The 57,671-nt window shown below is 44.2% G+C and carries 55 protein-coding genes and 2 tRNA genes (2 of these 57 running past the window's edge); 41 read left to right on the forward strand and 16 right to left on the reverse strand.

Annotated features, from left to right (window positions below; all coding sequences use genetic code 11):
* The 7 genes from LIN78_RS00780 to LIN78_RS00810 form a co-directional block, all read left to right on the forward strand.
* A protein-coding gene (locus LIN78_RS00780; RefSeq protein WP_227177521.1) for a transporter substrate-binding domain-containing protein crosses the window boundary here: on the forward strand, nucleotides 1–76 show its end. It extends 695 nt beyond the left edge of the window; the window shows 76 of its 771 coding nt (coding positions 696–771); the start codon falls outside the window, past its left edge; it ends in the stop codon at nucleotides 74–76.
* A 27-nt stretch (nucleotides 77–103) separates the two neighbouring features.
* Entirely contained in the window at nucleotides 104–1,723 is a 1,620-nt protein-coding gene (locus tag LIN78_RS00785; RefSeq protein WP_227177523.1) for a methyl-accepting chemotaxis protein, read from the forward strand.
* Nucleotides 1,724–1,829: 106 nt separating this feature from the next.
* On the forward strand, nucleotides 1,830–2,738 hold the full coding sequence (locus LIN78_RS00790; RefSeq protein ID WP_227177525.1) for a LysR substrate-binding domain-containing protein: 909 nt from the start codon (nucleotides 1,830–1,832) through the stop codon (nucleotides 2,736–2,738).
* Between the two features lie 214 nt (nucleotides 2,739–2,952).
* Complete coding sequence (locus LIN78_RS00795; RefSeq protein ID WP_227177527.1) at nucleotides 2,953–4,164, forward strand: aromatic ring-hydroxylating oxygenase subunit alpha; 1,212 nt, start codon at nucleotides 2,953–2,955, stop codon at nucleotides 4,162–4,164.
* Nucleotides 4,165–4,270: 106 nt separating this feature from the next.
* The gene (locus tag LIN78_RS00800) at nucleotides 4,271–5,629 is read left to right on the forward strand and encodes an MmgE/PrpD family protein (protein ID WP_227177529.1); all 1,359 of its coding nucleotides are present in this window, start codon (nucleotides 4,271–4,273) and stop codon (nucleotides 5,627–5,629) included.
* Between the two features lie 2 nt (nucleotides 5,630–5,631).
* The gene (gbcB, locus tag LIN78_RS00805) at nucleotides 5,632–6,744 is read left to right on the forward strand and encodes a glycine betaine monooxygenase reductase subunit (RefSeq protein ID WP_227177530.1); all 1,113 of its coding nucleotides are present in this window, start codon (nucleotides 5,632–5,634) and stop codon (nucleotides 6,742–6,744) included.
* 184 nt (nucleotides 6,745–6,928) lie between these two features.
* Nucleotides 6,929–7,921 carry a LysR substrate-binding domain-containing protein gene (locus LIN78_RS00810; RefSeq protein WP_227177532.1) on the forward strand — a complete coding sequence of 331 codons (993 nt, stop codon included), beginning with the start codon at nucleotides 6,929–6,931 and terminating at the stop codon, nucleotides 7,919–7,921.
* A gap of 9 nt (nucleotides 7,922–7,930) precedes the next feature.
* On the opposite strand, the gene LIN78_RS00815 is transcribed toward LIN78_RS00810, so the two are convergent.
* A complete protein-coding gene (locus tag LIN78_RS00815) occupies nucleotides 7,931–8,860 on the reverse strand; it encodes an AEC family transporter (RefSeq protein ID WP_227177534.1) in 930 nt (309 codons plus the stop codon).
* A 98-nt stretch (nucleotides 8,861–8,958) separates the two neighbouring features.
* Here LIN78_RS00815 and LIN78_RS00820 point away from each other — a divergent pair, with 98 nt between their 5' ends.
* The 4 genes from LIN78_RS00820 to LIN78_RS00835 all read left to right on the forward strand — a co-directional run bounded on the left by LIN78_RS00820 (nucleotide 8,959) and on the right by LIN78_RS00835 (nucleotide 13,249).
* Complete coding sequence (locus LIN78_RS00820; protein WP_227177536.1) at nucleotides 8,959–9,846, forward strand: LysR family transcriptional regulator; 888 nt, start codon at nucleotides 8,959–8,961, stop codon at nucleotides 9,844–9,846.
* A gap of 158 nt (nucleotides 9,847–10,004) precedes the next feature.
* Nucleotides 10,005–12,593 (forward strand): chemotaxis protein CheW, encoded by a 2,589-nt coding sequence (locus tag LIN78_RS00825; protein ID WP_227177538.1) that lies wholly within the window; start codon nucleotides 10,005–10,007, stop codon nucleotides 12,591–12,593.
* A 122-nt stretch (nucleotides 12,594–12,715) separates the two neighbouring features.
* Nucleotides 12,716–13,093 (forward strand): cytochrome b562, encoded by a 378-nt coding sequence (locus LIN78_RS00830; protein ID WP_227177540.1) that lies wholly within the window; start codon nucleotides 12,716–12,718, stop codon nucleotides 13,091–13,093.
* Nucleotides 13,094–13,164: 71 nt separating this feature from the next.
* A tRNA-Tyr gene (locus tag LIN78_RS00835) sits at nucleotides 13,165–13,249 on the forward strand.
* A 90-nt stretch (nucleotides 13,250–13,339) separates the two neighbouring features.
* On the opposite strand, the gene LIN78_RS00840 is transcribed toward LIN78_RS00835, so the two are convergent.
* Nucleotides 13,340–13,555: a DUF3820 family protein gene (locus LIN78_RS00840; RefSeq protein WP_227177542.1), complete on the reverse strand. Its 216-nt coding sequence runs from the start codon at nucleotides 13,553–13,555 to the stop codon at nucleotides 13,340–13,342.
* A 97-nt stretch (nucleotides 13,556–13,652) separates the two neighbouring features.
* On the opposite strand from LIN78_RS00840, the gene LIN78_RS00845 reads away from it, so the two are divergent.
* From LIN78_RS00845 to LIN78_RS00880, 8 genes are all read left to right on the forward strand, one after another.
* On the forward strand, nucleotides 13,653–15,398 hold the full coding sequence (locus LIN78_RS00845) for a vWA domain-containing protein (protein WP_227177544.1): 1,746 nt from the start codon (nucleotides 13,653–13,655) through the stop codon (nucleotides 15,396–15,398).
* Nucleotides 15,399–15,423: 25 nt separating this feature from the next.
* Complete coding sequence (locus LIN78_RS00850) at nucleotides 15,424–16,035, forward strand: RNA polymerase sigma factor (RefSeq protein WP_227177546.1); 612 nt, start codon at nucleotides 15,424–15,426, stop codon at nucleotides 16,033–16,035.
* Nucleotides 16,032–17,009, forward strand: a complete 978-nt coding sequence (locus LIN78_RS00855) for a hypothetical protein (RefSeq protein WP_227177548.1) — start codon at nucleotides 16,032–16,034, stop codon at nucleotides 17,007–17,009. Before LIN78_RS00850 ends, LIN78_RS00855 begins: the two co-directional genes overlap by 4 nt.
* Nucleotides 17,010–17,250: 241 nt before the next feature.
* Nucleotides 17,251–17,721, forward strand: a complete 471-nt coding sequence (locus LIN78_RS00860; RefSeq protein WP_227177549.1) for a bacteriohemerythrin — start codon at nucleotides 17,251–17,253, stop codon at nucleotides 17,719–17,721.
* 122 nt (nucleotides 17,722–17,843) lie between these two features.
* Entirely contained in the window at nucleotides 17,844–18,614 is a 771-nt protein-coding gene (locus tag LIN78_RS00865; RefSeq protein ID WP_227177551.1) for a dimethylarginine dimethylaminohydrolase family protein, read from the forward strand.
* 152 nt (nucleotides 18,615–18,766) lie between these two features.
* Complete coding sequence (locus LIN78_RS00870) at nucleotides 18,767–19,783, forward strand: bile acid:sodium symporter family protein (protein ID WP_227177553.1); 1,017 nt, start codon at nucleotides 18,767–18,769, stop codon at nucleotides 19,781–19,783.
* Between the two features lie 50 nt (nucleotides 19,784–19,833).
* Nucleotides 19,834–19,918: transfer RNA gene (locus tag LIN78_RS00875), tRNA-Leu, on the forward strand.
* A gap of 291 nt (nucleotides 19,919–20,209) precedes the next feature.
* Nucleotides 20,210–21,601, forward strand: coding sequence for a PAS domain-containing protein (locus LIN78_RS00880; RefSeq protein ID WP_227177555.1), 1,392 nt, complete (start codon nucleotides 20,210–20,212; stop codon nucleotides 21,599–21,601).
* Between the two features lie 80 nt (nucleotides 21,602–21,681).
* Here the strand turns inward: LIN78_RS00880 and LIN78_RS00885 are convergent, their stop codons facing one another.
* Entirely contained in the window at nucleotides 21,682–24,606 is a 2,925-nt protein-coding gene (locus LIN78_RS00885) for an Rne/Rng family ribonuclease (RefSeq protein WP_227177557.1), read from the reverse strand.
* 1,043 nt (nucleotides 24,607–25,649) lie between these two features.
* Here LIN78_RS00885 and rluC point away from each other — a divergent pair.
* The 5 genes from rluC (at nucleotide 25,650) to LIN78_RS00910 (ending at nucleotide 29,094) form a co-directional block, all read left to right on the forward strand.
* Complete coding sequence (gene rluC / locus LIN78_RS00890; protein WP_227177559.1) at nucleotides 25,650–26,693, forward strand: 23S rRNA pseudouridine(955/2504/2580) synthase RluC; 1,044 nt, start codon at nucleotides 25,650–25,652, stop codon at nucleotides 26,691–26,693.
* 4 nt (nucleotides 26,694–26,697) lie between these two features.
* Nucleotides 26,698–27,354: an HAD-IIIA family hydrolase gene (locus LIN78_RS00895; RefSeq protein WP_227177561.1), complete on the forward strand. Its 657-nt coding sequence runs from the start codon at nucleotides 26,698–26,700 to the stop codon at nucleotides 27,352–27,354.
* 26 nt (nucleotides 27,355–27,380) lie between these two features.
* The gene (locus tag LIN78_RS00900; RefSeq protein ID WP_227177563.1) at nucleotides 27,381–27,749 is read left to right on the forward strand and encodes a Rieske (2Fe-2S) protein; all 369 of its coding nucleotides are present in this window, start codon (nucleotides 27,381–27,383) and stop codon (nucleotides 27,747–27,749) included.
* A gap of 81 nt (nucleotides 27,750–27,830) precedes the next feature.
* Nucleotides 27,831–28,796 carry a S49 family peptidase gene (locus LIN78_RS00905; RefSeq protein WP_227177565.1) on the forward strand — a complete coding sequence of 322 codons (966 nt, stop codon included), beginning with the start codon at nucleotides 27,831–27,833 and terminating at the stop codon, nucleotides 28,794–28,796.
* A 73-nt stretch (nucleotides 28,797–28,869) separates the two neighbouring features.
* The gene (locus LIN78_RS00910; protein WP_227177567.1) at nucleotides 28,870–29,094 is read left to right on the forward strand and encodes a hypothetical protein; all 225 of its coding nucleotides are present in this window, start codon (nucleotides 28,870–28,872) and stop codon (nucleotides 29,092–29,094) included.
* Between the two features lie 86 nt (nucleotides 29,095–29,180).
* On the opposite strand, the gene LIN78_RS00915 is transcribed toward LIN78_RS00910, so the two are convergent.
* Both LIN78_RS00915 and ygfZ read right to left on the reverse strand, forming a co-directional pair.
* Nucleotides 29,181–29,477, reverse strand: a complete 297-nt coding sequence (locus tag LIN78_RS00915; RefSeq protein WP_227177569.1) for a DUF4936 family protein — start codon at nucleotides 29,475–29,477, stop codon at nucleotides 29,181–29,183.
* A 2-nt stretch (nucleotides 29,478–29,479) separates the two neighbouring features.
* The gene (gene ygfZ / locus LIN78_RS00920) at nucleotides 29,480–30,508 is read right to left on the reverse strand and encodes a CAF17-like 4Fe-4S cluster assembly/insertion protein YgfZ (RefSeq protein WP_227177570.1); all 1,029 of its coding nucleotides are present in this window, start codon (nucleotides 30,506–30,508) and stop codon (nucleotides 29,480–29,482) included.
* A 103-nt stretch (nucleotides 30,509–30,611) separates the two neighbouring features.
* Between ygfZ and LIN78_RS00925 the strand changes: the two genes are divergently transcribed.
* Nucleotides 30,612–31,055, forward strand: coding sequence for a hypothetical protein (locus tag LIN78_RS00925; RefSeq protein ID WP_227177572.1), 444 nt, complete (start codon nucleotides 30,612–30,614; stop codon nucleotides 31,053–31,055).
* Nucleotides 31,056–31,067: 12 nt separating this feature from the next.
* Here the strand turns inward: LIN78_RS00925 and LIN78_RS00930 are convergent, their stop codons facing one another.
* Together LIN78_RS00930 and trxB are read right to left on the reverse strand one after the other, a co-directional pair.
* Nucleotides 31,068–31,643 (reverse strand): Smr/MutS family protein, encoded by a 576-nt coding sequence (locus LIN78_RS00930; RefSeq protein ID WP_227177574.1) that lies wholly within the window; start codon nucleotides 31,641–31,643, stop codon nucleotides 31,068–31,070.
* A gap of 11 nt (nucleotides 31,644–31,654) precedes the next feature.
* Nucleotides 31,655–32,605, reverse strand: coding sequence for a thioredoxin-disulfide reductase (trxB, locus tag LIN78_RS00935; RefSeq protein WP_227177576.1), 951 nt, complete (start codon nucleotides 32,603–32,605; stop codon nucleotides 31,655–31,657).
* Nucleotides 32,606–32,938: 333 nt separating this feature from the next.
* On the opposite strand from trxB, the gene motD reads away from it, so the two are divergent.
* Nucleotides 32,939–33,727: a flagellar motor protein MotD gene (motD, locus tag LIN78_RS00940; RefSeq protein WP_227177578.1), complete on the forward strand. Its 789-nt coding sequence runs from the start codon at nucleotides 32,939–32,941 to the stop codon at nucleotides 33,725–33,727.
* Nucleotides 33,728–33,779: 52 nt separating this feature from the next.
* On the opposite strand, the gene LIN78_RS00945 is transcribed toward motD, so the two are convergent.
* The 7 genes from LIN78_RS00945 to LIN78_RS00975 form a co-directional block, all read right to left on the reverse strand.
* Complete coding sequence (locus LIN78_RS00945) at nucleotides 33,780–34,253, reverse strand: flagella synthesis protein FlgN (protein ID WP_227177580.1); 474 nt, start codon at nucleotides 34,251–34,253, stop codon at nucleotides 33,780–33,782.
* Between the two features lie 9 nt (nucleotides 34,254–34,262).
* On the reverse strand, nucleotides 34,263–34,589 hold the full coding sequence (flgM, locus tag LIN78_RS00950) for a flagellar biosynthesis anti-sigma factor FlgM (RefSeq protein WP_227177581.1): 327 nt from the start codon (nucleotides 34,587–34,589) through the stop codon (nucleotides 34,263–34,265).
* A gap of 148 nt (nucleotides 34,590–34,737) precedes the next feature.
* Nucleotides 34,738–35,439 carry a flagellar basal body P-ring formation chaperone FlgA gene (flgA, locus tag LIN78_RS00955; RefSeq protein WP_227177583.1) on the reverse strand — a complete coding sequence of 234 codons (702 nt, stop codon included), beginning with the start codon at nucleotides 35,437–35,439 and terminating at the stop codon, nucleotides 34,738–34,740.
* A complete protein-coding gene (locus LIN78_RS00960) occupies nucleotides 35,436–35,741 on the reverse strand; it encodes an RnfH family protein (protein ID WP_227177585.1) in 306 nt (101 codons plus the stop codon). The genes flgA and LIN78_RS00960 overlap by 4 nt, the downstream gene beginning before the upstream one ends.
* Before the next feature lie 17 nt (nucleotides 35,742–35,758).
* A complete protein-coding gene (locus LIN78_RS00965; protein ID WP_227177587.1) occupies nucleotides 35,759–36,199 on the reverse strand; it encodes a type II toxin-antitoxin system RatA family toxin in 441 nt (146 codons plus the stop codon).
* Between the two features lie 59 nt (nucleotides 36,200–36,258).
* On the reverse strand, nucleotides 36,259–37,290 hold the full coding sequence (locus LIN78_RS00970) for a CobW family GTP-binding protein (protein WP_227177589.1): 1,032 nt from the start codon (nucleotides 37,288–37,290) through the stop codon (nucleotides 36,259–36,261).
* 6 nt (nucleotides 37,291–37,296) lie between these two features.
* Entirely contained in the window at nucleotides 37,297–37,848 is a 552-nt protein-coding gene (locus LIN78_RS00975; RefSeq protein WP_227177591.1) for a cupin domain-containing protein, read from the reverse strand.
* A gap of 409 nt (nucleotides 37,849–38,257) precedes the next feature.
* Between LIN78_RS00975 and ald the strand changes: the two genes are divergently transcribed.
* From ald to LIN78_RS01040, 13 genes are all read left to right on the forward strand, one after another.
* Nucleotides 38,258–39,376, forward strand: a complete 1,119-nt coding sequence (gene ald, locus LIN78_RS00980; protein WP_227177593.1) for an alanine dehydrogenase — start codon at nucleotides 38,258–38,260, stop codon at nucleotides 39,374–39,376.
* 169 nt (nucleotides 39,377–39,545) lie between these two features.
* Nucleotides 39,546–40,298 (forward strand): gamma-glutamyl-gamma-aminobutyrate hydrolase family protein, encoded by a 753-nt coding sequence (locus LIN78_RS00985; protein ID WP_227177595.1) that lies wholly within the window; start codon nucleotides 39,546–39,548, stop codon nucleotides 40,296–40,298.
* Nucleotides 40,299–40,419: 121 nt separating this feature from the next.
* Entirely contained in the window at nucleotides 40,420–41,748 is a 1,329-nt protein-coding gene (locus LIN78_RS00990; RefSeq protein ID WP_227177597.1) for a glutamine synthetase family protein, read from the forward strand.
* 96 nt (nucleotides 41,749–41,844) lie between these two features.
* Entirely contained in the window at nucleotides 41,845–43,272 is a 1,428-nt protein-coding gene (locus tag LIN78_RS00995; RefSeq protein WP_227177599.1) for an aspartate aminotransferase family protein, read from the forward strand.
* Nucleotides 43,273–43,509: 237 nt separating this feature from the next.
* A complete protein-coding gene (locus LIN78_RS01000) occupies nucleotides 43,510–44,610 on the forward strand; it encodes a polyamine ABC transporter substrate-binding protein (RefSeq protein WP_227177601.1) in 1,101 nt (366 codons plus the stop codon).
* Nucleotides 44,611–44,820: 210 nt separating this feature from the next.
* The gene (locus LIN78_RS01005; RefSeq protein ID WP_227177603.1) at nucleotides 44,821–45,915 is read left to right on the forward strand and encodes a polyamine ABC transporter substrate-binding protein; all 1,095 of its coding nucleotides are present in this window, start codon (nucleotides 44,821–44,823) and stop codon (nucleotides 45,913–45,915) included.
* A 229-nt stretch (nucleotides 45,916–46,144) separates the two neighbouring features.
* Complete coding sequence (locus LIN78_RS01010; protein WP_227178290.1) at nucleotides 46,145–47,239, forward strand: ABC transporter ATP-binding protein; 1,095 nt, start codon at nucleotides 46,145–46,147, stop codon at nucleotides 47,237–47,239.
* The gene (locus tag LIN78_RS01015) at nucleotides 47,227–48,150 is read left to right on the forward strand and encodes an ABC transporter permease subunit (protein WP_373307728.1); all 924 of its coding nucleotides are present in this window, start codon (nucleotides 47,227–47,229) and stop codon (nucleotides 48,148–48,150) included. Before LIN78_RS01010 ends, LIN78_RS01015 begins: the two co-directional genes overlap by 13 nt.
* A complete protein-coding gene (locus tag LIN78_RS01020) occupies nucleotides 48,147–49,043 on the forward strand; it encodes an ABC transporter permease subunit (RefSeq protein WP_227177606.1) in 897 nt (298 codons plus the stop codon). Before LIN78_RS01015 ends, LIN78_RS01020 begins: the two co-directional genes overlap by 4 nt.
* A gap of 277 nt (nucleotides 49,044–49,320) precedes the next feature.
* Nucleotides 49,321–50,433, forward strand: coding sequence for an aromatic ring-hydroxylating oxygenase subunit alpha (locus tag LIN78_RS01025; protein ID WP_227177608.1), 1,113 nt, complete (start codon nucleotides 49,321–49,323; stop codon nucleotides 50,431–50,433).
* 85 nt (nucleotides 50,434–50,518) lie between these two features.
* Entirely contained in the window at nucleotides 50,519–51,397 is an 879-nt protein-coding gene (locus LIN78_RS01030; protein WP_227177610.1) for a DMT family transporter, read from the forward strand.
* A gap of 82 nt (nucleotides 51,398–51,479) precedes the next feature.
* Nucleotides 51,480–51,833: a SpoIIAA family protein gene (locus LIN78_RS01035; RefSeq protein ID WP_227177612.1), complete on the forward strand. Its 354-nt coding sequence runs from the start codon at nucleotides 51,480–51,482 to the stop codon at nucleotides 51,831–51,833.
* Between the two features lie 52 nt (nucleotides 51,834–51,885).
* Nucleotides 51,886–53,589 carry a cyclic-di-GMP receptor FimW-related protein gene (locus LIN78_RS01040; protein WP_227177613.1) on the forward strand — a complete coding sequence of 568 codons (1,704 nt, stop codon included), beginning with the start codon at nucleotides 51,886–51,888 and terminating at the stop codon, nucleotides 53,587–53,589.
* An 86-nt stretch (nucleotides 53,590–53,675) separates the two neighbouring features.
* Here LIN78_RS01040 and tyrS read toward each other — a convergent pair whose 3' ends face one another.
* A complete protein-coding gene (gene tyrS / locus LIN78_RS01045; RefSeq protein ID WP_227177615.1) occupies nucleotides 53,676–54,878 on the reverse strand; it encodes a tyrosine--tRNA ligase in 1,203 nt (400 codons plus the stop codon).
* A gap of 134 nt (nucleotides 54,879–55,012) precedes the next feature.
* Between tyrS and LIN78_RS01050 the strand changes: the two genes are divergently transcribed.
* Complete coding sequence (locus LIN78_RS01050) at nucleotides 55,013–56,308, forward strand: M23 family metallopeptidase (protein ID WP_227177617.1); 1,296 nt, start codon at nucleotides 55,013–55,015, stop codon at nucleotides 56,306–56,308.
* 66 nt (nucleotides 56,309–56,374) lie between these two features.
* Nucleotides 56,375–57,478 (forward strand): anhydro-N-acetylmuramic acid kinase, encoded by a 1,104-nt coding sequence (locus LIN78_RS01055; RefSeq protein ID WP_227177618.1) that lies wholly within the window; start codon nucleotides 56,375–56,377, stop codon nucleotides 57,476–57,478.
* 69 nt (nucleotides 57,479–57,547) lie between these two features.
* Here the strand turns inward: LIN78_RS01055 and erpA are convergent, their stop codons facing one another.
* Nucleotides 57,548–57,671: the 3' portion of an iron-sulfur cluster insertion protein ErpA gene (gene erpA / locus LIN78_RS01060; RefSeq protein WP_373307713.1), read on the reverse strand. The gene runs 227 nt beyond the window's last position; 124 of the gene's 351 nt are visible here — the last part of the coding sequence; the start codon falls outside the window, past its right edge — the gene reads right to left on this strand; it ends in the stop codon at nucleotides 57,548–57,550.

Genomic DNA, 57,671 nt, shown 5'->3' on the forward strand with positions numbered 1-57,671 from the left:
TGATGCCGTAATCAAAGATGGCTCGTACCGAGATATTATGAATAAGTACTTCATTTTTGATATTTACGGTTTTTAGTTTCAGACGTAAGTAGGAGAGAGACGAATGAAGATTGCAACTAGATTATTACTGACCTTCCTTGGCGTATTCATTGCCTTTTTAGGAATTGGTGGCTGGAGCGTGCTACAAATTCGTTCCTTAAATAATGAGGTTGGTTTTGCGTATCAAGAAGTAATGCCTAGTTTAGAGGCGTTAAAAGATATGCAAACTGGCGTGCAAGTGCTGCGAGCAAATTTGCTGACGCATATTCTAGAAACGGATGCGGGTAAGAAAAAAGGGTACGAGAAAGTAATCGCGGATAACCGCTTGTTGCTTGATCGGAATTTGCAAAAATATCAGCAGCAAATGGCGGCAAATGAAGCGTTAAAAGCCTCTGCGACGTCTTTACAAACGGCGTATACCGCTTTTTCTGATAGCTTTAATAAAGCGTTAGCGAAATCAACTGCCGGCTTTTTTGATGCGGCGGCGATGATTGCCACGGGGGATACCCAGCAAAAAGTCGATATGCTGTTATCGTTACTGAATAAACAACTTAACGATAAAAAGGCAATAGCTACACAACAAAGCCAAACAACCGAGAAAAACAGCCAACTAGCTATGAAGCTTACCTTGGTCTTACTCGGGGTGATTATGGTGGTGATAGGATTGGCTTCGTTGCGTGTTTACCGGATTCTTCAAGCGGGTTTACAAACCATTCAACAGACCATTACCCATATCTCTCAGTCGCTAGACTTTACCTACCGCGCTAAAGCTGGCGGTAAAACGGAGGTAGACCAAACGATTGTGCTGCTAAATACCTTTCTGGATAGGGTGCAAACCAATCTGCGAACCATTTTAGAAGGTTCTCGCCAAGTTTCGGAGGCCGCTGGCGAATTACTGACAACAGCGAATCAGGTCGCAGAATTAACTTCTACTCAGAATGAAGCAACAACCAATGTGGCCGCAACCGTTGAAGAAATGTCGGTCAGCATTACCCAAGTCAGCAATCAGTCTGGCGATATGCTGCAAATGGCAGAAAACGCTGGCGAATTGGCAAAATCGGGTTCTGTTACTATTGCCAATACGGTGTCGGATATTAAAGGGATTGCACAGACCGTTGGCAGAACCTCTTTAGCCATTAATGAATTAGATGGGCAAAGTGCCAAAATTAATTCGATTGTTTCTGTGATTCGTGAAGTGGCCGAGCAAACCAATTTACTTGCCTTAAATGCAGCGATTGAAGCGGCGAGAGCAGGCGAGCAAGGACGTGGCTTTGCCGTGGTTGCAGATGAAGTAAGGCGCTTAGCAGAAAGAACATCGACAGCAACGCAAGAAATTGCCGAAACCATTAACGCGATGCGAAATTGCTCGTTAGCCGCTAGCCAACAGACCAAGCAAACTGATCAAATCGTTACCTCTGGCGTGGCTAGAGCAGATGATGCAGATAAAGCCATCTTGCAGATTGGAGAGTCTGCATTAGAGACAGTCACTAAAGTGAACGAGATGTTTACTGCATTGCGTGAGCAAACAGCGGCGAGTACGAATATTGCCGAGCAAGTAGAAATCATTGCACAAATGACCGATCAGGCAAGCGCAGCCGCGCATCGAACCACGTCTTTGGCAAATAACCTGACGACGCTGGCTAACCGGCAAATTGATATTCTCGACCAATATCGTTTGGGATAACCCGCGCATGGTGGGCACGGCGTTTACTCTTGTGTTCACCATGCATTCGACTCCCAATACAAATCAGGTGGATTGATTGTGAATACGTTTTAAAAGAAAGGCGTGGATGATGAGTTCGCGTGGATATCGTCGGATTATTCCCTCTCTAACCGCAATTGTAGAGTTTGAAGCGGTCGCTAGATTAAGTAGTTTTACGAAAGCCTCGCATGAGCTAGGGCTGACCCAGGCAGCGGTGAGTCGACAAATTAAATCCTTAGAAACGGATTTAGGTGTGTCGCTGTTTAATCGGCTTTACCGTGCGATTGAACTGACTCGGGAAGGGGAGATTCTGTACGCCGCAGCTGCTGAGGCGATGCAGAAAATTGCCACGGCGTATGACCATATTTCTCTTGGTTCTAGCCATCAAGAACTCATTATTGAATCGACCGCCGCGTTTTCTCAATTCTATATTTTGCCCAAGCTGCCCAATTATCAGCAGCAATTTCCAGACGCTTCGCTGCGAATCGTGACGCAAAAGTTTGCAGCAGATATGCGAAATGATGGATTTCATTTGTCTATTCGGTATGGTGATGGTCAATGGAGTGATGGCACCGCGTATTGCTTATTTGATGAAGAAGTGTTTCCGGTGTGCTCGCCCGCGTGGAAAGCCGCCCATCCGGACACACATACACTTGCCGATCTGGCGGCGATGCCATTAATCGATAATGACCCAACATTTGACGGTTGGTTAGGCTGGGATAGTTGGTTTCAGGCGTTTGGTTTAAAGAACCAAAAGCTACACTACGGCCTTAGATGTAGTCTCTATACCGATGCAGTTAACGCAGCTTTGCACGGGGTAGGCATTACGCTGGGTTGGAAGCGTTTGCTGCAACCCTATCTAGATGCCGGCCAGTTGGTGCGGTTGTCCGAATTTTCGCTCAAAGTACCTGATAAATATTATGCAGTTTTACCACATGGCGAAATTTATTCGCGGCAAATTGAGTCGGCGATTGAGTGGTTACGCCAAGAGGCTTAAGAATTGATTTTTATTTAACCAATTGATTTTAAATAATTAAATTTTTACTTTTTAAATGGGAAAATCTCTTTTTTTGTCGCATAACAAAAAGTAATGCCACTCAGAAAATATAGCGCGTTGACGCTTTTTTCGGCCTCTCCAAGAATGTGATCCATCCACCAGCAAGACAAATCCCGTGCTGGCGAAATGATCACAACCTCTTGGAGAGAGACAAATGACCACCCAACAAAAAACGATATCTTTAATCAAGCAACGTCAACCACGCCAAGTATTATCTGGTGCTTTGTATACCGATCCGGATGTGTATCGTGAAGATTTAGCGCAAATCTGGCACAAAGAATGGATTTTCGCTGGTCATACCTTCGAATTAGAAAAAGCCGGACAATTTATCACCTTACAAGTAGGCGATTTCCCAGTGGTGATTGTTCGTGGAACAGATGGCGAAATTCGCGCATTCCATAACGTCTGTCCACACCGTGGCTCTAAGCTTTGTAATAGCAGTAGCGGCAAGTCTGCTAAATTAGTTTGCCCATATCACAAATGGACATTTAGTTTAGAAGGTAAATTGCAATTTGCTGGCAATATGGGTAATGAATTTGATCCGCAAAGCCATGGTTTGAAGCAAGTTCACGCGGCAATCGTTGAAACGTATATCTATGTCTGTGTCGCAGAAACCGCACCAGACTTTGAGGGCTTCCGTAAAGCACTAACCCCATTTGTTTCCCCGCACAACTTGGCAGACTGTAAAGTTGCTTTCGAGTCCACAATTGTTGAAAAAGGCAACTGGAAACTGGTGTTCGAAAACAACCGCGAATGCTATCACTGCGAAGGCAATCATCCTGAGCTGCTCAATTCATTTGTTGAAAACTTATCTGTTGCGGGTGTTGCCGACGATAGTGATCCAGAGCTATCGGCGTTCTGGGATCGTTGCGAAACAGCTGGTTTACCAAGTCAAATGGTGATGTCAGACAATGGCCAGTACCGCATTACCCGTATTCCACTTTCTGCTAATGCGTCTAGCTACACCATGGATGGTAAGCCAGCGGTAAATGGTCGACTAGACAAGAGTGGTGTCGAAAATATTGGTGCCTTGCTTTACTTCAATTACCCATCTACTTGGAACCACTTCTTAGGTGACCATGCGCTGAGTTTCCGTGTCTTACCGCTAGGCCCAGGTGAAACCATGGTTACTACCAAATGGTTGGTACACAAAGATGCAGTGGAAGGTGTGGATTACGATCTAACAAGACTGACTGAAGTGTGGATTGCTACCAATGATCAAGATCGCCGCTTAGTAGAAGGCACCCACGCTGGTGTTAGTTCTCCTGCATACCAAGCAGGCAATTATTCTGCCGTTGCAGAAAATGGCCCAAGCCAATTTGATGATTGGTACTGCAATACCATGAAGAGCCGTATCGCAGATTAAGCGATCTAGCAACGCCAAGATGCCGGATTTCAGACCGTCATCTTGGCGTGATTCTATCTGGTGTCTCATTTCTTTTCTGTCGCCACCTTTTGTGGGAGAGAGTCTCATGTCCCTTTATGAGTTTATCCAAGGGTTCCAATTTTCCGATGCACCAAAACACACCCAGCAACTAGTCCTCAATAGTTTACTAGATATTATTGGTGTCGCTGCTGGTGCAAGCAATAATGAAACAAGCCAACGTCTACGCACCTATGCGCATGAGCATTATCCGGCTGGCAAATTGGCTAGTCGACTATTGTTCGATGGTCGATCTGTACACCCGATGGGTGCCGCTTGGGCGGGTGGGTTTTGTGTGGATAGCCTTGATGCACACGAGGGGCATTTCACCTCTAAAGGCCATGCTGGCGCGACCGTTGTCCCAGCACTAATTGCCTTGGCCGATGCCTATCGAAAACAAGGACATGAGATTAGCGGCGAACAATTTTTAAGTGCGTTATTAATCGCTTACGAAACAGGGCTTCGGGCAGGTGTGGCCCTAATGGCGACTGCGCCAGAATATCACGCCTCGGGTTCTTTCTCTGGCATTGGTGTGGTGTGTGGTGGCGCCAAATTGCTGGGGCTAGATGAAATAACATTCCGTCACGCAATGGGGATTGCCGAATACTTTGGCCCACGTTGCCCCATGATGCGTTTGGTAGATTACCCATCTATGTTACGAGATGCGCATGGTGCAGGTGCATATGCGGGCATCAATGCGTTATTCATGGCAATGGCCGGCGTCACAGGGGCGCCAGCAGAAACGGTAGAAGAGGATCGTGTTGCCTCGTATTGGCAAGATTTAGGGCAGAGATGGGAAATAGATGCTCAGTATTTTAAACCTTGGCCAGTTTGCCGTTGGGCGCAACCCGCTTTAACGGCTGCAACGCAGTTGCGTAAAGCGCACCCATCATTAACACCAGACAATATCAAGCAGGTTAGGGTTGAGACCTTTCACGAATCTATGCGGCTGCAAGGCTATAACCCACAAAATGCAGATGAAGCGCAATATGGGCTAGCCTTTCCCTTAGCCGCTTATTTTTGTCGTGGGCAAGTTGGTCCATCCGAGGTAACGGGGGATGCCATCCATGCCGAGGATATTCGCCAATTTAGCCAGAAAATTGACATCGTCGAGGCGGATGATTTGTCAAAGCGCTTTCCTGAAGAAATCTTATCCCGCCTCATCATTACCTTAGAAAATGGCGATGTTATTCAGAGTGAAACGACAGCAGCAAAGGGAGACCCTGGCGTTCCATTTACACAAACCGAATTCATTGAGAAATTCCATCAAATGGCGGGGGTGAATTTATCACTTGCTCACCGCCAATCTATCGAGCAGCTAGTTGCTAACTTGCCATCTAGCCCATCGTGCGCCCCTCTTTTTAATCTGGTACTCAGCGAAGAAAATTCGTTTGATGAAGGGAAATAATCATGATTAGTCTAACGAGTGCAGAATACCTGAATCCCGTGAATACACAGACATGGACGAATGGCCGTCATGTGGTGAATTGCCGCAAGGTCATTCAAGAAACGCATGATGTGCGTACCTTTTGTTTTAGTATGCCGACACCGGTACTGTTCTTTTTTAAGCCAGGGCAGTTTGTCACGCTAGAGCTAAATATTGATGGTCAGCGCGTGATGCGCTCGTACACAATTTCTAGCGCACCCTCTATTCCATACAGCTTTTCGATTACCGTCAAACGGGTGCCGGGTGGGGTCGTGTCAAATTGGCTGCACGATAACCTAAAAGAAGGGGACGAACTCGCCGTTCATGGCTCTGTCGGGCAGTTTAATTGCATCGATTATCCCGCAAAGAAAGTTTTACTGTTATCGGGTGGGGTAGGGATTACGCCAGTAATGTCGATGGCGAGATGGTTCTTTGATACCAATTCAGATGTCGACATGGTATTTGCCCATAGTGCGAGAACCCCACGGGATATCATTTACCGTGCCGAACTAGATTACATGTCTACCCGCATCGAAAACTTCAAATTGCACCTCATTTGCGAGAAAAATGAAGTTGGGCAGGCTTGGAGCGGTTATCGTGGCTATTTATCAACCGCCATGTTGCAACTAATCGCGCCAGATTTTCTTGAGCGAGAAGTCTTCTGCTGCGGCCCAACGCCTTATATGCGTGCGGTAAAACAACTCTTACAAGCGGCAGGTTTTGACATGAGCCGCTATCATGAGGAATCCTTTGGTGCGACGCCTGCAGAAGACATTGCCGAAGCAGAAGCGCATGCCAATCGCCATGAAGAGGCCGGCGACCATACCGAGGTAGCAGGCTTTGTGGTGAATTTTCCTGAAAATGGGAAGTCGGTCACTGTCGCAGCAGAAACCACTGTCCATGTCGCGGCAAGCAAGGCGGGAATTAATATTCCTAAAGCCTGTGGCATGGGTATCTGTGGAACTTGTCGCGTAAAGGTACTCTGCGGAGAAGTGGAAATGAATGATAACGGCGGGCTAACAGAGGATGAAATTGCAGATGGCTATATTCTCAGCTGCTGCTCAAAAGTGAAAACCAATTTAGAGGTGGAGTTGTAAGCTTTCGCTCGCTTTAGAACACTTCTTTAACCCTTTCCTCTCCTGTGAAAGGGTTTTTTTTACCATTTTAAGGCGGCTGCAATTAACGACAAATGTGAGAAATTGTGTTAAAAATCAGAAAAAGAATACTAGCTAGTCAGTAAAGTATTCTTTCGCTAATTGATCTTTTTCTTTAGGACTCGCCATGTCGACCAAGCAACTCTCCACCGATAGATTGCTCGCTCAGATGCCATCACTTCGCGCACTGAAGTGTTTTGTCACCGCAGCTAGACATGAAAGTTTCACCAAAGCGGCTGAAATTTTATGCGTGACGCAAGCAGCAATTAGCCGACAAATCAAAGAGTTAGAAGATGTCCTAGAAGTGGAGTTATTTGATCGTACAGGCCGTACCATCAAATTAACCGAAGCAGGGCGCATCTTATATAACGCGTCTTATCTCTCAATTATGAACATCGCTTCTGCAGCCGATGTGGTGAGACGCTCTCAGCACCAATCCTTAAATTTGTGTGTGAGTTATTCATTTTCTGCTTTGTGGTTATCCCCTAGGCTGGCATCTTTTCGGAAAGCCTTTCCGTCTATCAAGCTAAACATCACGGTGACGGATAACTTCATGGCACTAGAGGGTTTGGTACAACCGGATGTAATTATTACCAAAAACCCACCTGTCACCGCAGCACAATACGAAGTAGAAAATCTATTTCACGATATTGTTTATCCTGTCTGTAGTCCGTCTTTTAACGAAAATAACATTCAGGGCGGCATCAAAAGGCCGCTGGATATCTTTAATTACCCCACTTTGCATCTCTCTATTATTGGCCGTGACCAAGTATGTGAGCATGTCGATTGGCGGGTATGGCGTAATTGGTTTCAAAATACCAGTGACGCAGGGCGTTTTAAACCCGAAGAGCCATTTGAAAGCAATGACTACCGCTTGTTGATCTCAATGGCAGAAGCTGGTGAGGGGATCGTGCTTGGCTGGCATCATTTGGTCCATCGGCAAATCGAAAAAGGGAGCTTAGTCCGCCCTGTTGATGCGGTATTAGAGTTTAAAGATCGTCACCATTATTTAGTCACAAACAAAAACTCAAAAGTCAGGGAAGATTTTCAAAACTTTAAATCATGGCTTACCGCAGAAGTCGGCGAGATGATGGTTGATTGGCCAAATGACGAAGCGTAAATATACGTCTTAACGGTTAAACAATAATAAGCACATCGATACAGATACAATCGATCCTACCGTGGTCTGTAAAATGGTGCTAGATACCGTGGTCGCATCTCTTACGTAGTGGCTTGCTAACATAAATGGGCCGGTGCCCGTTGGTAGCGCACTCAGTAAAATCGCTGAATTTGCCCATACAGGTGGCAAATGAAACACGTGATACACCAATACCCCGGTAATTAGCGGCTGGATAATTAATTTGGCCGACACCAGCAAATACGCATCCCGACTATTACCCCTTTGCTTGTGGGCTAAAAAGGCACCAAGAGACACCAGCGCACATGGCGTCGCTGCTTGTCCAAGTAAGGTAATCAAGGTCATTGCGGGCTCTGGTAAGGTAATGTGAAAGCCAGAAAGAAACATGCCGACAAATGGGCTAACGACCAGCGGGTTTTTAAGTAAAGATTGGCTCACATTTTTGAATGATGCAAACCAGTGTGTATGCGTTTGCGTACCCACTTCAATGCAGATAATCCCAATTGCAAACAATACGCAAGCAACGACTAAAGTTGCCAAAATGGCGGCAAGTACACCTGTATCTCCATAAATATGCATGCAGAGCGGAATACCAATAAACCCCGTGTTGGCGTATGACGCACATAGTCCATCAATGCTGGCATCGGCTAATTGTTTGTTTTTCTTTAGTCGATACACTAGCGTTGCAATAAACACTACGCCACTACTAATCGTCAGTGCTGCTAAAAAGCCAACGTTCCCAATCTCTGAAAGCGGCGTAGTTGCTGTGACTTTTAGTAATAAGGCCGGCAGCGCCAACCATACGACTAGCCGATTTAATTCGACAGAGGCATTCTCCCCCAAGCAGCCAAATCGCCGGCATGCATACCCAATCAATAAGAGAGCAAAAATAGGAAGCAAGGTGTTTATTAAAAGCAGCATAGTTAGTCAACTAATTATTACATTTGCGCAGTGTATTTTGCTAAGATAAATACCGTCCAATACTTATTTAATGATTAATTCATGCAGAAAAGGTATGAATGAAATTTGACCTAAGACAGCTTAATTACTTTGTTGTCCTTGCCGAAACCAAGCACTTTGGTTTGGCGGCAGCAAAGCTTCATATTTCTCAACCACCGCTATCAAGGCAGATTGCTTCGCTTGAATCTGCTTTAGGTGTTGTATTGCTAGAAAGGTCTACCCGGCATGTTGCGCTCACCCCAACTGGCGCACATTTTTACCAAGAGGCCAAACGCTTACTCAATCAATATCAGTCGCTTATCGATAGTACGCAAGCAGTAGCAAGAGGAGAAAAGGGTACGCTCACCATTGGATTTACCATGAGTGCGGCTTGGAGCGTGTTACCAGGGCTTATTCGCCAATTAAGCGAAGCATTTCCGCTGATAGATGTGAAGCTCATCGAATTACTACCAAGTGCCTTAAATCAATCTCTACTGGCTGGCGAAATAGACTGCGGTGTTGCTTACCCTTGGCAAAAACCTTCTGGTTTTTCCTATCACGCCTTGTTTAGAGAGCCCTTATGCGCCGTTGTCCCGGCTACGCATCCACTCGCAGCAGCAGGCCAAATAGAACCTCATCAACTTCGTGATGAAGTGTTTATTAGCTTTCCTTCTCGCACCGCGCCAGCTTTACATACGCTTGTGTGGCAATGCTGTTTAGAGGGCGGTTTCGAGCCAAATGTGAAGTTTGAAACACACCTTCAACAAACCATTGTAAATTTAGTAGCAGAAGGGTTGGGCGTTGCAATTGTGCCGCATTCCATGAGTAAAATGCAGTTGGCTGGTGCTGTATTCATCCCGCTCACGTCTAAACAAATGGTCGAACAAGGGGCGATTTGGCTGACAAGCAACGATAATCCAAGCCTCAATAGTGCCAAGCAATGTTTCCAAACATACCAGCCTATCTAGTGATCTACTGACAATTAGTTGGATTGCACCAAATTGATGACCCGCTTGTCATTTAAGTGCTGTTATGGTGCTTCACGCGCGAAAAATGACCATATATTGATTAAATATCAGGCATAACAATTGCTATTCACTTTGCTATTGCAAGCAAGGGGATCGTGATGGCGAACTACAAAGGTATCGATGTTCATTCCAACTTAAGACCTTATGTACCACACATGCCGATTGTGGAAGCGTATCGAGAGTCTTTGCAGTCATTACAAGCCGTATGGGATACGCTCAATCTTCTTGGGCAACTCTCCGGAACCACTTCTGAAGTCGCTAATACACGTGCAGCTTTCTCAGGGCTAACGAATGATTTACTCAATAGTTTAGCTGAACAGACTTTGCAAAAGACCATTCAGCAAATGGCTTCCACCTCACAAGTGGTGATCGATATTCTGGTCAGAAACTTGTTTGAAAGAACCGCAGATATTGGTTTTTTGGCTACCGATGAAGAACTAAAGAAGTATATTTCTGCACCATCATCTACCTCCATTGGCCAACGACTAACTGAATACGTTAAGAAATATTCTGTTTATGATGATGTAATATTGCTGGGTGCAGAAGGAGAGGTATTAACGCGTTTAAACGGTGCATTACCAGACTTACCTTGCGCAGAAGATTGGGTGATTCATGCCCAGCAAACTTCCGCTCCATATGTTGAATATTATGGACCATCAGAATTATTTCCTGATGAATCAGAAGTGCTCTTATACGCCTATCGCGTTTCTCAAGGTCGCTTTGCATCTCCTGGTGTATTAGCGCTTTCATTTCGAATTCACGATGAACTAGACAGAATTTTTTCTCAGTTACAAGACGAATCTTCTCATGTCGTATTGGGTTTATTAGATAGCGCAGGGCAGGTAATTGCAGCGAGTGATCCTTGGCAATTACCCAAAGGGGCCAAGCTAAAAGTCGAACAGGGAAAAATGCAGCTTATTCGATTTTCTGGTCAAGCCTACCTAGCATATGCCAGCCAAACACGAGGTTATCAGGGGTATCAAGGCCCCGGCTGGCAAGGGCTTGTCCTGATGCCGCTGACACTGGCATTTGATCAACAAGATGAAGAAAGCCAGTTGGCGCTTAGCCAAGAGATGCGTGCGGCCATCTTGGCCAACCCAAAGATTTTTTCGACCTTGTTGCAAGGCATTCCTAAAAAGGCAGAGGCTATTCAGCGCAATTTGAGCCGATCTATTTGGAACGGTACGATCAGACAAACCGAATCTTCCAATGCCGTTAATCCTGCATTCTCCAAAATATTGCTGTCAGAGATTAGCCGTAATGGGCAAAAAATGCGCGAAGTCTTTACAAGTTCGATTGGGAATCTTCAGCACACGGTGATTTCTTCTTTGATGCGGGATTGTCAGTTTCAGGCGAGTTTGGCAATCGACATCATGGATCGCAATTTATACGAGCGCGCCAATGATTGCCGCTGGTGGGCGTTAGACCCTGCGATTGGGCATGCGCTAGAGAAAGAAACTAGCCAACAAAAGCAGCGCGCTAGCTTAACGAGCGTACTGCAATATATTAATCAACTCTATACCGTTTATGAAAATCTACTGGTGTTTGATGTCACTGGTAAGGTGCTTGCAGTTTCTAAGCCCGCAGTAGATGAGCTAGTTGGGCAACACCTAGATGAAACATGGGTGAACGCGGCGCTATCTCTGAATGGCTCTCAGACCTATTGCGTCTCTGATTTTGTAGAAACGCCTTTGTATCAAGGTAGATCAACCTACATCTACGCTTCCAGCATCACAGATAGTGTCACCAAACAAGTCATCGGCGGAATTGGGATAGTGTTTGATAGCGAACCACAGTTTGCCTCTATGCTGTCAGATATCCTACCAAGAGATGAACACGGGCAAGTGCTAGATGGGGCATTTGCTTGCTATGTAGATGCAAATAGCAAAATTATTTCGTCTACCGATTGGCGTTATCAAGCGGGCGAAATCTTTCCTGTAGACGTTTCAATGTACACAGAAAACGTCCCCTCATCACATATTTTGACAATTGATGATGTCATGTACTCCATGGGTGTTAGCCTTTCAACGGGCTACAGAGAGTATAAAGGGGATCAAGACCCCTATCGAAATACAGTATATGCATTTTGCTGTGTCAGATTAGGTACTGCACCTAACCAACATAGTCATCCAACCAACTTGCTACCAGCAACGACACAAACTACGTCGGTACGAGCCTCTATTAAACAAGGCTTGGATGTGGCGTCCTTTTATTTAGGTACGCATTGGTTGGGTTTACCTGCTGTTGATATTATCGAAGCCATTGAATTACAAGATGCAACCAGATTGCCAAACACGCCAAAGCATATTTATGGCGCGTTGGTGTATCAAGATAAAACACTCCCATTGTTTAATTTGCACGCAGCATTAGGCATTTCTCAAGCGGATGATTTTGAAGAAACAGCACAAGTGGTCATTATTAAAGATGGAGTAGGGAAGTACTTTGGTATTTTGGTCGATGCGCTAGGAGACGTACCAACGGTGAGTCTAGAAGATGTCACAGATGTCACAAATATTTATGTTGGTGCCTCATCGGTATTGGCATCGATTGTAAAAATGGAAAACCAGCAGGGAATGATGTTAACCATGCTCTCGGTAGAGAGTATCGCCCAACAATTAGCCGGCGCCATGTTATCTTCAGAAAATGAAATCGCAAATGATTGTAAAAAAGATGTCTTGTTGTCATGAGCATCTAGACGAAGGGCGTATTCCTTCTGCATGCTTAAGATAACGTTAAGAATTGCCTTATATACTCGGTTCAACGATTTAACGAAGCAATTTTAATCTTCTGCACCCCAAAGGAGTTTCTGATGAAAAAAGGTTTAGCGATTTTATCTTCTGCTATCTTGTCTTGTGCTTTGTTCGCTAATGCCGCATTTGCTGCTAGCGAAATGGAAAGCACAATGAAAGACATGAAAAAGTCTTACAAAGCAGCGGCAGCGGATTCAGATACAACTGCGTTAGCTAAAAACTTAAAAGCATTCCGTACGGCGGTAGAAAAAGCAAAAACAACCAAACTACCAAGTAAGTACGATAAGAAAACGTTTGATGAAGGTATCACCAAACTACTAGCTGGCTTGGATAACGTTGATAAGTTAGTTGCAGCGAATAAAGTACCAGAAGCCAAAGCTGAGCTAGATAAACTACGTTCTTTAATGAAGGAATACCATAAAAAGCTGAAAGTTTAATTAATTTTAGCTTTTTTAGAGGACAGTGCTTGACGGCATAGGCATATCATTATAATATGCGTCCTCTTTCTGGAGGGGTTCCCGAGCGGTCAAAGGGATCAGACTGTAAATCTGACGGCTCTGCCTTCGAAGGTTCGAATCCTTCCCCCTCCACCAGAATTAAAAAAAGCCGAACAATGCAAATTGTTCGGCTTTTTTCTTTGTCTCTCTATCTGCCAATTATTTAACCATGTTGACGCCCTATATTTAGCGTGTGCCTCGTAATGGCGCCAATAGTGGTTTTAGTCCGTTGTGATCCATTTCTTGCATCAGCGCGAGTAATCTTCCAATTTCCCCCTCAGGAAATCCCTCTCTGGCAAACCAGTTAAGATAATGCCCCGGCAAATCGGCAATGATGCGGCCTTTGTATTTTCCAAACGGCATTTGCCAAGTAACGAGTTTTAATAGGTCTTCTGCTTGCATTGATGCATACCAAAAATATTTTTTGAAATTTTAACCCGAAAGTGAAATGGCTGTCGTTTAACTCTATGTAACCCACAAATTGCATAGGAGTCTAACCATGAAACCAACCTTCGCCCTTTCTGTCATCTCAATTTGCTTATTAAGCGCATGTACTTCCTCTAACGTAAGTACTGCCGTGAAAGAAACGCCAGTCAAAACGGCTCCACAAGTTTCAAACAAGAGCGAAGGCGAGTCTCAAATGGTGGTAGATGCCGCTGCTGATATTTCTGATAAAAAAGTCGCGGCAAGTGTCAGCGCACCAAAATACGCTATGTCTCCTATGCCTGTGATGCGGATGCAAGAGGTGCCAATGCCTAGTTTGGTTGAAAACACAGAAAAATATCAGCATCAAGAAAAGCATGGCGTGATGCGCGTGCAAGATCAACCGGTTTCAACTTTTAGTATTGATGTCGACACCGGTGCTTATAGCAATGTGAGGCGTTTTATTCAGCAAGGAGAATTGCCGCCTGCAGATGCCGTAAGAGTGGAAGAAATGGTGAACTACTTTCCCTACCAATATGCATTACCCGCTGCTACCTCAAAAGAACAGTTCGTTCCTTTTGGTGTTCAAACAGAAATTGCGCCTGCGCCATGGAATGCCAAGCATCAATTACTCAAAATTGGGATTAAAGCCTCCGATGTGGCAAAAGAAACCATGCCGCCAGTGAACTTGGTGTTTCTAGTCGATGTATCTGGCTCGATGGAGTCACCAGACAAACTACCGTTATTGAAAAAAGCGCTGAAGCTGCTAACGCACCAACTTCGCCCGCAAGATAGTATTTCCTTGGTTACCTATGCTAGCGGAACGAAAGTTGTATTGCGCCCAGGGCATACACCTGCAGAAGTAAACCAAGCGATTGATGAGTTGGTGGCTGGCGGTGGAACCAATGGTGCATCTGGCATCGATTTGGCTTATAGCTTGGCCGAGAGCGCGTTTAAGAAAGAGGGCATTAATCGCATTGTGTTAGCCACCGATGGAGACTTTAACGTGGGCGTGACCCGATTTGAAACACTAAAAGATAAAGTCGCAGAGAAAAGAAAAAGTGGCATTTCCTTAACCACGCTTGGTTTTGGGCAAGGCAACTATAACGATCAACTCATGGAACAATTGGCCGATGCAGGAGATGGCCAGTACGCCTATATCGATAACCTAAATGAAGCGCAAAAAGTTTTGGTCGACCAATTTACTTCGTCTATGGTGGTGGTCGCCAAAGATGTGAAATTGCAGTTAGAGTTTAATCCTTCTGTCGTCAAAGAGTATCGCCAAATTGGTTTTGAAAATCGGGCATTAAAAGCAGAAGACTTCAAAAATGATCAGGTAGATGCGGGTGAAATCGGTGCCGGACACACGGTAACGGCGCTTTATGAAATTACCTTGGCAGAGGAGGCGGGAGATCTTCCTGAGTATCGTTACGATGCCAATAAAAAAGGTGCGACAACAAACCGTGCACAAACCCCAAACGAGCTTGCCTATTTGAAACTTCGCTATAAATTACCGCAAGCATCTACTAGTAAAGAGGTTTCATTGCCGATAACACGTGCATCCATGAAATCTGCTAGTTCTGCATCGACAGATTTTCAGTTTGCTGCCGCTGTTGCTGCCTTTGGTGATTATTTAGGTAATCAAGGCAAATACCTCAATCAAATGACGCTAACAGATATCGAGCAACTAGCAAATCGATCAAAAGGGGCAGATCCTTTTGGCTATCGTGCTGAATTTGTTCGCCTCGTCCATCTAAGCAAAGAGTTGACTGCGCGGGTATCAAAGCAAGAAAAAGTTGCAAAAACAATGATGGCTGAATAAAAAAGTTCGTCTATACTTACCGCCTATGACGGATCGATTAGACACTATCTCAGACGAATCCCTGATGTTGCGTTTCGCATCAGGGGATTCTGCAGCATTCTCCGAGTTATATCAGCGACATCGGCAGGGGCTTTATGCCTTTTTGTCACGCCAAACCGGTAAAGTTTCTTGGTTAGACGACCTCTATCAAGATGTATGGATGGCGGTGACGAAAGCCAGATTTAGCTATAAGCCTGAAGCAATGTTTAAAACATGGCTTTACCAGATCGCCTACCATCGGATGATTGATTATCTTCGCCTGCACTTGCCATCGGGGCACTACACGTCTTTAGATGCCGATACCGAGGGAATGGCCATTGCCGAGCAATTGGCAGAGGATGATCATACCTCTCCAGATCAGCAGCTGACACAAAAGCAGATATCTGGACAGCTGCTAAAAGCAATAGATAATTTGCCAATGGATCAACGAGAGGCTTTCTTGTTACGCGAGCATGGCGAAATGTCGATAGAACAAATTGCAAAGATTACTGGTGTACTTCCAGAAACGGCCAAAAGCCGTTTACGTTATGCGGTCGCCAAATTGAAACAAGTGATGATCAGTAGTGTCAGAAGTAAAGAGGAGGATCGATGCCTATGAATAACGATACGGATTTTCGCCGTGACGAAGCATTGGTGTCTTCTGCTTATCACCAAATCGAATTGCCAAGTCCGCCAAATGCGTTGGATGAAAAAATTTTATTGGCAGTAAATACCGAATTACAAAAAAATCGGTTAATACCACCAAGAAACAAATTACCTAGTTTGATTGGATCTTTGTCCATTGCCGCTTCTTTGGTGTTGGCGGTTGGCGTTGGCCTCATGCTAAAAATGAACCAAGCAAATGAAGCGGCAGTATTAATGCCTGAGGAAGTACAGGCTATAAAAGATGCGGAAGCGAGAAAGCAGCAGGAAGAGGCCGCCAAGCACGCTAAAGCTCGGTTAGCCAAGCCGCAATCAATAGCCAATGCTGATTTTGCAGAAGCCTCTCCACAAGCTGAGCAAAGCCCGGTGCCTCCTTCAAAAGAAGCGAGCCAAGGGGCGCCAACGGCGGATGAACTAAATAAAGTAGCGAATCCATCCACGATGCAAATGGAGCCAAGATTGGCAAAGGTTCCGCCACCATCGGCCTCTACACCTAGTGTTGTCGCGAAAGCGGTCGTACCAAGCCCTGTATCTGAATCTGCGGTAGTCACAGCAGATGCGGCAACGCCCAAAGAAACAAAAGTAGATAACAGAAGTGCTGCAGCGTCAGCTGCTGTATTGGCAGACAAAGCCCCGGTTGATAAACCGCAGGCAGCAAATGCTTCTGATGCTGCGAAGAAAATGGCGGCCAAAAATGAAGTTGTGCCAGCAATAGAGGCTGCGCCTGTAGCTGCCGCCGCCCCTGCGCCTACAGTCGTAGCAAAAGAGGTGGCGAAGCCAAAGATGGAAATTAAAGCCAAAACCGCAACTGAGTGGTTAAGCGAAATTCGCCAACTCAAACGAAACGGGCAAGAGAAAAAAGCAGACCAAGAGCTAGGTAGATTCAAGGCATTTTATCCAGAAGAATCTATCCCGGCAGATCTTCAATAATGTTTTTATGCGCTTTACATTTCTTTGAACCAAACTTTGATGAGAATCAATATCAAGTAAGACCAATTGCTTTACAAAGCAAACTATTCGCACATTAACTTTTGCTGACGAGTGTTGATTGGTTCTGATTGGCAGGTAAGCGGTTGCTACTTCTTACTTGCCACTTATCATGTAACTAAAGTGGACGATCATCCATTCTCCAAACGCCGTTAGCAGCTAAGCATAGATGGGGTAGTTTGGTATGGCTTTCTTGGAATGGACATCAGAGTTAAACACCGGCATTGACGTCATTGATAACCAACACCGTAGAATCGTTGATTACATTAATCAACTAGATCAGGCAAAAGCGCAAAATGATAAAGCGCTCGTTGCCGAGGTGATCGACTCTACAATTGATTACACCATGTCCCACTTCGCATTTGAAGAAGCCTTAATTGAAGATGCAGGCTACCCTTTTGCAGGTCCTCACAAAAAAGTGCACGAACTCTTTATTAAGCGAGTAACCCGCCTACAAGAACGTTTCAATAAAGGTGAGGATATAGCTGAAGAGCTGCACAACTTGCTTTCTAGATGGTTATTTAGTCATATCCGTAGTGATGACTTTGCCTACGTCGATTCAGTTCGCAAAAGCATGCAAAATCTATTGTCCCAAACTCAGCCAGAAGGTTGGTTTACCAAAGCTGTTGGACGCTTTTTTAGAAAAGCCTACTAACCAACGGTTAAAAACGCGACATCCCTGAATGTGCTTCGGACATTCATCTTAGATATGACTGCACATCCTTACCATATTGTGGGAGGATGTGTTTTCTTTCTCATTTACGCTGGCATTTTTTCATGACGACCATTTTTACAAGACACCCTGCAGCCAATCTGTCTGGCTTTGAAATTACCTTCGTTAGCCGCGAAACGCCAAATGTGGAATTAGCGATGTCCCAGCACAATGCTTACGGAGAGACGCTAAAGCAGTTTGGACATGAAGTTGTCGTGCTACCTGCTTTAGAAGAATTGCCAGATAGTATTTTTGTAGAAGATGTCGCGGTTTTATTTCCAGAAGTGACTGTGCTCACACGTCCCGGCGCACTTAGCCGTCAACCGGAAGTTAAACATATTTCTGAATCCCTATCTGCTTTGAAGAAACCGATTGTTAGTATTGAGGCGCCAGGTACACTAGAAGGTGGAGATGTCTTACGAATTGATAAGCTTGTTTTTGTCGGTGTGACCTCTCGTACCAATGAAGAGGGAATCAATCAGTTATCAAATATTCTCGCAACCTATGAATACACGGTCATTCCTGTGGAGGTTACGGGTTGCCTGCATTTAAAAACAGGTGTCACCGCGTTAGATGATGAAACTGTATTGGTAAACCCAGAGTGGTTAGATACCTCTGCATTTGCAGGCTTCGATCAAATTGACGTCGAAGAAGACGAGCCTTGGGCGGCTAACGTACTAAAAGTAGGTGATCAGATTTTTATGAATGCAGCGAGCCCGAAGACGCAAGCAATCTTAAAAGAAGAGGGCTACAAAGTGCATAGTATCGATATTAGCGAATTCATGAAAATGGAAGCCGGTCTAACTTGCATGAGCTTAGTGCAGCCAATTCGCTAAAAGCCAATATCTAAGCAGGGTTATCTATCTACTTTACATAGTAATATTTGTTTTATCTCAAGATGCAAATCGGGTGATAATAGCTTTTTTTAGCTTGCAAACTACAAGACTCAAAGCGGAGATAGCTGCGAAGGGTCTTGAGAGACATTACTATGCCAATCTTTGATACCACACGCTTCAAATGGCCCTTTGATGGATTCATTTCTTCCATGCTCGGGGCCATTTTGCTCGCGCTATTTATTCCATCTGTTGGTGCTAGCCACGGACCTTTGCATTTAGATATCGTCACCGCTTGGGGTGTCGCGTTGGTCTTTTTTCTTAATGGTGCATTGTTACCAACAGAAAAGCTGAAAGCAGGCTTTAAGAACTACCGATTGCATCTATTGGTGCAAAGTAGTACGTATATCTTATTTCCAATTCTAGGGCTTCTAATTGGCTTCTTGCTAAAGAATTGGTTAGATACTAGTTTGGTATTGGGTATCGTTTATCTGTGTGCGTTATCGTCCACGGTATCGTCTTCTGTCACCATGACGACCATTGCAAAAGGCAATGTCACAGGGGCGATATTTAATGCCACATTGTCTACTTTGCTGGGTATGTTGCTAACCCCGTTATTGGTTAGCTTCTATGCTAGCAAAGGGGCTGCAGGTAGCTTTTCATTTGCCAATGCGATCATTGCCATTGCGATTCAATTGCTTTTACCTTTTATTGTTGGCCATCTACTGAGAAAGTGGCTATTACCCTTTTTGAAAAAGGGAATGAAAGTTGTTAATAAAGTAGATAAAACAGTGATTGTGCTGATTGTATTTAATGCCTTTTGTGACTCCACGCTTTCTGGCTTATGGCATCAGCAGGGCATTAGCTTACTGATTCAAGCGCTAGTCGTTGCTGCAATCCTGCTGCTGCTGGTGTTAACCATTACCGCAAAGCTCTCACGAGTAATGGGCTTCTCATTAGAAGATGAAATTGCAGCAGTGTTTTGTGGTTCTAAAAAGAGTGTGGCAAATGGTGTGCCGATGGCCAAAATGTTATTTGGCAGTAGCGTTCCATTAGGACCAATCGTATTGCCAATTATGATTTATCACCAATTGCAGCTTATTATTTGTGCAATTTTGGCAAGAAAGTATGCACAGAAAGTCGAATTATTAAATTCTTTAGAGAAATCTTAATAAAAGACTAGACAAGACTAGGGAGTGCTGACATAATTCCAAGTCTTGGGGCGACTGTGGTGAAATAGGTAGACACAAGGGACTTAAAATCCCTCGGCGCAAGCCGTGCCGGTTCGATTCCGGCCAGTCGCACCAAAAATATAAAATTAAGGACATAGAATATTCTCTAGTCCTTTTTTTTCGTCTGTAGTTTCCCTCTAGCTTCTTCCGACTTTCTTCTTGTTTTTGATGTGCACAGCACAATCCTTCAGTAATATAAATTATCGTATTTCAATCGTTCGTCCACTTCCTGCATTCGCTTTCATATTGGCTTGATAATTAAATAAGCAATTAATACTGATTGTGCTATACCTAAAGCATAAATAATTAATTGCCTTTCCTCTCTTGTGATTTTTGAGGAACAGGTTTGCAAAATGGGGGCTATGTGTGGCCAATCAACATCATGAATTAATTCGTGCGATCTTAAGTGCAGGGGCAACACTCGGTTTGGGTGTGGTTTGCCAGTCGCTAAATGGCGAATTACTTGGCACAAACTCATTAGCTAATGAATGGTTCAATCAGCATATCAATGCATTATGTGGAATATCTGAATGCGAAACAGGGCTGGTCATTACTGATGAGCTTGGGCGGTCATTAGATAAAAGCATACTGCCTAGTGTTAGGTGTCGCCGGCAATTGCAAGATCAACCCGGTAAATTGATTGCAATCATTGATGATGGCGCCACGCCATTTTGGTATGAGATTACGGCGAGCCTGAGAGAGCTTGCAGATGAAAAATGTTCTCGAATTGTTGTTTTAACGATTCGCCCAGTGACGCCGCTAGTAGCAGAAAATACTCGCTTACATGGCAGTCATTTGCTCGCGATGGCTTCTACAGATGCTGTTTTGTTGTTAGATGGTAATGGTATGGTGTGCATTGCCAATCCTGCATGCGATAGATTATTTTGGCAGCCATCCCCAACCATGCTTGGTATTCACCTTGCTGAGCTGTGGCCAGATAAGCAAGGCTGGCCTGCTGTCGAAAGTAGCATTCTGTTGACACTAGAAGGTACCCCTCAGCATCTAGTGACTTGGAGCGAAATAGGGCGTCTAGGTTGGCGCTGTATTGATATTCGAATGGCACCGTCTTTTAATATGCTGGGTGAAATAGATGGTGTGCTTATTTCGATTCGGGATATTAGTGAATCCACTCAAAAATTAAGAATGATGGCTCAGATTCAATCCATGACGAAAATAGGAACGTGGATGTTGTTCCCATCTCTTGATAATGGTTACTGGGATGAAATGTCCTATCAGCTTCATGGCTTAGATGCTGACAGTATCGTTCCTTCGTTGGTATGTGCCGATTTGTTTTATGAGAAATTGAATGCAGATGCATATTGCCAAGCGGTGAAAAGATGTTTTGCAGATGGCACGCCGTTTAGTTTAGATTTAAGACTAATCCAGCACGTGGTAGAGGGGCATTGGTTGCGTGTAACTGGCACCGCGGAATGGCGTGATGGCAAGGTTCAAAAGGTGATCGGCACTTTCCAAGAGATTACCGATCTTCGTTCACAGAATGAGCAATTATCACTGGCAGCTATTTTGTTTGAAACGATTAGTGATCCTGTTGCAATTGCCGATGCAGATCAAATGATTGTAGCGGTGAATCCTTGCTTTGAAAGGGAAACAGGGTTGAGTGCAGATGATATTTTGGGCCGAATGATTGAAGAAGTGTCACAAGCTATTGTGGCGAAAAAACCAATGTTGTCTAGACCGAAGATCCGGGCAGTAAATGATGCTAAAGGACGTTTAGCGCATCATATTGTGGTTTGGTAATAACGCCTGCTCTTTTTAGTAAAAACAAAAAGGGGATCGATATTCGATCCCCTTTTTTATTGCCATAGCATCTGAATAGATTATTCAGGAGTATTTGCTTGTGTTTCAACTTGTTGCAGCGATTCAACAGCCTCAGTTGTCGCTTTTGGCTTGCGACGACGGGTTGTCTTTGGTTTCTCTACTTCCGCTACAACGGTTTCAACAGGTGCATCTACTACTTTTTCTGCTGCCGTTTCCACCAATTGAAGTTGCTCTGGTGCTGCAACCTCAGGCTTGGTGGTTTTACGTCTTGTCTGGCGACGTGGTTTTGCAGGCGCTTCTTCTGCTACCTCAGTTGTCGTTACTCTGGTTTCAATTGCATGCAGTTCTTCTGCGGGCTCTGCTGCAACTGGTGCCTCTGGTACTTTATCTGCAACGACAGTTTCTACCACCGGTACAGCTACTTCAGTAGGCGCTACTGCAGGAGCCTCTTGTGGCACTACTGTGTTGGTTTCAACGGCCGTTGTGCTCTCAGAGGCGGGCGTAGTGATAGAGCTAACAATCGCTTCGACAGTTTCAGTTACCTTCACTTCTTCTTTTGAAGGAGTAACAACTTCAACTTGGCTTGCGGTATTGTTTTCAACCACTGTTTCGGCAACCTGAACAACAGAAGGCGCTGCTACAGCTTCTTCGACTTTTGCCTCTGCAATAGGTGCTGGCGCTGGTGTAATTTCTACAGGAGCGCTAACTACCTCTGATACAGCTGGTGCAGCATTGGACTCAGCGTTAACCAATACATCATTTGGTACAAATGCTGTGTTCTCTTCTGAGCTACGTTCTTTGCGCTCACCACGACGGTTGCGGCGGCGGCGATTGTTGCTCTTGTGTTCGCTTTCCGCAGCGTTCTCTGGCGCAGAAGAAACGACTTCGGTACTTACTCGGTTATTACTTTCAGCTGGCTGACGGCTTTCACGAGGTTCTTTTTCCTGGCGCTCAGTATTGCGTTCAGTACGCTCGTTTTTATCGCCACGATCATTGCGATTATTACGATTGTTACGCCCTGTGTTACCCGTTGTTGCTGCGGTTGCTGTTTCTTTGTCTGATGCAACTGCTTCGTTACGATTCTCTTTTTCTTTGCGTCGTTGATTGTTTTCTTCCTGACGCGGCTGACGAGTTTCATCGTTCTGATTGCGTTGACGATCGTTGCTGCGCTCGCCTCTGTCTTGGCGGTTGTTACGTTCGTTACGATTGTTGCGATCGTTTCGGTTGTTACGTCCACGACGAGGTGCTTCGCTAGATTTCTCAGCAGGTTTTTGCTCTTTAATCTGCTCGGTTTCACCCTTTAGCCAGTTAATGATGCGAGCAAAGAAACCTGGTTTTGCCGGTTGCGCTGCTTTTCTCTCTTCAACAATAGGAGCCGGTTGATCTGGCGTAAAGTGTTGAACTGCCGCTTGCTGGCGAACTTCTGTTTTTTGTTTCTGTGCAACAGGCACTTCCACGTCTTCAGAAGGTCTTTCCATCATTTTGTAACTTGGCATGTCATCTTCGTGATGATTCAAGTCGTCGTGGCGAAGACGGTTGATTTTGTAGTTAGGTGTTTCCAAGTGGATATTTGGAATAAGCACCACACTTACTTTTAAGCGTGCTTCAATGGCGTAAATTTCTGCGCGTTTTTCATTTAGCAAGTAGGTTGCAACATCAACCGGAACTTGTGCATGAACGGCGCCAGTATTTTCCTTCATTGCTTCTTCTTGCAAGATACGCAAGATATGAAGCGCAGAAGACTCTGTACCACGAATAAAGCCGGTACCATGACAGCGAGGGCATGGCATGTGCGCAGATTCGCCTAGGCTAGGCTGTAAACGCTGGCGTGATAGCTCTAATAAGCCAAAGCGAGAAATCTTGCCATACTGAACGCGTGCTCTATCGTGATGCAGTGCATCTTTTAGACGATTTTCCACTTCACGCTGATTCTTAGGGTTTTCCATGTCGATAAAATCGATCACGATCAAACCGCCTAAGTCACGTAGACGTAATTGACGAGCAATTTCGTCCGCTGCTTCTAAGTTGGTATTCAGTGCGGTCGTTTCAATATCGCCACCGCGGGTTGCACGCGCGGAGTTAACGTCAATAGAAACAAGCGCTTCTGTGTGGTCAATAACAATCGCACCACCAGAAGGTAGGCTTACCTCACGGCGATAAGCGGTTTCAATTTGATGCTCGATCTGGAAGCGAGAAAATAGCGGTACATCGTCTTTATAAAGCTTTACGCGATGCACATTGGCAGGCATCACATGGCTCATAAACTGGCGTGCTTGCTCGTATAAGCTCTCTGTATCAATCAGGATTTCGCCAATATCTGGCTGGAAATAGTCACGAATAGCACGAATCACAAGGCTAGATTCTTGATAAATCAAGAACGCACCTGTTTGAGAAGTGGCTGCGCCTTCAATTGCATTCCAAAGTTGCAATAGGTAGTTTAAGTCCCACTGCAATTCTTCAAGCGTTCTACCAATCGCAGCAGTACGTCCAATTACACTCATTCCATTTGGCGAGTCTAGTTGGTCTAGCAATGCACGTAATTCGTTACGCTCTTCGCCTTCAATACGACGAGAAACGCCACCACCACGTGGGTTGTTAGGCATTAACACCAAGTAACGACCAGCCAAGCTAATAAAGGTGGTTAGTGCTGCACCTTTATTGCCACGTTCGTCTTTGTCTACTTGGACAATGACTTCCATGCCTTCTTTTAAGGCGTCTTGAATACGTGCGCGGTGATCAGTTCCAGGAAGGAAGTATGAGCGGGCAACTTCTTTGAATGGTAAAAAGCCATGGCGTTCTTGGCCGTAATCTACAAATGCTGCCTCAAGACTAGGCTCGATGCGGGTAATAACACCTTTGTAGATATTGCTTTTACGTTGTTCTTTGCCAACGGTTTCAATGTCTAGGTCAATTAATTTCTGACCATCAACAATCGCGACGCGCAGTTCTTCAGACTGCGTCGCATTAAATAACATACGTTTCATATTTTTCCCCGCGCGCCATGAAAGCACGGGATTCACTGTACTGGCCGTTGCAGAGGCAATTGGCACTACCGACAACCAGTTTGTTACAGTTCAACGACTGTAGAACAGTGCATTTCGAACGAGCGAATGCTTTTCTTGCATGATTAAGAGAGGCTCAATAGCCCAAAGTTACATTGAGTCTCAAAAATGCTTGTTCCTTAATGTGATAGTAGATAAGGGCGAACCCTTTACAGGTGGTTTATTGTCTTGTACCGGTATTGATGCATGAGCTGGCAGTCAACAGGTGAATAAGAGGTCATCTTGCTTTTGATGTACCGGTTTTTCTATGAAAAACAGGCAGATATCTTTGCTTTTGATAATATTATTCTTCGTTTTCTGACATTTTCCAGTGTGTCTTTTCTCTATTATTTGGCAGGGCGCTAACCATCAGCATTCAACCTGCAGCGTCACCACCAAAGTGGCCGTCTTCGCATCCTGTCTGGTTACACTATATTTCAGCTTAAATGACCAATTTCAGTTTATGGGAGTCATTTGTTATCTCAACCACAATGAAATGGGCTTTCAAATAGTGTACTTGCTTGTTTGATGCGCCGATTATATTGGAAAAAACTTTAACAACCGAAAACCGTGCCAGCAGCTTTTTTCTATCATGCATCCGACGTTACGCCGGTATTCTAACTTCCTGTATTTGCGACGATCACAAAATGAAACAAAAAAACATTTGATGCTTTTCAGCGCGCAAAATTTTTAATGTATTGCGATCACTACTTATTAGCGTTAGGCGAGTGATATTAGCCTTGCATGCGTTAACCTTACGGTGACGTATAAACCACTTGTTGAGTGAGTTAAACGGTATCTGGTGCGCAGCAACCAGATGTCGGTGTCCGTCTTATCACGAATCCTTGGCTAGGGGGCAAGCGCAAATCTGACACGTATTGAATATAGAGGTTGGCATAACTTCGTGAGTCACACCAAAAATAACCTCTGCCAATAGGGGTTCAGCGGTATACTTGCACCTTTAATTAGCCAGAATTAGCTGTGTAATGGTGACTACCGGTAAAAAAATCAAAGAGCGGGGCAGCCGAGCTTCAAAAGAAAAGCCCACTACTGAACGTAGTATACGCAATGTTCCTGCTCCCCGTAAAGAAAACCTCGAAGTGGTTCGGGTAAAGATCGATGAAGACGAAGCAGGACAACGCTTAGACAACTTTTTGATGAAGCGCCTGAAAGGGGTGCCGAAATCTCGCATCTATCGCATCATTCGCGGCGGAGAGGTGCGCGTGAATGGAAAACGAGCGGAAGTGAGTGATCATATTCAAAAAGGGGATGAGATTCGAATTCCGCCCGTTCGTGTGGCGGAAAAACCTGCTTCACAAACAGATACCTCGACTATTCAGACGGTTGAGTTCGAGGTGCTATTTGAAGATGAAGCATTATTAGTGATTAATAAACCATCTGGTGTCGCGGTGCATGGCGGCAGTGGTATTTCACGAGGGGTGATTGAGCAATTACGCATTCAACGCCCAAAAGCGAAGTTTTTAGAGCTAGTACATCGCTTAGATCGAGAAACCTCGGGTGTGTTATTGGTGGCCAAAAAGCGGGCTGCGTTAGTCAAGCTTCACGAAATGATGCGTGCCAATCAAACTGATAAGCGTTACTTTGCGCTTGCCATTGGTGCGTGGACAAAGCAAAGCTTACATGTGAAAGCGCCATTGCATAAATTCTTGCTCCCAGATGGCGAGCGCCGCGTTCGCGTAGAGTCTGGTGGGCTGGCTTCACATACTATTTTCCGTTTACAGAAAAAATGGAAAGACTTCGCTTTATTGGAAGCAGAACTTAAAACGGGCCGTACTCACCAAATTCGTGTTCATTTGCAGCACGAAGGTCATCCAATTGCAGGGGATGATAAATATGGTGACTTTGCTCTCAATAAGCAATTGCAAAAGCAAGGTCTAAAACGCATGTTCCTTCATGCATGGCAAATGAAGTTGGCGCATCCTATCTCTGGTGAGCCACTGGTTTTGCAGGCCAAAATGCCGCCAGATCTACAGAAATTTATTGATCAGTTGCCAAAGAACGAAGGTTAAGAGCATGGCAAAATCACGCGCATATGATTTAGTGGTGTTTGACTGGGATGGCACGTTGATGGATTCGACAGCCAATATCGTGAATGCGCTTCAGTACGCATTTACAGAAATTGGCTTGCCCATTCCTTCTCGTGAAGATTGTGCGTATGTGATTGGTTTAAGCTTGCAAGATGCCATGAAGTACCTTGCTCCAACGATGAATGAATCTGACTACCAAGAAATCGTATTGAAGTACCGAGAGCACTATTTTGAGAATGCAAACCAAATGGTGCTCTATGACGGGGCAACTCAATTATTAGAGAAACTTGAAGCATCTGGTCATTTTTTGGCAGTAGCGACAGGAAAGTCCCGTTTAGGTCTAAATGATGCATTGAAAGCAACCGGTTTAGAGGGGGTTTTTCACACAACTAGATGTGCTGATGAGAGTTTTTCGAAACCAAATCCTGCGATGCTCTTCGAGGTGATGGATAGGGTGGGGATGACCGTTGAGCAAACGATCATGATTGGTGATACAACGCATGACTTGCAAATGGCTAAGTCGGCAGGTACGCATGCCATCGGTTTGACGCACGGCGCCCATGCGAAAGAGGCGCTAAGTAAGCTTCCCAATCGTGCAATTCTGAATAACTTGCATGAGCTTCTTGAGTGGTTTGAGGCTTAAAGAGTCAATTGCCAGTGGGGACGTTTGTGAGCGATTTACCTAAGAAGTATCTTATTTGCTCAGTCTCTGAGTTAATAGAAAAAGGATTAGCCTTTCGCTTTCAGGTTGAGCTGGATGGAAAAAGAAAGCCTGCCTTCATTCTGAAATATGAATCTCAGTATTTTGCGTATCTGAACGAATGTGCTCACATCCCCGTCGAAATGGACTGGCAACCGGGGGATTTCCTCGATATTGATAAAACCACCATCCTTTGTGCGATGCATGGCGCGGCCTACCTACCTGATACCGGCTTGTGTGTTCGAGGTCCATGTAAGGGGGCTAGGTTAAAAAAAATCCCGATCTATGAACAAGAAATGCAACTAGTGACGGATTTACCAGTCTTTCCTGACGAATAGCAGTTGTTGAGTGTTAATACGCTCATTTGAGCGTGGTTGACGACAATCGCCTAATGAATATAACAAAAGGGTTTTCTACACATGTCTGATTCATCTAATCAAACACCAAATACCGAACCAAACTGGGAGAGGAAGGTATTGGAAGGTTTAGTGAAAGATGTATTAAAAGAGCAACGGGTAAAACGCCGTTGGGGCATCTTTTTTAAATTGGTTTGGTTAGGCATTATCGGTCTTTCTATTCTGTTGATGATTGGGTTGTTTAGTGCGAACGAAGCGCCGGAAACCACTCGTCCGCATACGGCATTAATTCGGTTAGATGGTGTGATTGCTGCAAATGAAGAGGCGAATGCAGAAGCAATTATCAAGTCTCTACAAAAAGCCTTTGCCGCACCAAATACCAAAGGGGTTATTTTAAAAATTAACAGTCCTGGTGGTAGCCCTGTTCAAGCAGGGATGATTCATGATGAGATTTTGAGGCTCAGAAAGCTCAACCCAAGCATTCCTTTGTATGCTGTAGTGGAAGATATGTGTGCTTCCGGTGGTTACTATGTGGCAGTTGCTGCAGATAAAATTTATGTGGATAAAGCAAGCTTAGTCGGTTCAATTGGTGTTTTGATGGATGGTTTTGGCTTTACTGGGACGATGGAAAAACTAGGTGTTGAACGCAGACTAATCACGGCAGGTGAGAATAAAGGGTTTATGGATCCATTCTCCCCGTTGAATGATGCGCAACAAGGCTACGCGAAGCAAATGTTAGCCCAGATTCACCAACAGTTTATTGATGTGGTCAAAGAGGGTAGGGGAAATCGCCTAAAAGAAGATCCTCTCTTGTTTAGTGGCCTAGTCTGGAATGGTGCAAAAAGTATTGAGATGGGGTTGGCTGATGAATTGGGTTCTGTTGGTTCCGTCTCTAGAAATGTATTAAAAGCGGAATTCATTGTGGACTATAGTCCTAGAGACTCATTTGCTGCGCGATTGGCTAAACAAGCGGGCGTCCGTTTTGGTCAAGGTGTGGGAAGTTTGGCAACCCAGCAAACTTTACAATAAGGGTATTTGCATTCATTGCTAGTTTGTTCTAAGATCATATTACCGAGTAACCACCTTTGATAAGGAGGCAATCATGAGCACAATTACCGGAAGTGCTGGCAGTGTTCAGACTGCAGCCCAGATTTATGCCTTTAAACAAGCTGAGGCCGCGTCTGCTAATCAGGTAGGTACTTTGCTAGAAAACTTACCAGAAGTATCTGGTTCTGTTTCTCAGCAACAAGCACAAGCACCTAGTGAACCTACATCAGTGACTAATAACCCTGATAACTTGGGTCAAACCATTGATATCCGTGTTTAACCACTATTAAGTGTTTGATGTTTGCAAAAAAAGCCACCTTTTGGTGGCTTTTTTATTTGTGGCGTTGTTGTTCAAACAGCATTTACTTAATCTCTGCTAACAAACCATTCCTCATGTCTAAACTGGTTTGTTTTAGCGGAAGGGATTAGATAGTTTGCTAGTGTTATCTTCTGTAAATGCGCTGTGAGCACTTGTTTGAAACTTTCTACATCATCAATGCCTTGGTAGGTTTCCATTATCGTACTTGGGTTGTCCTGTTTTTGGGCATAGCCTATTTGTTGGCAATATCCACGCAAAGCATTTTGAAGTGCCCTTACTTCTTCATCCCACTTTTCAAGTTTTGTCAGGTCTACTTGATAGTAGATATATAAATCAACCGACATGATTAGGCGGTTTCATTTTCAAGAGAGTAGGGTGGTTCTTTGACTGTTACCGTTGCACCATTCAAGTCACCAATATGTAATGGCTTATCAATGCTGCTCGACTGAATCACAGCTAACCCTTGCCAACCTTCAGTCGTTTGCACTGCATTCACAATACGTCCACTGGCTTGGCCATTCATTTCTTCGCTATACAGTTGCTGTTCATTCGTGAATGCATCTGTGCTAGCAACACGGTAAGTTCTGCGTTTTAATTTACCTAGATATTGGGTTCTGGCAATAATTTCTTGGCCGGTATAGCATCCCTTGGTAAAACTGATGCCGCCATTCAGTTTGTCTAGATTAAGCATCTGTGCGACAAACTCATCTTGTGTCACGTCAGTTACCCATGGTGTTCCATTTTCAATCTCTGCCAATTCCCATTGTGAGGTCCCCGCTAATGTGGCGTCTTTGGCAAAAGCATCCCAGAGTGTTTGCGCTTGTTCGACTGGTGCAATCCACATAAATGCATTGGTTGAAATGGCAATGCAAGTTGCACGATCAACCTGTGCAGTTTGCATTGGAGCGAGAGTGACACCGAGTACTTTGTTTGACAGTTCTGCTGCTTTTTGTCCCACTAATCCAAAACAAACCAATTGGCTGGGCAGGTCGCTTGCTTTAGACTTGGCACGTAGAATGTACATGGATAGTCGTTTTTGAATTGTTGGCACCAATGTGCTTGGCAACTGCAACATATAACCGTCAGCTTGTCGCCAAATGCGGAAGTTCGCTAATACACGGCCTTTTGGTGTGGATTGTGCACTGTAAACACAGTCAGTTTCTGATATTTTTTTTATGTCGCTAGATAACTGACCTTGCAGGAAGGTGGCGGTGTCTTCACCGATAAAGTGAATAAGGCCAAAAGAAGATAAGTCACAAAGCCAAGTTGCTTGCGTATCTGTGCTCGCCAAGTGTGAGCTACCAAATCCAATGGTTTTGCCATTTTCGATAATCGCGTCTTGTTGTGCTAGAAATGCTTGCCAGTCTTGATTCATGTGCTTCAACCTTTTGTCTATCAAATCAAGCGATCAATGATGTGTCGATGCTTGATTATTGAATAACCGATTAATTGATTAATTTAGTAGGGTATTGTACCGGATGACATCTATTTTGTTAGTAGTTTCCGCAACTAAGTTTTGGTTTCGGATGTTAGTGCTTCAGTGGTTTGCTACAATCGTGGTCTTAACTATCGTTCTGTATGCTCAGCCGTTAGCTGTACAAGGTGTTGGGCTGCTTTTTGCGCTTGGTTTAATGTTTCGCCAGTGGCAGCAGTATCAGCAGCAGAATAAAGCATTACCCAAGCATCTTATTTTGCATGAGACCCATTTGGTTGTTGGCGAGTCGGACGAGCAAAATACGGAATGGTATGTTGGTAAAGGAAGTATTTGTTGGTTTTGGTTAGTTGCATTGAAGCTAGACAATGATGCGGGTGTCCATCGTCAGTTATTACTGCATAGATCACAGTTCTCTGCTGAGGATTGGTCGACTTTGCTGCGTACACTGAAGATGGGGTGGTCGCAAGGTGTTGCTTCAGCTGAATAAGCTTGTACCCACCTAATTAGATTGGCGTTTTAGCAGTACTTTAATCGCGCCGCTACCACCTTCATTAAATGCAGTTTCGCAGTAAGCTAGCACGCCAGGTAGCTGAGTCAGCCAGTGTCTGACTTGGTGTTTAAGTACCGATTGTCCATTGGGTGATCGGTAGCCTTTTCCATGAATGATACGAACACAACGAATACCTCGATTTCCTGCTTCTGCAAGAAATGCAAGGAGTACGCGCTGAGCCTCATCCCGCGTGATACCGTGAAGATCGATTTCTGATCCGATCGACCAGTTTCCGCGGCGTAGTTCATTGAGTTGGCGATGACTAATGCCCTGCTGACGATAATTAATTAATCCCTCAGCTGCATCAATATCTAACCATTCAGGTGCACTTAAGCCAAATGAAGAAAGTTCGTGAGATTGGTCAATCTCTTGGTGGTGAATTTTGCGGGGTGGTTTTTTTGCGAGATGCCGACGTTTCTCCGCTTGAATCGGGGAAACGTCAGACATTGCATGGCGAAAGGTTTCTATGTCCTCTTCTGTGAGCGTGTGTAAACGCTGGTAAGGGATGAACGCCGGTTTCGCCATGTTGGAACTAATTAACGCAAGCTTTGCAAGTAACGGTCTGCATCAAGTGCCGCTTGGCAACCAGACGCTGCACTTGTTACAGCTTGACGGTAAATGTGGTCTTGCACATCACCAGCAGCAAACACGCCTGGTGCGCTGGTTGCTGTTGCATTGCCATTACGACCACCTTTGGTAACGATATAACCGTTTTCTAGCTCTAGCTGACCAACAAATAGATCTGTGTTTGGCTTGTGACCAATCGCGATAAAGCAACCAGACACGTCTAGATCTTTGGTGCTGCCATCGGTATTTTTCACGCGAACGCCGGTCACACCGGTTGCATCGCCTAGAACTTCATCTAATGTGCTGTTTAATTCAAGGCTGATTTTGCCTTCAGCAACTTTTTCCATTAGATGATCAATCATGATACGTTCTGCACGGAACGTGTCACGGCGGTGAATAAGGGTGACGTGACTTGCGATGTTAGCAAGGTATAGCGCTTCTTCAACCGCTGTATTTCCACCGCCAACCACAGCAACTTTCTGATTGCGATAGAAGAAACCATCGCAAGTTGCACAACCAGAAACACCTTTACCCATAAAGGCTTCTTCAGATGCTAGACCTAGGTACTGCGCAGAAGCACCAGTGGCAATAATCAACGCGTCACATGTATATTCGCCTGCGTCGCCGACTAAACGAATTGGTTTTTCGTTTACTTTAGCAGTATGAATATGATCAAAAATCATTTCGGTGCCAAAACGTTCTGCATGTTGCAAGAAGCGCTGCATTAATTCTGGGCCTTGCACACCATTTGCATCTGCAGGCCAGTTGTCTACTTCCGTTGTGGTCATTAACTGACCACCTTGTGCAAGACCGGTAATCAATACTGGATTAAGGTTTGCACGAGCAGCATAAACAGCAGCAGTATAACCAGCAGGACCAGAACCAAGAATGAGCAAGGGAACGTGTTTAGCGTTAGACATGATATTTATTTCACCTTGTAAGCAGGTTGGTAGATTCAAACGCTGACAGATTGATGGGCGTCAGCTCAAATCTTTAGAAAAATTGTTCACTTAGCATTTTAGCAGGCTTCGTCATGATTGAAGATGGTGTGTGTACTTGTTTTTTCAATCATTCTGATTGATTGTTTTAATAGATGTAATAGCTTGTTACTATACCTAGGCATATTTTTATCATGTGATTGCTATTGTACTTGTCTGGCAAGGTGGTTTTGACAGACGAGGTGATGAAAACTGGACTATAATTTGCTAAATGAATATTTTGGTGCGCTGCAATAGTGTGCGCTAGGTGCTGATATGCCAAGAAGACATAAAGAAGAAGAACACGAAAATCACGAAAGATGGTTGGTGTCTTACGCTGACTTCATCACGCTGCTATTTGCTTTTTTTGTGGTCATGTATGCCATTTCTCAGGTCAATGAAGGTAAGTATCGCGTACTTTCTAATTCGCTGGAGAAAGCGTTTCAAAATAATGAAAATGGTGGTGGCAACAATATTATTGTTGTCGATCCCAATGCGAAGGTCCCTGCAACCGCTACCGCTGGTAAGCCTCAAATTATTGTAACTGCCACCCCAAAAGAAACACCGCAAGCGAAAGCCGCGAAAGAAAAAATGAGTGGTTTGGCTGGTAACCTTGAAAATGTCTTAAAGCCTTTAGTCGATGAGGGGCAAGTAAAAGTAAATCAGACAGCAAGAGGGATTGCTGTCGAAATTAACGCGAGCGTTTTGTTTGCGCCTGCTGATGCCAAGTTAAATCCAGGCTCCATGAAAGCGCTTGGTGCGGTGGCTGATTTGCTGGTGAATGAGAATAATGCCATTCAAATTGAAGGGCATACAGATAATTTGCCTATCAAATCAACGCAATATCCATCTAATTGGGAATTGTCCTCTGCTCGGGCGAGTAGTGTGGTGAGGTTATTCATTGATAGAGGAATATCGCCTGCCAGATTATCCGCCATTGGCTATGGTGAAAATCGCCCGTTAAGCAATAACACAAGCGAAGAGGGGCGTTCTAGAAATCGCCGGGTGCAAGTGACCATTTTGGCGGAGACGCCAGAGCAGGCGGCTTCAATGCCAGCTTTCTAGCAATAAAAAACGCCCTTGCAAGGGCGTTTTTTATTTAGATGACTAGTCTAGATTAAACAATATCTCTGTTTCTAATCAAGCCACTGTTTTCTTCCGTGGTGCCACTCGCCGTGTAAAGCTTAGTGATATTTGCTTGTGGAAGCAAAATATTGAGTTGTTTTTCCTGAAAGCGTAAAGAAGCATCGATGAGTTTGCCATTTTGCTCATTCAGCTTTTTGCTCTCAGCCGCCAAAGAATTCCATTTTCCCCAAAGCGCTGTCTCGCCAATGTTGGCTAGCAACCATTCTTTATGGGTAGCAATATCGGTACTGCCAGAAAGTTTGGAAAGTAAATCTGTCAGCGCTTTACTGGTTACCTGAAGTTCAGATACGGTTTCTTGCTTTTGCTGATTAATGCTTTCAATTGCATTGCCATCACGGCTTGCTAGTGCTTGTTTTTCGCTGTTTAATTGTTCAATCAACAACGAAAGCCCACTAATCTGCTGGTTAAGCAGGTGGGCTAACTGAGGGTCTAGTACATCTGACATAGTAAAGTCTTAACCGGTCGAGCGTTCAGCTAGCAAATCGCGAACGCTTTCAATCAAGCTATCGGCAATGGCTTCAGGGTTTACACTGAATTTCCCTTGCGCAATCGCTTCTTTAATCTCTTTAACCTTGTCTGCATTCACAACAGGTACGTTCGCCATGTTTTGACTGACGGACTGTAGTTGAGATGTCTGGCTCAAGCTAACGGTATCTTCAGGCACAACGCTAGAAGATGCGCTAGTGGTAGAGCTAGTATCTGAACTATCTGTCGTTCGCACGCGGGTATTGGTTTGCGTGTTAAGTTGACTATTTACTCTGCCCGAATTGTCAATTTTCATAATGATTCTCCGAAGCATCATCTTGCGCTAAAAGTTAACGCATGATCACTTGTAGTCTTTATCGGCTATTCTTTCTAAGACTTTAGCTTTTTTTGAAAAAAAATTCACTATAAATCTTAGAAAAAATGAAGGGTGAATGATGGGATGATCAATTTAAGTCAATTAGCACGGTACCATCCGCTTGGGCAACACCTTGAATCATTTGTCCACTTGTCGTTCTTACATTCACATTTTGTCCGGCAAGGGCGTTATTAAGCGATTTTCCCTGCGTTTCTATATGAAACTCGTTACTTTGCGCGATGACACGTACTATCTGATTTTGCGTAATTGCAAATGCGGCACGGAAGTGCTCATTTCTTAAAATATTTCCTGCTGGGATCGCAGAAACTAACATTCTTCCAATGGCTTGATCTGGCGAGGTGATCACTGTATTGGGCAAATCGGCGAGTTCTCTGGTGACAAGAGAGATATCTTCTGCAGAAAGCGTTTTTCCTTGCGGAAGTGGTCGACTGCTAACTACTACTTCAGATTGGATGGAGATGTAGGCCTGAAAAATTAAGCTCCATTTGGCTGGTGAATTGCATTTGACATTGACCGTTGTTCTGCCGATTAACTTTGACCCGTTCGGAAGGCTTGCTTCGGGGGCGTCGCACTTAGCAACGACAATTCTTTTGTCTAATGGAGAGACATCAATACTTACTTTGCCAGGTTTGTTTTGAAGCTGATTGCTCAGGTATTGAAAAACTTGCGAGTGTAATTGACTTAGGTCCTGTCTAGGCACGGCTAAGCAAGTGAATGGAATGAGGAGAAGTAATAGAAGGTAGCTCCTGATCTCATTTAACTTGATCATTCGCTATTTCCTGTTTTTTTCTTGCCCATTGTTTGGCCATTTTGCACGCGTCTGCGACGAATCTCTTTTGGATCTCCAACTAGCGGTCTCAAAATCTCTATTCTGTCCCCCTCGCGTAATGCTTGGCTTGGTTTTGCCAACTTGCCAAAGATACTGGCGTGAATGGGGGCGGTGAGTTGGTGCTGTATGACAATTTGCGATTGGGAGAGCGCTTCTGTCACCGTACAATCAGCATTGACTATTAATTGCTCATATTCTTGCAGATCAGGAAGGGCAAAAACGATTTCTACTTGAATAGACATTAAGTGGCACCTTTTCCTTACTGATTGGCTTTGTAGATGCTGTCGGCGCGTTCGACAAAGGCTTCAACTAAGTTGTGTGAAATACGATTAAATACTGGCCCAATCAGCTTTTCTAAAATAGTGCTAGAAAATTGATATTGTAATTTTAACTCTACTTTGCAGGCGTCCTCTCCAAGCGGAGTAAAGAACCATGATCCAGACAGCGTCTTAAATTGCCCATCTAGCAGCGCCATATCAATTTTTTGAAAAGGAATTTTCTTATTCTGGGTAGTGAAGTGGCTTTTTACCCCATGGTAATTCATATGAAGCGTGCCAACCGTTTCTTCATTTGACCGGCTCGTGACACTACTGCCGCTGCACCAAGGTAAAAAGTTTGGGTATTCTTCAATTTGTTCGACAAGTCGATACATTTGCTCGGCGGTATGTTCTACCAAAACCGACTGTTCTACTTTGATCATTGTTTTTACATATTAGATAAGAGAAACACATCGCTATTTTAACATTTATTTGCGCATCGTTAGTCTTTTAAGATAGCTAGTATGGCATTCAATTGCTCAGTAAATAATTGAATGGCTTGCATGCTCGTTTCTTTTGCAAAAATAAAGGCGATCAGCGAAGTTGTGTTTGTCGTTATTTGGTGGTGTTGCCAAGCTAGTTTGTCATTCGCTAATTGGAACAAGCTTGATTGCTCATCCGAAAATCGCAAAGCACCTTTGGCTCTCCATAGGTGTGTGGTATTACTTTCGATCAAATGGGTGATTTGGGATACGACCAAGTCTTGCTGAACAAAGGGAATGCATTGGCTGCTTTGGATGCTGGCCGTAATACCATGTGATTGTTCTTGTATCAGCCATTGGTTGCTTTTCGGCTCGGGCAATCTGGGTGATATTGGGCTAAGTGCTAGCTCCTCGATCCCGCATGAGTCATCGACGGTTAACGTAGGTAGTTGTTGCCAATATGCTTCTGCAAGCTGATCTAGTGATGCCAGTGTCGGTGCAAATTGTATTTGATTTGGATTTTGGGTTTTGGCAAATTTGTTGATGAGCAACTCGGTATTGGCTTCGCTCTCAATCCGTGTGATTAGCCAGTGCTTGGCGAAGGTTGCTTGTTCTTTGAATACGGGATGTTCCAAGTATCGCTGATCCGCTAACGATGCGGCGGAAATGACACAAATACTAGGCAAGACGGTTAGGTGATTTTTAAAACTTTGCTCGGTTATTAATCGATAGATGGCGCTTGGCTCACCAAGGCCAGATGGCTCAATTAAAATTATGTCTGGTTGTACATCTTTTAATATTCGGATAAGAGTGGTTCGAACGAGCGGACCGTTGGTGCAGCAGATGCACCCTCCAGCGATCTGCTTGATTTCAATTTGACCTGATGCTGATTCCGCCGACAATAGGCTACCATCCACCCCAATTGAAGCGACCTCATTGATGATGACTGCCACTTTTAATGTGTTAGGACGATGGTGAAGTAAAGCAGAGATGAAGGAGGTTTTTCCGGCGCCCAGAAACCCCGAAATGAGTTGAACGCTTGCTTTTGTCACGTTGAATTAAACAGTTGGAGGTGAGTTTGCGGACACAATCTCGCAAATTTCGCTGGTTAAATTCCTGAAGCGGTGCGGCTGGTTACTATCAAAATAATAAGCATCTCCCGCTTTTAAAACACGAGTTTCAGCACCCACTGTAATTTCAATTTCACCGCGAACAACGACACCACCTTCTTGTCCTTCATGCTGAAGCATATCTTTGCCAGTGTCAGAGAATGCTTGGTAATACTCTCGCATGATGCACATGTTACGGTCTTTTATGCCTGAGCCAACTAAACAAAGCTGGACTTCATCATTACCAAGGTTGGGTAGTTCTTCTGCATCAAAGAAAGGGGAGGGTTTGACTTCGCCTAGGTCAAAAGTAAAAAATTCTGCCAACGACATGGGAATGCCTTCAAGCACTTTTTTTAGTGAAGAAACAGAAGGGCTGACGCGATTTTGTTCAATTAAAGAAATGGTGCCATTTGTGACGCCCGCTCTTTTGGCTAACTCTCGCTGAGAGAGCCCGAATTTTTCACGGATAAATTTAAGGCGTGCACTAACTTCAATCGACATCGATATTCTCCTGATCTGTAGAATATTCTAAACAATAGAATCGGCAAAGTCGATGTTAAACGGGGAATTTTCGATATTAACTTTCGTCTTATTATCTAAATTGGTAAAGATGTCATAAGATGAATCAAGTGTTTAGTGAAAATTTGCAAAGAAAGCGGAGGTGTGCGTAGAGATCGATCGTTGTCTGTAAATCTTAAACGTCAGTGATAGGTTGTTTAGTAGGTTGAAGTTTCGTTGTCATATTGATTCAGCGCAAATGGCTACTGTATGTAAGGGCGTAGTCTGGTTCTTGCATGGTAGATAAAGAGGTGCTCACTAGCACTAAAAGAAGCGACATACTTTTTAGTGCAATTGTCAGAAATGGTTACGATGTATAGCCAGCGACAACAATAAAAATGGAGAACAAATCATGCTAATCGGTGTACCAAAGGAAATCAAAAATCATGAATATCGTGTGGGGCTAACGCCTTCTGGTGTAAAAGAGTTAACCCATCACGGACATCAAGTCTGGATTCAAAAAAATGCTGGTGCAGCAATCGGCTTTCCTGACGAAAGTTATATTGCAGCGGGCGCTTTAATGATTGATACCCCTGCAGAAATATTTGCCAAAGCAGATATGATTATTAAAGTGAAAGAGCCACAGCCTGGCGAATGCGCCATGTTAAGACCTGGACAAATTCTTTACACCTATCTGCACTTAGCACCAGATCCAGATCAAACTAAAGCCTTGGTTGCTAGTGGATGTATTGCGATCGCTTACGAAACTGTCACTGATGATCGGGGAGGTTTGCCTTTGTTAGCCCCAATGTCTGAAGTCGCTGGGCGTATGTCTATTCAGGCTGCGGCAAGAGCGCTTGAAAAGGCCGCTGGTGGTTCTGGCGTATTGCTTGGCGGTGTGCCGGGTGTTGCCCCAGGTAAAGTAACGGTGATTGGTGGTGGCGTGGTTGGCATTAATGCTGCACGGATGGCGTTAGGACTAGGAGCAGACGTCACGATTTTGGACCGTTCATTACCTAGACTGAAAGAAGTCGATAACGATTTTGCAGGGCGTATTAAAACACTCTATTCCACACGAGATGCCATAGAAAGTGAACTAAAACTAGCCGATGCAGTGATTGGCGCTGTGTTAATTCCCGGCGCCGCAGCCCCCAAGTTGGTGACGCGAGAGATGTTGAAGTGGATGAAACCCGGCTCTGTGTTAGTCGATGTGGCGATTGATCAAGGTGGGTGTTTTGAGACTAGTCATGCAACAACCCACCAAGACCCTACCTATGTCATAGAAGGGATCACCCATTACTGCGTGGCAAATATGCCGGGTGGGGTAGCAAGAACCTCTACTCAGGCGCTAACCAATGCAACGCTAGGACAAGCGGTGGCGCTGGCGGATAAGGGCTGGAAGCGTGCACTAAGAGAAGACCGTCATTTGCAAAATGGATTGAATGTTTGCGAAGGCAAGATTACTTATGAGGCGGTTGCTCGAGATTTGGGCTATGAATATGTACCAGCCGCACAGTTAATCACTTCTTAAACGCGTGATAAATTGCAATCAGGTGACATCGCCTGATTGCAATAAAAATGCCGATATATTCTGTATTGTTGTATATTTTGCAATATTCCATTCCCCAAATAAGCTCGCCAACGCTAAAATACTTCAGTAGTCTAGGCACATCTTAGAAACAACGCCGAGTAAGACTGCTATGCAAACAAAACCGATCATTGGATTATGTGCTGACAGAAAAATGTTGGGCATGCACCCATTTCATGCGGTTGGTGAAAAATACATTAATGCAGTGATTCACGGGGCGGAGTCTTTTGCGGTGGTGTTGCCTTCATTAGGCGATGCGCAAAGCATGGAACAAACGTTGGATATGGTGGATGGCTTGTTGTTTACCGGTAGCCCCTCCAATGTAGAGCCAAAGCATTATGCAGGAGCACCTAGCGAGCCGGGTACATTGCATGATCCTCATCGCGATGCAACGACCTTACCAATGATTAAGGCGGCTATCGAACGTGGTATTCCTGTGTTAGGCATTTGCCGTGGGTTTCAAGAAATGAATGTGGTATTCGGCGGTACACTTTTCCAGAAGGTACATGAAGTACCCGGAAAAATGGATCATCGTGAAAAAGGCGATGCCACATTAGACGAACAATATGGTCCTGTGCATGAAGTTCACATTCAATCACAGGGCTTGCTGCACAAATGGTTTGGCCAAGAAAAGGCGATGGTGAATTCTATCCATCAGCAAGGGGTCGATCGTTTGGGTGAAGGATTACAAATCGAAGCCACCGCACCCGATGGCTTGATTGAAGCTTTCAGTGTCAGGGAGTCCAAGACTTTTGCGTTTGCCGTACAGTGGCACCCTGAATGGAAACACGCTGAAAACCCGTTATCAACAGCGATATTTAAAGCTTTTGGAGCGGCATGTCGGCAACGCCAACAGCAACGATAAGTAAAATATAGCAAATGCCTGTCGGGTTTCCGGTGCAGACGTTTGAAAGTCATCTCCAGAATGACTATGCTAAATAAATGGAGCACTTCTTCATCGTTGCATAAAAAGAGTTGATTTCATCATGGACAGAATTACCGAATTTCTGAGAGAACATCGCATTACTGAAGTGGAATGTATCATTCCTGACACGACCGGCATTGCAAGGGGGAAAATTATCCCACGGAGCAAGTTTGAAACCGGGGAAAACATGCGGCTACCTCAGGTGGTCTTGGTGCAAACGGTAACTGGTGATTACCCTGAAAATGCGGTAACCGGTGCAACCGATCCAGACATGGTGTGTTTACCTGATCCGGATACTATCCGCTTGATTCCATGGGCAACCGATCCTACCGCGCAAGTGATTCATGACTGTGTGCATTTTGATGGTTCGCCAGTCGAGATCTCACCACGCTATGTGCTACGTCGCGTGTTAGAACTATATAAAGAAAAAGGCTGGAAACCCGTCATTGCTCCCGAACTAGAATTTTATCTAGTGGATGTAAACAAAGATCCAGACTTGCCATTGCAGCCACCAATTGGTCGTACAGGCCGTCCAGAAACGGGGCGTCAGGCATATTCAATTGATGCAGTAAACGAGTTTGATGCGCTATTTGAAGACATCTATGAATATTGCGAATTACAAGATCTAGAAATTGACACCTTGATTCATGAGGTGGGTGCGGCGCAGATGGAAATTAACTTCCTCCATGGCGACGCAATGGACTTAGCTGATCGCGTATTCTTATTTAAACGTACGGTGCGTGAAACCGCGCTACGCCACAATATGTATGCAACATTTATGGCTAAGCCAATGGAGAATGAACCAGGCAGCGCGATGCACATGCACCAAAGCGTGGTGGATGAGTCTGGTCAGAATATCTTTACTAAACCAGATGGCAGCGCGAGTGATTTATTCCTGAACTATATTGCTGGTTTGCAAGCGTATATGCCTTCAGTAATGCCGATTTTTGCGCCATTTGTTAACTCATATCGTCGCTTGTCTCGTTTTACTGCTGCCCCGATTAATGTGCAGTGGGGTTATGACAACCGTACCGTGGGTATCCGAGTACCCGCATCAAGCCCAGCTGCCCGTCGTGTCGAAAACCGTGTGGCCGGCGTGGATTGCAACCCATACCTAGCAATGGCTGCAACACTCGCATGTGGCTACTTAGGCATGGTGCAAGGCTTGCAACCAACTGAACCATTAGCAACAGATGCATACGACTTACCATTCGAGTTACCACGTAACTTGGAAGAGGCGATGACTCGTATGCAAGTATGCGAGCCAATGGCAGATATCTTGGGACGCAAGTTTGTGAATGCGTATTTGCAAACGAAGGAGCTAGAGTACGAAACGTTCTTCAAGGTAATCAGTTCTTGGGAACGTCGTCACTTGTTGCTACACGCATAAGATAAAAAGCATTTAGTTTTAAAAACATAATAACAATTTAATCTGGATTGCTGGCCTTGGCAGAGGCGAGGTCAGCCTAATCAGGAGTGAATACAAATGTCGAATGTAATTGATAACCGCCCAGGCGTTTACGCAGAAGCCTCACAATCAGGTAATTTTGCGCGCCGTACTACCGCTGAATGGCAAGCCCTGGATGCGGCACACCATATTCATCCGTTCTCAGACATGGGATCATTGAATAAGTCTGGCAGCCGTGTGATTACCAAAGCCGAAGGTGTTTACCTTTGGGATTCTGAAGGTAATAAAATTATTGATGGTATGGCCGGTCTGTGGTGTGTCAACGTGGGCTATGGCCGTAAAGAACTCGCAGAAGTTGCTTACAAGCAAATGCTAGAGTTGCCTTACTACAATACATTTTTCAAGACAACTCACCCACCTGTTATCGAATTATCTAACCTATTAGCAGAAGTATCTCCTAAAGGTTTTGAGCACTTCTTCTACTGTAACTCTGGTTCTGAAGGTAACGATACCGTCTTGCGTATTGTGCATCAGTATTGGGCTGCAGTGGGTAAGCCTGCTAAGAAATACGTGATCTCTCGTAAGAACGGCTACCACGGCTCGACGATTGCTGGTGGCTCGCTTGGTGGCATGGGTTATATGCACGAGCAAATGCCTTCACAGGTTGGCAATATTGTTCACATCAACCAACCATATTGGTTTGGTGAGGGCGAAGACCTTACACCTGAAGAGTTTGGTCTGAAGCGTGCACAAGAGTTAGAAGCGAAAATCCTAGAACTGGGAGCAGAAAATGTTGCTGCCTTCATTGGCGAGCCATTCCAAGGGGCGGGTGGGGTGATTTTCCCTCCATCAACCTATTGGCCAGAAATCCAACGTATTTGCCGCAAGTACGACATCTTGCTTTGTGCGGATGAAGTGATTGGTGGTTTTGGTCGTACCGGCGAATGGTTTGCTCACCAGCACTTCGGTTTCGAGCCAGACACTATCACGATGGCAAAAGGCTTGACCTCTGGATACGTACCGATGGGTGCAGTAGGCATTAATCGTAAAGTTGCTGATGCATTGATTGCTGCTGGTGATTTCAACCATGGTCTGACTTATTCTGGTCATCCAGTTGCTGCGGCTGTTGCCGTAGCAAACATCAAAATTTTGCGTGAAGGTGGCTTGATCGATAACGTGAAAAACGTGACTGGTCCTTACTTCCAAAAATCACTACGTGAAGCATTAGATGGCAATCCATTAGTCGGTGAAATTGCGGGTCAAGGTTTAGTTGCAGGTATGCAATTAACCGAAGACAAAGCGACTCGCAAACGCTTTGCTAACGGTGGCGATATTGGTTTGCAATGCCGCGATCATTGCTTTGGTAATAACTTAATTATGCGTGCGACAGGTGATCGTATGTTGCTTTCTCCGCCGCTTGTCATTACCAAATCTGAGATTGACGAATTGGTCAGCAAAGCCAAGTACTGCCTAGATCTAACGGCTAAAGAATTAGGCATGCTGTAAAAGTCAATGACAATTGGGCAAAAAATACCCTTTTTGCCCAATTTTAGCACTAGAACGCTTTACGACTGGGTTAAAGCAGCGCAAGATATGCCCGCAAATGTTTTGGAATGGATTGTTTGCAGACGAAATATAGGGTCTGTGAATTACTAACCAGATTTGTAAATGTCATATTTATATCTGGAATCCACTATCGTTTAACTTTCTTTTTTTGGTTCGGCAACAAATAGGAGAATTACGATGTACCCACAAAATTGGGCTAAAAAATTATCAATTCTTACGCTAGCTTTAGCAGCTAGTTCGGCTTTTGCTGCAGAAGAAAAAGTACTGAACGTTTACAACTGGAATGATTACGTTGCTAAAGACACGGTTGCTAATTTCGAAAAAGAAACTGGCATCAAAGTTAAATACGATGTGTACGATAGCAATGAAACATTACAAGCAAAACTATTAACTGGCAAAAGTGGCTACGACATTGTGGTGCCTTCTTTAGAATTTGCAGGCAAGCAAATTCAAACAGGTGTTCACAAAAAGTTAGATAAAAAGCAGCTTTCAAATTACGCCAATTTGGATGCTGGCATTTTATCCAAAATGACCGCAGCTGATCCAGGTAACCAGTACTTGATCCCATACATGTGGGGTACTACTGCAATTGGTATTAACGAAGAGAAAGTCAAAAAAGCTTTAGGTGGAAAACTACCGGCTGATATGTGGCAATTAGTGTTTGATCCAGCCATCACTAGTAAGCTGAAATCGTGTGGTATTTCCTATATGGATACACCAAGTGATGTTTACTCAATGGTAAACATTTACTTAGGCAAAAATGCAAATGACTTCAGTAAAGCGACGTTAGAAGCCGCAACTGCTCAGCTAATTAAAGTTCGTAAAGACGTTAAAGTATTTAACTCATCTCCAATTGATCTGCTAGCAAACGGTGATGTGTGTGTGGGTATCGCATTCTCTGGCGACGTATACATGGCTAAAAACCGTGCAATCGAAGCTAAAAATAACCAAAAAATCAGCTACGTCATTCCTGCAAAAGGAACGATTATGTGGGTAGATAACTTGGCTATTCCAAAGGATGCAAAACATCCAGAGAATGCACATAAGTTTATTAACTACATCTTAAAAGCGAAGGTTGCTGCAGATATTTCGAATACGGTTTTCTATGCAAACCCGAATACGAAAGCGACGCCGTTAGTAAGTAAAGAAATTGCTTCTGATCCAAATATCTATCCAACAGAAGCATTGAAGAAAAAGCTCGTAGCGAAAAAAGTGATTCCTGCAGAAGAGCAGCGTGCTCTGACACAGTTCTACACCAAATTCAAAACAGCTAAATAAGCAGTAACCAGATCTACCGGTAGTAGCGCGCTACCGGTAGATATAAAGATCAATACTCGTGCGCAGCTGGGTGGCGTAACAGGGATCTTGCTCTGGTGAATTTTGCAAATTGCAGAGGAACTAGGCTGTTTCTGGATTACCCCTTTTAAAGGGTAATCAAACAGGTATGAAGCATTTTTGACGTATGCTTGCCATTCAGGAGATTCAATTTTGAAGTTGTTTAAACGTTCATTCATGGGCGTAAGCCTAGCTTTTGCCGCGCTAACTGCTTTTGCTGCAGAAGAAAAAGTTCTAAATATCTACAACTGGAATGATTACATCGCCAAAGACACGATTGCCAAGTTTGAAAAAGAAACAGGCATTAAGGTCAAATACGATGTGTACGATAGTAACGAAACCCTTCAAGCAAAATTGCTGACTGGGCACACAGGATACGATATTGTTGTTCCTTCTCTTGAGTTTGCCGGAAAGCAAATTCAAAGTGGTGTCCACCGTCCATTAAACAAGGCGTTATTCAAGAACTACGGCAATTTAGACGCAACCATTATGCAAAAGCTAGCGGTTGCAGATCCTGGCAATAAGTTTTTAGTACCTTACATGTGGTTTACTGCTGGGCTTGGTATCAACGAAGCCAAAGTGAGTAAAGCATTAGGTGGCCAACTACCAACTGATATGTGGCGCCTTGTATTTGACCCTGTTTACACCAGTAAATTAAAATCTTGTGGCATTGCCTACATGGATACGCCAAGTGATATGTTCACCATGGCAAACATCTATTTCGGGAAAAGTGGCAATGATTTTAGTAAAGCCACTTTAGATGCTACAACCCAAGGGCTATTAAAAGTCCGTAAAGATATTAAAGTCTTTAACTCTTCGCCAATTGATCTATTGGCTAACGGTGATGTTTGCGTTGCAGTTGGATATTCGGGCGATGTGTATATGGCTAGAAATCGCGCTATTGAAGCGAATAATGGTCAGAAAATTCGTTATGTCATCCCGGGCAAAGGAACCATGCTGACCGTTGATAGTATGGTGATTCCAAAAGATGCCAAACACCCTGAAAATGCCCAGCGTTTCATGGACTTTATTATGCGTCCTGATATTGTTGCGGCCATTTCCAATGAAGTTTACTACGCCAATGCAAATACTAAAGCAACTGCGTTAGTGAAAAAGGACATTTCAACAGACCCTGGTATCTATCTACCAGAAGGCCTAAAGAAACAATTAGTTGCGAAAAAAGTGATCCCAGCGGAAGAGCAAAGATTACTAACACAGTATTTTACGAAGTTTAAAACCTCAAAATAATAAATGAAGCGCCTTCTCTCAATGGAGGTGCTTAACAAAACGGTTTGATTTAGTTTTGGGAGTAATGTACTGATTACTAGTAGGCTCTGGGACTATTTTCAGTATAAATGTATGTTTAACAAGGTTTTTCTAGTTAGTTTTTGCCTATTTAAATCGCAAAATTCAGCTAGAAAATTTCCCCGGGGCTCTGGGTACAAGGAGAGGCATTGTGTCGCAAGACAATAGCACAGTGAAGTCGGATTCATACTTGCAAATTCAGAATATCGTCAAGAAATTTGGCGATACCACTGCGGTGGATAATGTTAATTTAACCATTAAAAAGAATGAAATCTTCGCATTATTAGGAAGTTCTGGCTGCGGTAAGTCAACCTTGCTAAGGATGATGGCCGGGATGGAAAGCCCAACGTCAGGCAAAATTATTGTAGATGGGCAGGATGTAACCGCCTTACCACCATACAAACGCCCAATTAACATGATGTTCCAGTCTTATGCGTTATTCCCGCATATGACTGTAGAACAAAACATTGCGTTTGGTCTAAAGCAGGACAAACTACCATCAGATGAAATCGCTGATCGCGTGATTAAAATGTTGGATTTGGTGCAGATGCGTAAGTTCGCAAAGCGTAAGCCACACCAATTGTCTGGTGGCCAGCAGCAGCGTGTAGCATTGGCGCGCTCATTAGCTAAGCGCCCAAAATTGCTTCTACTAGATGAGCCACTTGGTGCGTTGGATAAAAAGCTACGTCAACAAACGCAATTAGAGTTGGTTAACGTGATTGAGAAGGTGGGTGTGACTTGTATCATGGTGACTCATGATCAAGAAGAAGCGATGACCATGGCCTCACGTATTGCCATCATGTCTGAAGGTAGCTTGTTGCAAGTCGGTTCACCAAACGAAATTTATGAACATCCAAATTGCCGCTTTACTGCTGAATTTATCGGTGAAACGAATATTTTTGATGGCAAGCTACTTGTAGATGAGCCGGGTTACATCATCGTTGAGTCTACCGATCTAAACCGTGGTATTTATATTAACCATGGAGTCACAGGCCCAGCGGGGATGGAATTAGCGGTATCTATTCGCCCAGAACGAATTCATGTGACGAAACAAGAACCAAGTGCCCAGTACAACTGGGCGCAAGGTGAAGTGAAAGAAATCGCCTACTTAGGTAGTTACTCTATCTATCACGTGCGCTTAGCTTCTGGCCGAGTGATTCATGCCAATGTGCCAGCGTCTGTATGGCGTGATGAAACACCGCCAACATGGGGTGACAAAGTGTTCGTTTCTTGGAGTGAACAAGCTGGGGTGGTATTAACATCATGATGAATAAACTCGCTCGTTTCCTGCCTAAAGGGCGGGCATGGGTGACGGCTGTGCCGTACACCTGGATGTTATTGTTCTTCCTGATTCCGTTTTTCTTTGTTTTGAAAATCAGCTTCGCGGAAGTCGATATTTCTCAACCTCCATACACTGACTTAGTTACCCGCACTGAAGATTTACTGCAAATCCACCTTAATCTGGGCAAATACATTGCTATTTTCTCAGACGGTTGGATGGGGCAGTACATTGTTGCTTATGGTACTTCCCTGAAAATGGCGTTTTACACCACGGTGTTTACGTTATTAATTGGTTACCCAATGGCGTATCACATCGCCAGAGCAAAAGAAGCCACCAGAAATACCTTGCTGATGTTGGTTATGTTGCCTTTCTGGACTTCCTTCCTACTGCGTGTTTACGCTTGGATTGGCATCCTGAAAGACAATGGTGTGCTCAATAATTTATTGATGTCACTGCATATCATCAATGAACCAATTGAAATGCTCTACACACCGTTCTCTATCATGGTGGGGATGGTTTATTCGTATCTTCCATTCATGATTTTGCCGCTCTATTCTCATTTAGTGAAACTAGATGGTCGTTTGCTGGAGGCTGCTGGTGATTTGGGTGCAAAACCTTGGCGAACTTTCTTATCTATCACGCTACCACTATCTAAAGGCGGCATCATCGCGGGTTCAATGATGGTATTTATCCCTGCCGTTGGTGAATACGTGATTCCAGAGTTGCTTGGTGGCGGTGATGCATTGATGATTGGTAAGAAGCTGATGGATGACTTTGGTCCAAACCTAGACTGGCCAATGGCATCAGCCGTAGCGGTCGTCATGATTATGCTACTGATTATCCCAATTATTTGGTTCCATCGTTTCGAAACACGTGAAATGAAAGGCAACGAATGAGTAACGGAAAAATGTCTTTCGGAGCCCGTTCTTATCTAGCAATTGGTTTCTTCTTTCTGTATGCACCAATTGTAAGTTTGATCGTGTTCTCTTTTAACCAGTCACGCCTAGTGACTGTTTGGGGCGGGTTTTCAACCCACTGGTATGGCGAACTGTTTAATGATGATGCATTAAAATCTGCTGTTGCATTATCTTTTAAAATCGCTTTCCTATCTGCGATTGCCGCCGTGTTGATTGGTACGATCGCGGGTTTGGTGCTTGCGAGGTTTGGGCGGTTTAAAGGCTCTTCACTATTTGCTGGTTTAATTACTGCACCAATGGTGATGCCAGAAGTGATCGTTGGTTTGTCTATGCTTCTGTTGTTTGTTGCGCTGTCATCCACAATGAATTGTGGAATAGACGTAGCAGAAATGACCGGCATTCAATCGCTTGCATGTAGTGCATTTGGTGAGCGAGGCATGACAACCATCTGGATTGGCCATACCACGCTGTGTATTGCCTATGTTGCCATCTTGATTCAATCAAGATTGCGAGAGATGGATAAATCACTGGAAGAAGCGGCAATGGACTTGGGCTGCCATCCATTTAAAGTGTTCTTTGTGATTACGATCCCAGTGATTGCACCTGCTTTAGTGTCTGGTTTCTTACTATCATTTACCTTATCGCTAGATGATTATGTATTAACCGCATTCTTGTCAGGGCCTGGTTCAACCACCTTGCCTCAGTGGATTTTCTCTTCGATCAAGCTTGGTTTAACACCAAAGGTGAACGCACTAGCAACGATTGTGGTAGCGATTGTGACAATCTTTGTTGTCCTTTCTAACCGCATGATGCTCAAAGCACAGAAGAGTAGAGAGGCTGCCATGCAAGCTGCAGCAGCCGGCGGACACTAATATAAATAGGTATCAAATTAAACCGCTTTGGAAAAACCATTATTTCAAAGCGGTTTTTTTATTACATTTTTATATTAAGAACTAATTGTCTGATCGGGGTCAAAAAATAGCTAAGTCTTTAGTTTTGCTAAAAAAACTGCTTGCCCCAATACCCCTTTTGGGTCAAAATCGCCCCTCTGCTAATTTACATTAGCTAACTAACTAGCTCATTAACACTTTCCGCCCTATCTCGCTGGTGAGACACGGCTGGTCCTTCGAAATTTGGGGGTCTTGGTTTATGTCCGACTTGGCGCATGCTGCGCAATTACAAGCATTTGGTACGCAGCTTCCCGTTTATACATACTTCGATGCTGAATTCTACCAACAAGAATTAACGCATTTATTTGCTAATGCACCGGTTTACTATGGACATCACTCCATGGTTCCAAACCCTGGTGACTATTACACATTGCCTTGGATGGATCACGGTAAAATGTTAGTCAGAAAAGATGAAACCAACGTTTCATTACTGTCTAACGTCTGCCGCCACAGACAAGCTGTAATGCTAAAAGGTCGTGGCAATGGCCCAAATATCGTTTGTCCTGTTCATCGTTGGACTTACGATAACGCAGGCGAACTGTTGGGCGCGCCACACTTCCCACAAAATCCTTGTATGAATTTAGGGAAGACCGATTTGCAAACATGGAATGGCTTATTGTTTGACGCCCGCCGTGATGTTGCAAAAGATTTAGCGCAATTAGGTTGTAAAGCTGAATTAGATTTATCTGATTTTCACTTTAATCGTGTTGAATTAACCGAATATAACTTCAATTGGAAAACCTTTATTGAAGTCTATTTGGAAGACTATCACGTTGATCCTTTCCATCCGGGTCTTGGCCAATTTGTAAATTGTGCAGACCTGAAATGGGAATTTGGTGAAAACTACAGTGTGCAGACCGTTGGTCCGAAAAATGGATTGGCTAAACCGGGTTCATCGGTGTATCAAAAATGGTCTGAGCAAGCACTAGCTGCAAATGGAGGTGAAGTACCTCCATATGGGGCAATTTGGTTAACGTATTACCCAAATATTATGGTCGAGTGGTATCCACATACATTGGTGGTGAGTACGGTTCTACCACGCGGTGCAGATAAATGTACGGTCTTGACCGAATTTTACTACCCGGAAGAAATTGCATTGTTCGAGCCAGAATTAATCGAAGCAGAACAAGCCGCCTATTTCGAAACCGCAGAAGAAGATGATGACATCTGCTACCGCATGCATGAAGGTCGTAAGGCACTATATTTGCGTGGGGACAATGAAGTAGGTCCGTACCAGTCTCCGACTGAGGATGGTATGCGTCACTTCCATGAGTGGATGCGCTGCAAAATGGGTGAGTTGATTAAAGACTAACCGATTAGCCGTTCAGAAATAAAAACACCAGCTTTGTGCTGGTGTTTTTATTTCTGGCCATTAAGCAAAACAGAAAGAAACAATATTGAACACAGATAAAGAACCATCAAGCGCACTTTTTAAAAATGGTGCACTGTGGATGTTGATCGCCGGTTTTTGTTTTGCATGCATGGGGGCACTGGTTAAATTAGGTAGTGAACATTTTTCTACTGCCGAGCTGGTTTTTTACCGCTCATTTATTAGCCTTGTGATTATTACAGTAACCATGCGCCTGAATGGGCACTCTTTTAAAACTCACTACTTAAAAAATCATCTGACAAGATCCATTTCAGGTACGATTTCACTGATGTTGTCATTTTATGCCGTGGCGAAATTACCATTAGCTACAGCGACTACGTTAACGTATACCTCATCCATTTTCTTGGCGATTCTTACTTTTTTCGTTGCAAAGCGCCGTCCCTCTCGTCATCTGTTTTTATCGATAGGTATCGGGTTTCTCGGCGTGGTTGTGCTTTTGCAGCCAACGATTGGTAACAACCATGTTGGCCCTTTTATCATTGGTTTGTTGTCTGGCTTTTTGGCTGCGATTGCCTACTTAAATGTGAAAGAGTTGGGCAAGCTCGGCGAACCTAGTTGGCGGGTGGTGTTTTACTTTACCCTGACGGCTAGTTTTGGTGCTTTTCTATTAATGCTAACTGACAAATTTCACTCAGTGACAGGCGTTGGGGGTCTTGAGTTAATTGGTATTGGTGCAAGCGCAACGATTGCTCAATTAGCGCTAACAAAAGCATATCGGCAAGGTCAGTCGTTAGTGGTCGCATCTCTTGCCTATAGTACCGTCGTTTTTTCTGTTATTTTTAGTGCGATTCTTTGGAATAATTCCATCAATTGGTTGTCTTACTTAGGAATTCTGCTGATTATTTGCAGTGGAGTGATTAGTGTTATTGCTTCATCAGGGAAATAATTGCAGTAAATCAAACGGCTTTAACCAGTATCTGCTAGAGTGGAAATGAATCTATCCGATAACGAAACCAGAAAGGGATACCATGCTATCAATTAAACAACAAGACGATATTCTGTTAGTTAATGTGATTGGGCAGTTTAGCTTAGACGATTACAAACAATTTGAAGATCATGTAAGGTATTTGGTAAAGCAGGGCGCTAATGTCAGCTTGCTATTTGATTTTCGAGACATGCTAGGCTATAGCATTGATGTTGCTTGGGAAGAGATTCGCTTTGCAAGAGAACAAATCGGTCATTTCCAGAGAGTAGCGATTGTCAGTGAAGGGCAGTGGGTCTCCTGGCTTGCTTGGATGCAAAGTTTATTTATGCCTCATGATTTCCAGATGTTTGAGGTTTATGACGATGCGATATTGTGGCTAGAGGGACAAGAATCCTGATACTATACAGGTTCAACTTTTACAGGGGTCGATCGCAATAGCGAAAATTAGCATGTGGGATAAATTCAAACAAATCTTCTCAGTGGACTCTGTACCGTTTGCCAGCATCGGTGGTGCTAAAAAATGGTTTTCAGGGATTGCTAATCTCGACCCTGCGGCAAAACTTGCTACTTACTTGCAAGCATATGCCGAAAATCATTCTCGGATCACTATCAGCCCAAACTATGTTGCAACCATGTTTGTGGTAGATGCCTCATTGTATGACTCTTTCTTCTTTTTGAGAGAGCACTATACACAAAATCCTAAAATGCCTAAGCAGATGGAAGAGGCAAGCTGGCAGCAGATCGTTCGTTATGCTGAACATCAGTCTAATGTGTGGTTACATATTGTCCAGAGTGATTTCTTCGATGATCTGAACGAAGAGGCTCGCGCCCGCTCGATGTCATTGGTACTGCGTTATATCAATGTGATCGCTAAATTTTATTATTTTAGATTTCAGCCTGTACCTGTTCACTTTTGGACGTTAGCGCATCAGGTTTTCCGCTCTGCTGAAATGAGTGAGTTAGAGGCTCAACCACTTATCTTGCATCCGGATGCCTCTGCAAAAGAAGGCCCAACTTCCTGTACAGATGAGTATCTGACACTAATTATGTTAAACACACTCAGCTCAAGTGGTTTAACCCTTCGCCAAATTGAAATGGTCGACCAGTGGCTCCATATTTGGAGCAAAGGCGTTACCTTAGATAAAGTGTTTAACCCTGATAAACACCACTATGCGATCGATTTTTCTCAGCAAAGTGGCCCTCAACGCATTGTCAGCCCACTCAATAGCCCTTCTGCAAGATATGTTGATTGTAATGATCTACTAGTTCAGATAGATGCCGCAAGACAACTGATTCGAAATGGTGGTGCAGATGTCAGTAAGCTTGGCTTGCCAGACACTATTCGGCACCCTAGTGCACCAGAACTGTTAAATTTCTTACATGCACATTGGTCAGATACAGATGTCTCGAAAAAACGCAGAGCGCCGAGAGTGATGGTCAACAAGTTGTTGGATGTAGCGCTTGGATTTAAGCATGCGGCAGCCTTAATTAAGGCAGATAACATTGCTCAAAGTGGTGGAGAGGGAAAAACGGATGTCGATTATGATGAAATGATTGATATGCGTTTGTACGGTTTTGTTTCTCAGCGCACGAAAGAACGACAAGCAGCGGCTGCAAAAGTGGTGGTTGAAGAAACGCGTGAACAAGTGCCATTTGAAACTTGGTTAATGCAAGATGAAAGCGAAGGTGGTTTTGGCGTTGTCTTACCGTTTACGCGCAGTGGTGATGATCTAAAACTAGGTGAGCTATTAGCCATTCGCTTGGGCGAAGAAGAAAACTGGCACGTAGCCACGATGCGGCGTGTGAAACAACAAGAAAATAAGCATTATTTTGTAGGTGTGCAGTTACTCGGTGTTGATCCAATGATTGCGATGTACCGGGAAACAACAACTAAAGCCATGCACTATGCGGCGACACCATCCTCAGTGGCAGTAAACTTCTTGCTACCTAAGACGGCTATTTTTATTCCGCATGGCTTCCAACAAAGACATAGTCGTACCTTGCTATTGCAAGCAGAAGATTTTGCAACTGGCAAAATCTTAGAGCTAATGGTAGACGGCAAAATGCACGCAATGGAGTTGGTGAAAGTAATCGAGAAAGGTATTGGTTGGGTATGGTGTGAGGTAAGCGTTCTACCTATGGCTTCAGCTTAAACTGTCTATCTATTTCCTACACAATAAAATGTGAATAAAAAAATGGCAGCTATTTAGCTGCCATTTTTTATACGGTCTCACGCTGATTAGCTAAGCGTAGCCTTCGCGAATTTACGTTTACCAACTTGTAAGATCAATGTCTCACCTTGTTTTAATACTAGCGACTTATCGGCTACCTTCTCGCTATTTACTTTCACACCACCTTGTTCAATTTGGCGGAAAGCTTCGGAAGTGCTGTTTACTAGCCCCGCTTGTTTTAACGCATGAGCAATGGCAATGCCGCCATCGGTGGTTTGCAAGTTTACTTCTGGGATATCATCAGGTAACGCACCATCACGGAAGCGATTTAGGAAAGATTCAATCGCTGCATCACCAGCTGCAGCACCGTGGAAGCGGCTAACAATTTCTTTGCCTAGTTCAAACTTTACATCCCGAGGGTTGCGTCCATTTGCTACTTCCTCTTTTAAGGTGGCGATGTCGCTCAGTGGACGGAAAGATAGCAAATCAAAGTAACGCCACATCAAATCATCAGAAATCGACATCAGCTTACCAAACATTTCGTTTGGCGCTTCAGTGATACCAATGTAGTTACCAAGAGACTTAGACATTTTATTGACGCCATCTAAACCTTCTAGCAATGGCATGGTTAATATGCACTGCGGCTTTTGGCCATATTCCTGCTGCAATTGACGACCGACTAATAAATTAAACTTTTGATCGGTACCGCCTAGTTCCACATCTGATTCTAGTGCAACAGAATCATAGCCTTGCATGAGTGGATATAGAAATTCATGAATTGCAATTGGTTGGTTATTATTAAAGCGCTTTTTAAAATCATCACGTTCTAGCATGCGAGCAACAGTGTGCTTACTGGCCAAACGGATCATGCCTGCGGCACCTAAAGCATCAGACCAAGTAGAGTTAAAGCGAATCTCTGTTTTGTTTGGATCAAGAATTTTGAAAACCTGATCAGAGTAGGTCTTTGCGTTTTCTTGAATCTGCTCACGTGACAATGGTGGCCTAGTTGCATTTTTGCCACTTGGGTCACCAATCATGCCGGTAAAATCACCAATCAAGAAAATGGCGGTATGCCCCAACTCTTGAAAACGGCGCATTTTATTAATTACAACAGTATGGCCTAAGTGCAAGTCTGGTGCAGTAGGGTCCATGCCTAGTTTAATTTTTAGGGGACGGTTTTCTTTTAATTTTTCGATCAGTTCCGCTTCAGGCAATACTTCATCCGTACCACGTTTAATTTCTAGTAATGCTGTTTGTAAATCGGTGGACATGCTTAACCTCGTGTTGGCAGATTGCCTTGTTGCAGTAGCCTATGCCCAATAGGCAGACAGGCGGATATTCTCAAGAGGAGAGTTTTCTGATAACCTCAACCGGTTATCAATGTAGACAAACTCATCCTAACTACATGACTAAAAAAACTATTTTAACTGAAAAATCCGGAAAAAAGCGTATTCGTTGGACGATTGTCTTAACGAGTTTGCCAGTTTTGGTAGGTGCAGGTGCATTTGCAATCGTTCAACCAAGCGAAACGACCGCTCCGATTGAGCAGCGTTGGGTGACCAATGATGTAGAAATGCCTGTGGTTGCTAATGATGAAACGCTGGTCTTAAATAAAGAAGAGCGAATTCAGTCTGGCGATAGCTTAGCTGCTGTTTTGGCAAGAATGGGTATTAGTGACCCTGCTGCTTTAAAGTTTTTGCGTGAACAAGGTAGTCTCCAGGGATTGCAACAGATTCGTGCTGGCAAAGTTCTACAAGCGACAACCGATCTTGACGGCTCTTTAATTAAGCTAAGCTTTACTGACTCGGACGGCAAAGAAGTTCGCGTAGAGCAAAAGGGAAATAGTTTTCAGGTTATTCGTGGCGACTTAACGCTTGATTACAATGTCGCGATGACTGCAGGCACCATTACGAATTCCTTGTTTGGTGCGACGGATGCCGCCGGTTTACCCGACGATATTGCCACTGAATTGGCCGATATGTTCGGCTCGGAAATTAACTTTCACAAAGGGCTGAAAAAAGGGGATCGTTTTAAAGTCGTTTATGAAACCTTCAGCTACCAAGGCCGAGTAGTGAAAACCGGAAAATTATTGGCTGCTGAATTTGTGAATGGCAGCAAAACTTACCGTGCAGTTAGTTTTACAGCGCCAAATGGGCGTACAGAATTCTACACCCCAGAAGGTGAAAATCTAAGAAAAGCATTCTTGCAATCTCCAATGGAGTTTACTCGCGTGACTTCTGGGTTCGCGATGAGACTACATCCTGTGCTTGGTCAGTGGAAACAGCATAAAGGGGTGGATTACGGCGCGCCAACAGGTACAAAAGTAAAAGTGACTGCCGATGGTGTGGTTTCTTTTGCAGGTGTTAAAAATGGCTATGGCAATGTGGTTGAAGTAAAGCACTTTGGTGATTACAGTACGCTTTATGCTCATTTGTCTGGTTTTGCTCCAGGTCTAAAAGTGGGTACAAAGGTTCAACAAGGGGATTTAATCGCTTTTGTTGGCCAGACAGGTTGGGCGACAGGGCCTCATTTGCACTATGAATTCAAAGTGGCAGGAGAAGCAAAAGACCCGCTTTCAACGGTTGTGCCTTTGGCAATGCCACTAGATCCAAAGCTTAAACCATTGTTTACTAAGCAAACAGGTGAGTTGATGGCCAAGTTTGATCTGATGGAACATGCTTGGGGTAAAAGTCTCGACTAAGCCCCTGCTAAATGGTTATTCCAAAATACCGGCGAATGCCGGTATTTTCTTTTGGAGTATTTTACGTTGATTGATTTATCCAAAAAGTATGTAATAGGCTTGATGTCTGGTACGAGCTTAGATGGTGTGGACGCTGTGTTGGCAACATTTGATCCATCCCCTTGTATTCATGGTTCTGCCTATATTCCTTTTCCTGCTGCAATCAAAGAACGGCTGTTTAGACTAAATAGCCCTGCTCATGATGAATTACACGAATCTAATCTGATCGCTAATGAACTCGCTGTATTTTATGCCGAAGCGGTAGGCTTATTGCTGGAGAAAACCGGCGTGAATAAATCGCAGGTGCTGGCGATTGGTAATCATGGCCAAACGATCCGCCATCGTCCTGAATGTGGCTATACCGTTCAGATTGGAAATCATGCAAAACTAGCAGAACTCACTGAAATTGCTGTGATTGGTGATTTTCGTGCAAGAGATATTGCCGCTGGTGGGCAAGGTGCGCCATTGGTACCCGCATTTCATCAGCAAATCTTTCAAGATCAAGAGCATGCTGTTGCTGTATTTAATATTGGTGGGATCGCCAATGTTACTTGGCTGGGACGTGCCGGATCTACTGTTTATGGTTTTGATAGCGGCCCAGGAAATGCGCTACTCGATTATTGGTGCAAGCAGCATTTAAATAAAGATTATGATGAGTCAGGCAACTGGGCCAGAACGGGTGTGGTGATTCCTGAATTATTAGAAGAGTGGTTAGCGACAGACTTTTTTCATCTGCCCCCACCTAAAAGCACTGGACGAGACTTGTTCAATCCTACTTGGTTGGCTGGATATGACTTGTCAAAATATGCACCAGAAGATGTACAAGCAACATTAACCAAACTAACTGCTGTGACGATTGTGGATGCGTTAGAGCGCTATGCCGCGATCCCAGAGATGCTATATCTTTGTGGTGGTGGTGTCAGAAATAACTATTTGGTGGAATTAATCGCAGCAGATTTGCCCAATACGGTAGTGAAGTCTACGGATGAGATTGGAGTGCCATCTGATACATTAGAGGCTTTTGCATTCGCTTGGTTGGCATGGCGGTTTTGTCATGGTTTAGCGGGAAATCTGCCAGAGGTAACAGGGGCAGACGGGCCAAGAGTCTTGGGTGTGCTCCACCCCGCTTAAAGCGAGGGTTTGTTGCAACAAAAAAGCAGGCTCTGCCTGCTTTTTTATTTTTCTGAGTAAAAGCTAAGCTTATACAGAGAATGAAGAACCGCAGCCACAAGTTGAGGTAGCATTTGGATTCTTAATTACAAATTGAGAGCCTTCGATGCCATCGGTGTAGTCGATTTCTGCGCCGACTAAGTATTGATAGCTC

Source organism: Leeia speluncae (assembly GCF_020564625.1).
Taxonomy (GTDB): domain Bacteria; phylum Pseudomonadota; class Gammaproteobacteria; order Burkholderiales; family Leeiaceae; genus Leeia; species Leeia speluncae.

Coding starts and splice junctions, on each gene's coding strand:
- LIN78_RS00945 (WP_227177580.1), bottom strand. CDS start 34,253: ATGTCAGATGTACTAGACCCTCAGTTAGCCCACCTGCTTAACCAGCAG.
- LIN78_RS00865 (WP_227177551.1), top strand. CDS start 17,844: ATGACGACCATTTTTACAAGACACCCTGCAGCCAATCTGTCTGGCTTT.
- flgA (WP_227177583.1), bottom strand. CDS start 35,439: ATGATCAAGTTAAATGAGATCAGGAGCTACCTTCTATTACTTCTCCTC.
- LIN78_RS00800 (WP_227177529.1), top strand. CDS start 4,271: ATGTCCCTTTATGAGTTTATCCAAGGGTTCCAATTTTCCGATGCACCA.
- ald (WP_227177593.1), top strand. CDS start 38,258: ATGCTAATCGGTGTACCAAAGGAAATCAAAAATCATGAATATCGTGTG.
- LIN78_RS00990 (WP_227177597.1), top strand. CDS start 40,420: ATGGACAGAATTACCGAATTTCTGAGAGAACATCGCATTACTGAAGTG.
- LIN78_RS01035 (WP_227177612.1), top strand. CDS start 51,480: ATGCTATCAATTAAACAACAAGACGATATTCTGTTAGTTAATGTGATT.
- gbcB (WP_227177530.1), top strand. CDS start 5,632: ATGATTAGTCTAACGAGTGCAGAATACCTGAATCCCGTGAATACACAG.
- LIN78_RS01050 (WP_227177617.1), top strand. CDS start 55,013: ATGACTAAAAAAACTATTTTAACTGAAAAATCCGGAAAAAAGCGTATT.
- trxB (WP_227177576.1), bottom strand. CDS start 32,605: ATGTCTAACGCTAAACACGTTCCCTTGCTCATTCTTGGTTCTGGTCCT.
- LIN78_RS00825 (WP_227177538.1), top strand. CDS start 10,005: ATGGCGAACTACAAAGGTATCGATGTTCATTCCAACTTAAGACCTTAT.
- LIN78_RS00785 (WP_227177523.1), top strand. CDS start 104: ATGAAGATTGCAACTAGATTATTACTGACCTTCCTTGGCGTATTCATT.
- LIN78_RS00855 (WP_227177548.1), top strand. CDS start 16,032: ATGAATAACGATACGGATTTTCGCCGTGACGAAGCATTGGTGTCTTCT.
- LIN78_RS00850 (WP_227177546.1), top strand. CDS start 15,424: ATGACGGATCGATTAGACACTATCTCAGACGAATCCCTGATGTTGCGT.
- LIN78_RS00960 (WP_227177585.1), bottom strand. CDS start 35,741: ATGTCTATTCAAGTAGAAATCGTTTTTGCCCTTCCTGATCTGCAAGAA.
- tyrS (WP_227177615.1), bottom strand. CDS start 54,878: ATGTCCACCGATTTACAAACAGCATTACTAGAAATTAAACGTGGTACG.
- LIN78_RS00815 (WP_227177534.1), bottom strand. CDS start 8,860: ATGCTGCTTTTAATAAACACCTTGCTTCCTATTTTTGCTCTCTTATTG.
- LIN78_RS00895 (WP_227177561.1), top strand. CDS start 26,698: ATGGCAAAATCACGCGCATATGATTTAGTGGTGTTTGACTGGGATGGC.
- LIN78_RS00790 (WP_227177525.1), top strand. CDS start 1,830: ATGATGAGTTCGCGTGGATATCGTCGGATTATTCCCTCTCTAACCGCA.
- LIN78_RS00795 (WP_227177527.1), top strand. CDS start 2,953: ATGACCACCCAACAAAAAACGATATCTTTAATCAAGCAACGTCAACCA.
- LIN78_RS00965 (WP_227177587.1), bottom strand. CDS start 36,199: ATGATCAAAGTAGAACAGTCGGTTTTGGTAGAACATACCGCCGAGCAA.
- LIN78_RS01025 (WP_227177608.1), top strand. CDS start 49,321: ATGTCCGACTTGGCGCATGCTGCGCAATTACAAGCATTTGGTACGCAG.
- flgM (WP_227177581.1), bottom strand. CDS start 34,589: ATGAAAATTGACAATTCGGGCAGAGTAAATAGTCAACTTAACACGCAA.
- LIN78_RS00885 (WP_227177557.1), bottom strand. CDS start 24,606: ATGAAACGTATGTTATTTAATGCGACGCAGTCTGAAGAACTGCGCGTC.
- LIN78_RS00975 (WP_227177591.1), bottom strand. CDS start 37,848: ATGTCGATTGAAGTTAGTGCACGCCTTAAATTTATCCGTGAAAAATTC.
- LIN78_RS00810 (WP_227177532.1), top strand. CDS start 6,929: ATGTCGACCAAGCAACTCTCCACCGATAGATTGCTCGCTCAGATGCCA.
- LIN78_RS00925 (WP_227177572.1), top strand. CDS start 30,612: ATGACATCTATTTTGTTAGTAGTTTCCGCAACTAAGTTTTGGTTTCGG.
- LIN78_RS00930 (WP_227177574.1), bottom strand. CDS start 31,643: ATGGCGAAACCGGCGTTCATCCCTTACCAGCGTTTACACACGCTCACA.
- LIN78_RS00870 (WP_227177553.1), top strand. CDS start 18,767: ATGCCAATCTTTGATACCACACGCTTCAAATGGCCCTTTGATGGATTC.
- LIN78_RS01000 (WP_227177601.1), top strand. CDS start 43,510: ATGTACCCACAAAATTGGGCTAAAAAATTATCAATTCTTACGCTAGCT.
- LIN78_RS00995 (WP_227177599.1), top strand. CDS start 41,845: ATGTCGAATGTAATTGATAACCGCCCAGGCGTTTACGCAGAAGCCTCA.
- LIN78_RS00830 (WP_227177540.1), top strand. CDS start 12,716: ATGAAAAAAGGTTTAGCGATTTTATCTTCTGCTATCTTGTCTTGTGCT.
- ygfZ (WP_227177570.1), bottom strand. CDS start 30,508: ATGAATCAAGACTGGCAAGCATTTCTAGCACAACAAGACGCGATTATC.
- motD (WP_227177578.1), top strand. CDS start 32,939: ATGCCAAGAAGACATAAAGAAGAAGAACACGAAAATCACGAAAGATGG.
- LIN78_RS00840 (WP_227177542.1), bottom strand. CDS start 13,555: ATGCAAGCAGAAGACCTATTAAAACTCGTTACTTGGCAAATGCCGTTT.
- rluC (WP_227177559.1), top strand. CDS start 25,650: ATGGTGACTACCGGTAAAAAAATCAAAGAGCGGGGCAGCCGAGCTTCA.
- LIN78_RS00905 (WP_227177565.1), top strand. CDS start 27,831: ATGTCTGATTCATCTAATCAAACACCAAATACCGAACCAAACTGGGAG.
- LIN78_RS01020 (WP_227177606.1), top strand. CDS start 48,147: ATGAGTAACGGAAAAATGTCTTTCGGAGCCCGTTCTTATCTAGCAATT.
- LIN78_RS00860 (WP_227177549.1), top strand. CDS start 17,251: ATGGCTTTCTTGGAATGGACATCAGAGTTAAACACCGGCATTGACGTC.
- LIN78_RS00910 (WP_227177567.1), top strand. CDS start 28,870: ATGAGCACAATTACCGGAAGTGCTGGCAGTGTTCAGACTGCAGCCCAG.
- LIN78_RS00985 (WP_227177595.1), top strand. CDS start 39,546: ATGCAAACAAAACCGATCATTGGATTATGTGCTGACAGAAAAATGTTG.
- LIN78_RS00845 (WP_227177544.1), top strand. CDS start 13,653: ATGAAACCAACCTTCGCCCTTTCTGTCATCTCAATTTGCTTATTAAGC.
- LIN78_RS00915 (WP_227177569.1), bottom strand. CDS start 29,477: ATGTCGGTTGATTTATATATCTACTATCAAGTAGACCTGACAAAACTT.
- LIN78_RS00820 (WP_227177536.1), top strand. CDS start 8,959: ATGAAATTTGACCTAAGACAGCTTAATTACTTTGTTGTCCTTGCCGAA.
- LIN78_RS01040 (WP_227177613.1), top strand. CDS start 51,886: ATGTGGGATAAATTCAAACAAATCTTCTCAGTGGACTCTGTACCGTTT.